Annotated in this window: 51 protein-coding genes and 1 pseudogene; 28 read left to right on the top strand and 24 right to left on the bottom strand. The window is 73.5% G+C overall.

All coding sequences use genetic code 11. From position 1 onward, the window contains the following. Nucleotides 1-64: 64 nt before the first annotated feature. Nucleotides 65-496, bottom strand: a complete 432-nt coding sequence (locus ABZ564_RS09050) for a hypothetical protein (protein ID WP_360851940.1) — start codon at nucleotides 494-496, stop codon at nucleotides 65-67. A gap of 117 nt (nucleotides 497-613) precedes the next feature. Continuing rightward, complete coding sequence (locus ABZ564_RS09045) at nucleotides 614-1198, bottom strand: hypothetical protein (RefSeq protein ID WP_360851937.1); 585 nt, start codon at nucleotides 1196-1198, stop codon at nucleotides 614-616. Between the two features lie 167 nt (nucleotides 1199-1365). Here ABZ564_RS09045 and ABZ564_RS09040 point away from each other — a divergent pair, with 167 nt between their 5' ends. Next, entirely contained in the window at nucleotides 1366-3027 is a 1662-nt protein-coding gene (locus ABZ564_RS09040; protein ID WP_360851934.1) for a hypothetical protein, read from the top strand. Nucleotides 3028-3065: 38 nt separating this feature from the next. Next, the gene (locus tag ABZ564_RS09035) at nucleotides 3066-3857 is read left to right on the top strand and encodes a hypothetical protein (RefSeq protein ID WP_360851931.1); all 792 of its coding nucleotides are present in this window, start codon (nucleotides 3066-3068) and stop codon (nucleotides 3855-3857) included. A 51-nt stretch (nucleotides 3858-3908) separates the two neighbouring features. Here the strand turns inward: ABZ564_RS09035 and ABZ564_RS09030 are convergent, their stop codons facing one another. Further along, nucleotides 3909-4331 (bottom strand): MerR family transcriptional regulator, encoded by a 423-nt coding sequence (locus ABZ564_RS09030; RefSeq protein WP_360851928.1) that lies wholly within the window; start codon nucleotides 4329-4331, stop codon nucleotides 3909-3911. A gap of 54 nt (nucleotides 4332-4385) precedes the next feature. Between ABZ564_RS09030 and ABZ564_RS09025 the strand changes: the two genes are divergently transcribed. Further along, complete coding sequence (locus ABZ564_RS09025) at nucleotides 4386-5363, top strand: SDR family NAD(P)-dependent oxidoreductase (RefSeq protein ID WP_360851925.1); 978 nt, start codon at nucleotides 4386-4388, stop codon at nucleotides 5361-5363. A gap of 287 nt (nucleotides 5364-5650) precedes the next feature. Here the strand turns inward: ABZ564_RS09025 and ABZ564_RS09020 are convergent, their stop codons facing one another. Together ABZ564_RS09020 and ABZ564_RS09015 are read right to left on the bottom strand one after the other, a co-directional pair. Further along, the gene (locus ABZ564_RS09020) at nucleotides 5651-6190 is read right to left on the bottom strand and encodes a hypothetical protein (protein WP_360851922.1); all 540 of its coding nucleotides are present in this window, start codon (nucleotides 6188-6190) and stop codon (nucleotides 5651-5653) included. Between the two features lie 54 nt (nucleotides 6191-6244). Further along, nucleotides 6245-6913, bottom strand: a complete 669-nt coding sequence (locus tag ABZ564_RS09015; RefSeq protein ID WP_360851919.1) for a Type 1 glutamine amidotransferase-like domain-containing protein — start codon at nucleotides 6911-6913, stop codon at nucleotides 6245-6247. Between the two features lie 251 nt (nucleotides 6914-7164). Between ABZ564_RS09015 and ABZ564_RS09010 the strand changes: the two genes are divergently transcribed. The 3 genes from ABZ564_RS09010 (at nucleotide 7165) to ABZ564_RS09000 (ending at nucleotide 9100) form a co-directional block, all read left to right on the top strand. Continuing rightward, entirely contained in the window at nucleotides 7165-7902 is a 738-nt protein-coding gene (locus ABZ564_RS09010; protein ID WP_360851916.1) for an enoyl-CoA hydratase family protein, read from the top strand. Further along, nucleotides 7890-8486, top strand: a complete 597-nt coding sequence (locus ABZ564_RS09005; RefSeq protein WP_360851913.1) for a TetR/AcrR family transcriptional regulator — start codon at nucleotides 7890-7892, stop codon at nucleotides 8484-8486. The genes ABZ564_RS09010 and ABZ564_RS09005 overlap by 13 nt, the downstream gene beginning before the upstream one ends. 68 nt (nucleotides 8487-8554) lie before the next feature. Then, on the top strand, nucleotides 8555-9100 hold the full coding sequence (locus tag ABZ564_RS09000) for a GNAT family N-acetyltransferase (protein ID WP_360851910.1): 546 nt from the start codon (nucleotides 8555-8557) through the stop codon (nucleotides 9098-9100). Nucleotides 9101-9127: 27 nt separating this feature from the next. Here ABZ564_RS09000 and ABZ564_RS08995 read toward each other — a convergent pair whose 3' ends face one another. Beyond that, complete coding sequence (locus ABZ564_RS08995) at nucleotides 9128-10237, bottom strand: citrate synthase 2 (protein WP_360851907.1); 1110 nt, start codon at nucleotides 10235-10237, stop codon at nucleotides 9128-9130. 215 nt (nucleotides 10238-10452) lie between these two features. Here ABZ564_RS08995 and pdxH point away from each other — a divergent pair, with 215 nt between their 5' ends. Beyond that, complete coding sequence (gene pdxH, locus ABZ564_RS08990; protein WP_360852182.1) at nucleotides 10453-11088, top strand: pyridoxamine 5'-phosphate oxidase; 636 nt, start codon at nucleotides 10453-10455, stop codon at nucleotides 11086-11088. Between the two features lie 19 nt (nucleotides 11089-11107). Here pdxH and ABZ564_RS08985 read toward each other — a convergent pair whose 3' ends face one another. Next, nucleotides 11108-12712, bottom strand: coding sequence for a DUF692 family multinuclear iron-containing protein (locus tag ABZ564_RS08985; RefSeq protein WP_360851904.1), 1605 nt, complete (start codon nucleotides 12710-12712; stop codon nucleotides 11108-11110). Nucleotides 12713-12758: 46 nt separating this feature from the next. Continuing rightward, nucleotides 12759-14471, bottom strand: a complete 1713-nt coding sequence (locus ABZ564_RS08980) for an MBL fold metallo-hydrolase (RefSeq protein ID WP_360851901.1) — start codon at nucleotides 14469-14471, stop codon at nucleotides 12759-12761. A gap of 380 nt (nucleotides 14472-14851) precedes the next feature. Between ABZ564_RS08980 and ABZ564_RS08975 the strand changes: the two genes are divergently transcribed. Beyond that, nucleotides 14852-16711, top strand: a complete 1860-nt coding sequence (locus tag ABZ564_RS08975; RefSeq protein WP_360851898.1) for a YcaO-like family protein — start codon at nucleotides 14852-14854, stop codon at nucleotides 16709-16711. Between the two features lie 36 nt (nucleotides 16712-16747). Beyond that, entirely contained in the window at nucleotides 16748-18001 is a 1254-nt protein-coding gene (locus tag ABZ564_RS08970) for an MFS transporter (RefSeq protein ID WP_360851895.1), read from the top strand. 11 nt (nucleotides 18002-18012) lie between these two features. On the opposite strand, the gene ABZ564_RS08965 is transcribed toward ABZ564_RS08970, so the two are convergent. Further along, nucleotides 18013-18552: a LuxR C-terminal-related transcriptional regulator gene (locus ABZ564_RS08965; RefSeq protein ID WP_360851892.1), complete on the bottom strand. Its 540-nt coding sequence runs from the start codon at nucleotides 18550-18552 to the stop codon at nucleotides 18013-18015. A 507-nt stretch (nucleotides 18553-19059) separates the two neighbouring features. On the opposite strand from ABZ564_RS08965, the gene ABZ564_RS08960 reads away from it, so the two are divergent. Next, a complete protein-coding gene (locus ABZ564_RS08960; protein WP_360851889.1) occupies nucleotides 19060-20415 on the top strand; it encodes a PAS domain-containing protein in 1356 nt (451 codons plus the stop codon). A gap of 70 nt (nucleotides 20416-20485) precedes the next feature. Here the strand turns inward: ABZ564_RS08960 and ABZ564_RS08955 are convergent, their stop codons facing one another. Further along, entirely contained in the window at nucleotides 20486-21241 is a 756-nt protein-coding gene (locus tag ABZ564_RS08955) for an SIS domain-containing protein (protein ID WP_360851886.1), read from the bottom strand. Between the two features lie 184 nt (nucleotides 21242-21425). On the opposite strand from ABZ564_RS08955, the gene ABZ564_RS08950 reads away from it, so the two are divergent. Then, complete coding sequence (locus ABZ564_RS08950) at nucleotides 21426-22118, top strand: metal-dependent transcriptional regulator (protein ID WP_360851883.1); 693 nt, start codon at nucleotides 21426-21428, stop codon at nucleotides 22116-22118. A 469-nt stretch (nucleotides 22119-22587) separates the two neighbouring features. Beyond that, the gene (locus ABZ564_RS08945; protein ID WP_360851881.1) at nucleotides 22588-23481 is read left to right on the top strand and encodes an alpha/beta hydrolase; all 894 of its coding nucleotides are present in this window, start codon (nucleotides 22588-22590) and stop codon (nucleotides 23479-23481) included. Nucleotides 23482-23543: 62 nt separating this feature from the next. Here ABZ564_RS08945 and ABZ564_RS08940 read toward each other — a convergent pair. Further along, nucleotides 23544-23723, bottom strand: a pseudogene (locus ABZ564_RS08940) (ATP-binding cassette domain-containing protein); the annotation flags it as partial. 92 nt (nucleotides 23724-23815) lie between these two features. Next, nucleotides 23816-24472 (bottom strand): bifunctional DNA primase/polymerase, encoded by a 657-nt coding sequence (locus tag ABZ564_RS08935; RefSeq protein WP_360851878.1) that lies wholly within the window; start codon nucleotides 24470-24472, stop codon nucleotides 23816-23818. 312 nt (nucleotides 24473-24784) lie between these two features. Between ABZ564_RS08935 and ABZ564_RS08930 the strand changes: the two genes are divergently transcribed. Next, nucleotides 24785-26167 (top strand): transcriptional regulator, encoded by a 1383-nt coding sequence (locus ABZ564_RS08930; RefSeq protein WP_360851875.1) that lies wholly within the window; start codon nucleotides 24785-24787, stop codon nucleotides 26165-26167. A gap of 164 nt (nucleotides 26168-26331) precedes the next feature. Next, nucleotides 26332-27939: a hypothetical protein gene (locus tag ABZ564_RS08925; RefSeq protein ID WP_360851873.1), complete on the top strand. Its 1608-nt coding sequence runs from the start codon at nucleotides 26332-26334 to the stop codon at nucleotides 27937-27939. Between the two features lie 45 nt (nucleotides 27940-27984). On the opposite strand, the gene ABZ564_RS08920 is transcribed toward ABZ564_RS08925, so the two are convergent. Beyond that, complete coding sequence (locus ABZ564_RS08920) at nucleotides 27985-29265, bottom strand: ABC transporter substrate-binding protein (RefSeq protein ID WP_360851870.1); 1281 nt, start codon at nucleotides 29263-29265, stop codon at nucleotides 27985-27987. Between the two features lie 174 nt (nucleotides 29266-29439). Between ABZ564_RS08920 and ABZ564_RS08915 the strand changes: the two genes are divergently transcribed. Further along, nucleotides 29440-29886 (top strand): hypothetical protein, encoded by a 447-nt coding sequence (locus tag ABZ564_RS08915; RefSeq protein ID WP_360852179.1) that lies wholly within the window; start codon nucleotides 29440-29442, stop codon nucleotides 29884-29886. Nucleotides 29887-29914: 28 nt separating this feature from the next. Continuing rightward, the gene (purU, locus tag ABZ564_RS08910; RefSeq protein WP_360851867.1) at nucleotides 29915-30793 is read left to right on the top strand and encodes a formyltetrahydrofolate deformylase; all 879 of its coding nucleotides are present in this window, start codon (nucleotides 29915-29917) and stop codon (nucleotides 30791-30793) included. Between the two features lie 37 nt (nucleotides 30794-30830). On the opposite strand, the gene ABZ564_RS08905 is transcribed toward purU, so the two are convergent. Next, complete coding sequence (locus ABZ564_RS08905; RefSeq protein WP_360851864.1) at nucleotides 30831-32228, bottom strand: zf-HC2 domain-containing protein; 1398 nt, start codon at nucleotides 32226-32228, stop codon at nucleotides 30831-30833. After that, nucleotides 32225-32791 (bottom strand): sigma-70 family RNA polymerase sigma factor, encoded by a 567-nt coding sequence (locus ABZ564_RS08900; protein ID WP_360851861.1) that lies wholly within the window; start codon nucleotides 32789-32791, stop codon nucleotides 32225-32227. The genes ABZ564_RS08905 and ABZ564_RS08900 overlap by 4 nt, the downstream gene beginning before the upstream one ends. A gap of 227 nt (nucleotides 32792-33018) precedes the next feature. Here ABZ564_RS08900 and ABZ564_RS08895 point away from each other — a divergent pair, with 227 nt between their 5' ends. From ABZ564_RS08895 to ABZ564_RS08885, 3 genes are all read left to right on the top strand, one after another. Beyond that, on the top strand, nucleotides 33019-33393 hold the full coding sequence (locus tag ABZ564_RS08895) for an STAS domain-containing protein (RefSeq protein ID WP_360851858.1): 375 nt from the start codon (nucleotides 33019-33021) through the stop codon (nucleotides 33391-33393). Nucleotides 33394-33485: 92 nt separating this feature from the next. Beyond that, on the top strand, nucleotides 33486-34040 hold the full coding sequence (locus ABZ564_RS08890) for an EF-hand domain-containing protein (protein ID WP_360851854.1): 555 nt from the start codon (nucleotides 33486-33488) through the stop codon (nucleotides 34038-34040). 416 nt (nucleotides 34041-34456) lie between these two features. Further along, nucleotides 34457-34951: an ATP-binding protein gene (locus ABZ564_RS08885; protein WP_360851851.1), complete on the top strand. Its 495-nt coding sequence runs from the start codon at nucleotides 34457-34459 to the stop codon at nucleotides 34949-34951. Nucleotides 34952-34975: 24 nt separating this feature from the next. Here ABZ564_RS08885 and ABZ564_RS08880 read toward each other — a convergent pair whose 3' ends face one another. Next, on the bottom strand, nucleotides 34976-35968 hold the full coding sequence (locus ABZ564_RS08880) for a helix-turn-helix domain-containing protein (RefSeq protein WP_360851848.1): 993 nt from the start codon (nucleotides 35966-35968) through the stop codon (nucleotides 34976-34978). Between the two features lie 104 nt (nucleotides 35969-36072). Between ABZ564_RS08880 and ABZ564_RS08875 the strand changes: the two genes are divergently transcribed. Next, on the top strand, nucleotides 36073-37350 hold the full coding sequence (locus tag ABZ564_RS08875) for an MFS transporter (RefSeq protein WP_360851845.1): 1278 nt from the start codon (nucleotides 36073-36075) through the stop codon (nucleotides 37348-37350). Nucleotides 37351-37364: 14 nt separating this feature from the next. On the opposite strand, the gene ABZ564_RS08870 is transcribed toward ABZ564_RS08875, so the two are convergent. Further along, nucleotides 37365-37697 carry a hypothetical protein gene (locus ABZ564_RS08870; RefSeq protein ID WP_360851842.1) on the bottom strand — a complete coding sequence of 111 codons (333 nt, stop codon included), beginning with the start codon at nucleotides 37695-37697 and terminating at the stop codon, nucleotides 37365-37367. A 143-nt stretch (nucleotides 37698-37840) separates the two neighbouring features. Here ABZ564_RS08870 and ABZ564_RS08865 point away from each other — a divergent pair, with 143 nt between their 5' ends. Both ABZ564_RS08865 and ABZ564_RS08860 read left to right on the top strand, forming a co-directional pair. Continuing rightward, a complete protein-coding gene (locus ABZ564_RS08865; RefSeq protein WP_360851839.1) occupies nucleotides 37841-39163 on the top strand; it encodes an MFS transporter in 1323 nt (440 codons plus the stop codon). Nucleotides 39164-39220: 57 nt separating this feature from the next. Next, nucleotides 39221-40174, top strand: a complete 954-nt coding sequence (locus ABZ564_RS08860; protein WP_360851836.1) for a hypothetical protein — start codon at nucleotides 39221-39223, stop codon at nucleotides 40172-40174. 3 nt (nucleotides 40175-40177) lie between these two features. On the opposite strand, the gene ABZ564_RS08855 is transcribed toward ABZ564_RS08860, so the two are convergent. Further along, on the bottom strand, nucleotides 40178-41368 hold the full coding sequence (locus ABZ564_RS08855; RefSeq protein WP_360851833.1) for an NAD(P)/FAD-dependent oxidoreductase: 1191 nt from the start codon (nucleotides 41366-41368) through the stop codon (nucleotides 40178-40180). 173 nt (nucleotides 41369-41541) lie between these two features. Between ABZ564_RS08855 and ABZ564_RS08850 the strand changes: the two genes are divergently transcribed. Continuing rightward, nucleotides 41542-42324: a thioesterase family protein gene (locus tag ABZ564_RS08850; protein WP_360851830.1), complete on the top strand. Its 783-nt coding sequence runs from the start codon at nucleotides 41542-41544 to the stop codon at nucleotides 42322-42324. A gap of 6 nt (nucleotides 42325-42330) precedes the next feature. Here ABZ564_RS08850 and ABZ564_RS08845 read toward each other — a convergent pair whose 3' ends face one another. From ABZ564_RS08845 to ABZ564_RS08825, 5 genes are all read right to left on the bottom strand, one after another. After that, nucleotides 42331-42906, bottom strand: a complete 576-nt coding sequence (locus ABZ564_RS08845; RefSeq protein ID WP_360851827.1) for a DUF1707 domain-containing protein — start codon at nucleotides 42904-42906, stop codon at nucleotides 42331-42333. Nucleotides 42907-42946: 40 nt separating this feature from the next. After that, nucleotides 42947-45061 (bottom strand): ATP-binding protein, encoded by a 2115-nt coding sequence (locus tag ABZ564_RS08840; RefSeq protein WP_360851824.1) that lies wholly within the window; start codon nucleotides 45059-45061, stop codon nucleotides 42947-42949. After that, complete coding sequence (locus ABZ564_RS08835) at nucleotides 45058-45765, bottom strand: DUF4255 domain-containing protein (RefSeq protein ID WP_360851820.1); 708 nt, start codon at nucleotides 45763-45765, stop codon at nucleotides 45058-45060. Before ABZ564_RS08835 ends, ABZ564_RS08840 begins: the two co-directional genes overlap by 4 nt. Next, complete coding sequence (locus ABZ564_RS08830; protein ID WP_360851817.1) at nucleotides 45762-48956, bottom strand: hypothetical protein; 3195 nt, start codon at nucleotides 48954-48956, stop codon at nucleotides 45762-45764. The genes ABZ564_RS08835 and ABZ564_RS08830 overlap by 4 nt, the downstream gene beginning before the upstream one ends. A gap of 333 nt (nucleotides 48957-49289) precedes the next feature. Next, nucleotides 49290-50003, bottom strand: coding sequence for a LuxR C-terminal-related transcriptional regulator (locus tag ABZ564_RS08825; RefSeq protein ID WP_360851814.1), 714 nt, complete (start codon nucleotides 50001-50003; stop codon nucleotides 49290-49292). Between the two features lie 225 nt (nucleotides 50004-50228). Here ABZ564_RS08825 and ABZ564_RS08820 point away from each other — a divergent pair, with 225 nt between their 5' ends. The 5 genes from ABZ564_RS08820 to ABZ564_RS08800 all read left to right on the top strand — a co-directional run bounded on the left by ABZ564_RS08820 (nucleotide 50229) and on the right by ABZ564_RS08800 (nucleotide 54712). Beyond that, nucleotides 50229-51554: a hydrolytic protein gene (locus ABZ564_RS08820; protein WP_360852176.1), complete on the top strand. Its 1326-nt coding sequence runs from the start codon at nucleotides 50229-50231 to the stop codon at nucleotides 51552-51554. Between the two features lie 480 nt (nucleotides 51555-52034). Beyond that, a complete protein-coding gene (locus ABZ564_RS08815) occupies nucleotides 52035-53561 on the top strand; it encodes a phage tail sheath family protein (RefSeq protein WP_360851811.1) in 1527 nt (508 codons plus the stop codon). Nucleotides 53562-53625: 64 nt separating this feature from the next. Next, nucleotides 53626-54066 carry a phage tail protein gene (locus ABZ564_RS08810; RefSeq protein ID WP_360851808.1) on the top strand — a complete coding sequence of 147 codons (441 nt, stop codon included), beginning with the start codon at nucleotides 53626-53628 and terminating at the stop codon, nucleotides 54064-54066. Then, the gene (locus ABZ564_RS08805; protein WP_360851805.1) at nucleotides 54063-54557 is read left to right on the top strand and encodes a hypothetical protein; all 495 of its coding nucleotides are present in this window, start codon (nucleotides 54063-54065) and stop codon (nucleotides 54555-54557) included. The genes ABZ564_RS08810 and ABZ564_RS08805 overlap by 4 nt, the downstream gene beginning before the upstream one ends. Beyond that, on the top strand, nucleotides 54554-54712 hold the full coding sequence (locus tag ABZ564_RS08800) for a DUF6760 family protein (protein ID WP_167535327.1): 159 nt from the start codon (nucleotides 54554-54556) through the stop codon (nucleotides 54710-54712). Before ABZ564_RS08805 ends, ABZ564_RS08800 begins: the two co-directional genes overlap by 4 nt. 243 nt (nucleotides 54713-54955) lie before the next feature. On the opposite strand, the gene ABZ564_RS08795 is transcribed toward ABZ564_RS08800, so the two are convergent. After that, nucleotides 54956-55477: a hypothetical protein gene (locus ABZ564_RS08795; protein WP_360851802.1), complete on the bottom strand. Its 522-nt coding sequence runs from the start codon at nucleotides 55475-55477 to the stop codon at nucleotides 54956-54958. Nucleotides 55478-55907 lie beyond the last annotated feature (430 nt).

Below are 55907 nucleotides of genomic sequence, written 5' to 3'. Positions count from 1 at the left end.
CGGGATCACGCCCTCTGTGTTTGTCAGATCGCCTTCGATGCTTGCGGGCCGTACGACGGCGCCCCTAGAGCTCGTGGTCCTGGGCCAGTTCGTCCCAGCGAAGGTCGAGCAGCGCGGGTTCGGCGTCCTCCCCCGAGGGGACGTCCAGGGCGCTTTGGAACCAGATGACGGCGAGGGCGGAGCGGTGCAGGACCGGGTCCAGGGCGGGCGCCACCGCCGTCGAGCGGAAGAGGCCGGTACAGGCCACGGAAGGCAGCACTTCGACAGGCCCGAACGCCCCGGCGGTCTGGTCCGGATACTCGAGGCGCGGCGGCACCAGGTGGAGCGGCGTGGAGGGGAACGCCTGCTCCGCCTGCCTCCGCAACCCCCGCAGCTTCATCTCATTGACGGGCTTGCACGGGTAGCCCTCCAGGAATCCGGCGTACGTCGAGGACATACGTATCTCGGTGAGCTCGACCGGACGACCCGACGACAGAACGATGCGACTGAGCGACATGCGCACACCCTAGGCGGGGCGGGAACGTGGTGCCGGGCCGACTGGGCCCCGGGCACCACGACCGTCCCGGACTGGAACGACGAGCGCGTCGCGCCGCGCTGATGGTCGCGGACAACGTCAGGTGAGCGGGGCCTCCGGGAAGTCCAGTTCGTCCAGGAGGGCCGCGAACAGGTCCTCCGCGAAGGTGTGGTGCGTGCGCAGGAGGTCCTCGATGTGGTGCTGCTGGGCCGTGGTGCGGACGCCGGCCGCTGTCGCCCAGGCGAGAGCGCGCTCGGCGACCGTGGGGACGTCCGCGTCCAACTCTGCCCGCTTGCGGGCGTAAGCCTCCTCGAACTGCGGGGTGTTCAGCCACAGGCTCTCGTCGTCCACGTCCTCGGGTGTCCTGAGGAGCACGCGCGCGGCGATGTGCGGGTTGAGCCATCCCTGCCAGCGGCGGCCCTCGGTGTCCAGGCCCGTCACCAGGGCGAGGTCGCTGTCGTGGACGTCGGCGAAGCAGGCCGGGGCGCCGGTCCATTCGACCAGGGCGGGCAGCAGCTCGTACTGCCAGAAGCCGTGCGTCAGTTGCAGGGTCTGCCAGCCGCCCGGGCGCGGCGGCCACGCGTGCGCGCCGTCGTCCAGCTGCTGGGCGGCGCCGCCGAACACGGGGGCTTCCGACAGAGGGTGTTGGCTGCGGGCGAAGACCAGGTGACCTGTGAATCCCATGGGCGCACGGTAGGGGGCGCCACCGACACCGACCGTTCCGGTCACGTCGTGACGGCGGTATGGACACGGCTCGGGGGCCGGTCCGGCGCCGGTGCGGTGCGGCGGCGATCATGGCGGGCACAAGTGGTTCTACGGGAGGGGCGGACGTGTTCGGCAAGGCGGCACGCATGGTGCGGAACCTGGAGGCGACCGGGGTCGGGCTGGTGCCGGACCACGCGGTCGTGGTCGACGCGCCGGACGCGCGCGCCGTCGAGGCGCTGGCCGCCGTACGTCGCGGCGCGTACGCACCGGCCCGTACGCTCCTCGCCGCCACCCGGGAGGAGGCCGGCTGGACGCTCCGGCACGAGGTCGTCACCGCGCTCGCCGAGATCGCGGTGGACGACGCGGCGTGGCTGGGGGCCTGGCTGGACGAGTCGCCGGAGGACCCTGACGCCCTCGCCGTCGAGGCGTTCCGGCGGATCGAGGAGGCGTGGCGGGTCCGTACGGCCGCGCGCGCGAAGGACGTGGACGAGGAGCGGTTCCGGGCCTTCCACGCGCTGCTGAACGATGCGCTGCCGGTCATCGAGGCGGCCGTCGCGGCCAGCCCCGGCGACCCGGTGCCGTGGTCCGCCGCCCTGACCCACTGCATCGGCGCCCAGGCGCCGCGCGACGTGTTCGAGGAGTGCCTGGGCCAGGCGCTCGCCTGCGCGCCGCACCACCTGCCCACCCACACGCACGCCGTGCAGTACCTCGCCGCCAAGTGGTACGGCAGCCACGAGGAGATGCTCGGCTACGCGGCCCGCGCCGCCGCCGACGCGCCGGAGGGTTCGCCGCTGCGCGCCCTGGAGGTCGTGGCCCTGACCGAGGTCGGCCTGCAGGCGGGGCGGCGGCACGACGGCGGGGCTCCTGGCGCCGACCGGGCCGACGCGATCATCGCCACCGCGCAGGCGTACTCCGCCTCGCGCCCGCCCGAGGACCACGCGGCCCGGCTGGTCCGCAACCACCTGGTGTGGGCGCTGAACGGGCGCGCACGCTGGACCGAGTCGCTGGACGTCTACCGCTCCATCGGGCGGTACGCCACCGCGTACCCGTGGAGTTACGCGGGCGAGCCCCTGGCGGCGTTCCTGGAGTTTCGGGAGGGCGCCCGGGCCGGGCTCGCCGCCTCCGTCCCCCGCAACGGCACCGTCCCCGCCCCCACGGTGCCCCTGCCGGAGTCCGCGCAGGCGGCCCACGAGATCGCGTACGTGCCCGGCGCGCCGCAGCGCGTCTCGCAGGAGCTGCTGCTGTGCGGGGCGACCGTCCGGCTCGCCCCGGCCGGGCGGTGGACGCTGATGGAGTCGGCCCCCTCGCAGGAGACGCCCGGCAAGCGGGGGCGCCGGGCGACGGTGCTGCGGCTCGACGGGCTCGCGGCGGTCGCGGAGACCGCGTTCGACTCCGCCGGGCTGACCACGCTGGTCGCCCGTTGCGAGGGGGCCGACGCCCGCGTGCTCACCGTCGTCGCCAAGGGCGGGACGGCCGCGCGGCACCGGTGGGCGGGGCCCGGTTCGGTGCCGTCCCAGGAGACCGCGCAGCAGCACGCGGACGTGCTGGTCGCAGCGGCCGGCCAGGGCGACGCCCGCGAGATCGCGCGGCTGCTGCGCGACCCGGGCGACCCGTCGGAGCTCCTGATCCGCACCCTGGCCGCGCTCGGCCTCCCGCCGCTCCCGGCCGGCTTCGGCGAGCGCGCCGAGCTCCTGGCCGACGCCCGGGGCGTTACGGTCCACCGGGCGCGCTCGCTGTGGCAGGGCATGAAGGACTTCATGAGCGACGAGACGGACCCGAACCCGCCGTTGCAGCTGGACGGGCGGTAGCCGGACGATTGTCCTTGCCGTGCGCTTCACTGGCCCTCATGGAGCTCACGCAGACGGCCCTCAACGACCTGCTCGCCACCCTCGACCCGGCGGGCCACATCTACCTGCCGGGTGCCGAGGACCCGCAGAGACTGACGGAGGCGCTCGCCGGCCGATTCGGCGCACCGCGCACCCTCGTCCTCGACGGCTTCCGCGATCCGACGGTCGACGCGTCCTCGGGCGCCGCGCTCCTCGCCCCGTTCGAGGACCGAGTGGTGAAGATGCGGGCGTGGGCCTACGGGGACCAGTGGATCGGTACGGGGACGGTGCGGGACCCGGAGGGCGTCGAGCGGGTGGTGCTGGTGGTCGCGCGGAGGGAGGTCCCGGAGCCTCTGTCGGCCGCCCCGGGCGAGGACGTCGACTGGGTGGACCGGCTCATACGGATCACCGGCTGGGCCGGGCCGCCCCGGCGGCCGGACGTGGACTGGGGGGAGGTGGAGGCGCGCCTGGGCACCGCGCTCCCCAGCGACTACAAGCGCATGGTCACCACGTTCGGCAACGGCGCCTTCGACGCGTACCTGAGCCTGAACCAGGAGCCCTGGACACACTTCGGGGACGACCGGCTCCTCGTCTGGGCGGGCACGGAGCACGAGGATCTGTACTGCTGGCGGCTCGACGGCGACGACCCCGACCGGTGGCCCGTCGTCGTCAGGTCCTTCGACAACGAGGACACGTTCTTCGACTGCGGGACCGCCCAGTTCGTCTGCCGCATCCTCGTCGACCCGCACCACCCGTACACGATGGCCCGTTACTTCGACACGCACTGGTTCATGAATTATGACGAGGGGTGAGCGGACGGGACGGCGTCGCGGCGGCCGGGCACGGGCGACGCGTGTGCGTCCTCAAGCCGTCGGGTCCCAGAGGCCGTTCGCCCGGTCGCGTGCCAGGTGGTCCGCGTAGACGCCGACCTTCCAGGTGATGACCGAGCGGCACTCCTCCAGCGCCTCGATCTGGGCGTCGACGCGTTGCCGGTGGGCGTCGAGGAGCCGGAGACGTTCCGATTCATTGCCCGGGCCCTGGCGTACGAGGGCGGCGAAGCGCTTCAACTCGGCCAGGGGCATTCCGGATTCGCGCAGCTTCACACAGATCAGCAGCCAGTCGACGTCCAGCGCGCTGTAGCGGCGCCGGCCGCCGGAGGTGCGAGCCACCGGGCCGACGAGCAGGTTCTCGCGCTCGTAGAAGCGCAGGGCGTGCACGCTGAGGCCGGTACGTTCGGCCACCTCGCCGATGCTCAAGGAGTCGGCCGGAGTGTCGGTGGTTGCCATGGGCGCAGTGTAGGGCTTGACCTAGACCTCGCTCTAGATCGTAGCTTCGTCTCCATGACCACCACCGAACAGCAGCCCATCGGCTCGCCCTTCTCCGCCGCCAGCACCGCCCAGGACGTCACCGCCGGCCTCGACCTCGCCGGCCGGAACGCCGTCGTGACCGGGGGCTACTCCGGGCTCGGGCTCGAAACGACCCGCGCGCTCGCGGCCGCGGGGGCCCGTGTCCTCGTCCCGGCGCGGCGGCCCGAGAGCGCCCGCGCCGCACTCGCGGACCTGCCCGGCGACACCGAGGTCATCCCCATGGACCTGTGCGACCTCGGGACCGTACGGGCGGCTGCCGCGCGTATCCGCGAGGAACTGCCCGCGCTCGACCTCCTCTTCGCCGCTGCCGGAGTCATGGCGGCCCCGGAGCGGCACGTCGGCCCCGGGTGGGAGAGCCAGTTCGCGGCGAACCACTTCGGGCACTTCGCCCTCGCCTGCGAGCTGTACCCGCTCCTCGCCGCTGCTCGTGACGGGGCGCGTGTCGTGGTCTACAGCTCCGGCGCCCACGGCATCACGGACATCCGCTGGCACGACCCGCACTTCCGTACCGGGTACGACAAGTGGCAGGCGTACGGCCAGGCCAAGACCGCCAACGCGCTCTTCGCCGTGCACCTCGACGCCCTCGGCCGAAAGGACGGCGTCCGGGCCTTCTCGCTCCACCCGGGCAAGATCATCACCGGGCTGCAGCGGGAGATGGCGCTCCAGGAGCAGATCGACAACGGATGGGTGGACGAGCACGGCAAGGTGATCGGCGAGGGCTTCAAGACGCCCTCGCAGGGCGCCGCGACCGGGCTCTGGGCCGCCACCTCACCCCTCCTGGCCGGCCGGGGCGGCCTCTACCTGGAGGACTGCGACGTCGCGGTCCTCTCCACTTCCGGGCAGCCCGTGGCCGACGGCGGCGTCTGCTCCTACGCCGTCGACCCGGACGGAGCGGCCCGGCTGTGGGACCTGTCCGTCGCCGCGACGGGGGCGATGCCGGTCGGCCGGTGACGCGAACGCGGATCCGCCGGCCGGGCCGGTACGGGGACGGATCCAGTCGGGCGAGCAGGTCGTTGAGAGCCGTCTGCGTGCGCTCCATGACGGCCGCCCCGGGCGAGGACGTCGACCGGGTGGACCGGCTCCTACGGATCACCGGCCGGGGGCGGGCTCCCCGGCGGCAGGACGTGGACTGGGGCCGGCCGAGCACGGCTTCGACCCGGCGGCGCCGGGCTGTGAGCTGGACGTCCTGAAGGCCAGGACTTGACGTCCTCCCGAGGTGACATGGCCGCACGGGGGCCTTACTGCCAGCCTGCCGCCTTGAGCACGGAGGCGGCGACGTCCGGAACGGGAACGTCCGTGGTGTCGACGGTGAAGTCCTCGAGTGCGGTCCGGCCGAGGATCTCGTCCAGCTCCGTGGTCCGGTCCAGGTGCCAGCGCAGCGCCTCGGGTTCGTCTGCGTGGCGCTGCGCCAGTCGTCGCTGCAGGACCGGCAGCTCGGCCCTCAGCCGGCATACGGTGAGGTCGGTCCCCACGGCCTCGGCCAGTCGGTCCCGCTCGGCCCGTTGCTCGATCACGCCCGCGAGGACGAGGCGAGCGGCACCGGCGGCGACGTAGTTCCCGGCCACGCTCCGCAGGTTCCGGAGCAGCATGGTGAAGTTGAACCGGTCCCCCGGAGGGGCGGGCCACGCCTGCCTCAGCCAGTCCAGGTCGAGGACGGCATGAGGGACGCCGGCCTCGGCGAGGAGGCCGCCCACCGCACCGGCGACGCTGGTTTTGCCCACGCCGACGGTGCCGTTGATCAGGAGCGCGGCGGGGGCGTGGCGGTGGTCGGGACGCATCTCAGCATCGTACAGAGGGGGTTGCCGGGGTTCCTGGGACACCTCGTCCAGCGGTCAGGGGCGCCCGGGGGAGCGAACCGGGGCCTTTCCGTCCAGGCCCGGCACGGTGTGAAGGCCGATGGTCTCGCCATCGCTCAGGCAGCGATGGCGGAGACCGGCCTCCGTGAGACAGGCGACGGCCCGGTCCGCCCCCGCCGCGTCGGGGTGGTCGGACCGCCAATGCGGAACGAGCCGGAAGGGCACCAGGCCGAGACAGGACGGCTGGACGTCGGCCGGGTAGCCGTCGGGGTGGACGCCCGGGTCGTCGATGAGGTCGATGCCGCGCAGGTCGGGTCCGGTGACACAGGCCCCGGCCGAGTAGCCGCCGTAGACGAAGTCGTGCCGGTGCTGTTGTGTCCGCAAGGCATCCGCGAAGCGGGACTGCGTCATCGCGCGGGCGAGGACGAAGGCGTTGCCGCCCAGCGCCCAGACGAGGTCGAGCGCCGCCAGACGGGCGGCGAGCTCACCGGGGGCGGAGAAGTAGTCGCGCAGGTCGAGTTCCTCGCAGGTGTACCCGAAGGACTCCCAGGTGCGGATCTCGCGCGGCAGATCCCGGGCCCGCGAACAGCCGTACTGATCGAGCGCGTTGAGTACGATGCCGGCCCGCCCGGTCCGGGATGCCGGTGGGAGCGCGGCGGGGCGCTCGCCCGGCTTGAGGTACCAGGAGCTGAGGAGAAGTCGCACGTCGGTCTCCCGGGTGTGAGTGCTGTGTGCGGTACGGGGCTCGACGAGCCGGCCGCGTCCGAAACGAACGATACGAGGCTCGTCGGATGGGCGACGCCGTGCCCGGAGGACCGTCACGGTGATCAGGCTGCGGAGGGCGGCAGGCCCTTCCCTGACGCCGGCAAAATCATGCAAGCGCGCTTGATTGTTCTTGCGCCTGCTGCCACGCTCGACGCGACAGCCGGCAGAGAGCAGTGAAGGAGACCCCGAGGATGAGCCACCTCGCCCCGCCCGCCCACGCGCGCGGCATCACCACCCTCACGCTCGACTCGCCCGCCCACCGCAACGCCCTGAGCGCCGGCCTCGTCGCCGGGCTGGCCGAGGCCCTGGACACCTGCGCGGCCGACGACTCCGTGCGCGCTGTCGTCCTCACCCACACCGGCACCACCTTCTGCGCGGGCGCCGACCTGCGCGCCCCGGCCGACCCGCACGACTTCGTCGCCCTCATGCGGCGGATCGTCGCCCTGCCCAAGCCCGTCGTCGCCCGGGTCACCGGGCACGTCCGGGCCGGCGGGTTCGGGCTGCTCGCGGCCTGCGACATCGCGGTCGCCGGACCCGACGCCACCTTCGCGCTCACCGAGTCGCGGCTCGGGCTCGCGCCCGCCGTGGTCTCGATGCCGCTGCTGCCGCGCATCGACCCCCGTGCCGCCGCCCGGTACTGCCTGACCGGCGAGCGGTTCGACGCGGCCGAGGCCGCCCGGATCGGGCTGGTCACCCTGGCCGCCGAGGACGTGGACGCGGCGCTCGACCCCGTACTGGACGGGCTGCGCCGGGCCTCGCCGCAGGGGCTGGCGGCCTCCAAGGCGCTGGTCACGGCTACTGTGCTGGAGAATTTCGACCAGCACGCCGAAGACCTCATCGCCCGCTCCGCCCGGCTCTTCGCCTCCGCCGAGGCCCGGGAGGGGATGACGGCCTTCCTCGAACGACGGGACCCCGCATGGGCGTTGTGACACCGGGCGGCACCAGCCCGGGCCCCAAGCAGAACCGCAGCCGCGCCACCCGCCGACGCCTCCTCGAGGCCGCCGTGGCCTGCCTCGCCGAGCACGGCTGGGCCGGGTCCACCGTCGCCGTCGTCGCGGAGCGGGCCGGGGTCTCGCGCGGCGCGGCCCAGCACCACTTCCCCACCCGCGAGGACCTGTTCACCGCCGCCGTCGAGTACGTCGCCGAGGAACGCTCCGCCGCCCTGCGCGCCGTCCCCGCCCAGGACCGCGCCGCCGTCGTCGCCGCCCTGGTCGACCTCTACACCGGGCCCCTCTTCCGCGCCGCCCTCCAGCTCTGGGCCGCCGCGTCCAACGAGGAGCAACTGCGCCCCCGCGTCACCGAGCTGGAGGCGCGGGTCGGCCGCGAGACCCACCGCATCGCCGTCCACCTGCTGCGCGCCGACGAGGCGAGGCCCGGGGTGCGGGAGACCGTGCAGGGGCTGCTCGACATGGCCCGCGGGCTGGGGCTCGCCAACGTCCTCACCGACGACACCGCCCGCCGCCGCAGGGTCGTGGCCCAGTGGGCGGCGCTGCTGGACGGGGCGCTGGGCTGAGGGGGCGGCCGGGGCCCGGTCCCGGAAACGGGTTGGTGGCGACGCGACGCCCGTATATCGTCCCCGGCATGACCAGCAGCCCCGTGTCTCCCTTCCCCGAGCACGTCCGACTGACGGGCGAGGGGCTCGTGTTGCGCGACTGGACCGAGGACGACCTCGCCGCGATGCCGGAGCTGTTCGACCACCCGGACATCGCGTACTGGACGCCGATCGTCTCGCCGTTCGACGACGCGGCCGCCCGCGCGCGGCTCGACAAGGCCCGGCAGTTGCGGGCCGACGGCACGGCCGTGCTGCTCGCCATCACCCTCGACGGCGGGGCGCCGCTCGGCGAGGTGATGCTGCGGCGCGCCCCCGAGGGCACGGAGCTGGGTTACGCGGTCGGCCCCGCCCACCGCGGGCAGGGGCTCGCCGGGCGGGCGGTGCGGGTGATGGCCGCGTACGCCTTCGGGGAACTGGGCGTCGACCGGGTCGTCCTGGAGCTGGAGGCGGAGAACGCGGCCAGCGTCGCCGTGGCCACCGCGAACGGCTTCCGGCTGCTCGGCGTCCCCCTCATCGAGGGCGAGGAGAAGGGGCGCCCGTACGCCCTCCAGACCTGGGCGCTCGACCGCGCCTGATCCGGCGGACGCCGGGCGCCGCCCGGCTCAGTTCCCCAGGTCCGTCAGCTCCCCGTACCCCTCGACCTCGCGCGGGCCGCGCGCGGCCGGGCCCACGTAACGCGCCGACGGGCGCACCAGGCGGCCCGTCCGCTTCTGTTCCAGGATGTGCGCCGACCAGCCCGCCGTACGGGCGCACGTGAACATCGACGTGAACATGGGCGCCGGGACCTCGGCGAAGTCCAGCATGATCGCCGCCCAGAACTCCACGTTCGTCGCGATGACCCGGTCCGGGCGGCGCGCGTGCAGCTCCTCCAGCGCGGCCTTCTCCAGCGCCCGCGCCACCTCGTACCTGGGCGCCCCCAGCTCCTCGGCGGTGCGCCGCAGCACCCGGGCGCGCGGGTCCTCGGCCCGGTAGACGCGGTGGCCGAAGCCCATCAGCCGCTCACCCCTGTCCAGCGCCTTCCTCACGTACGCCGTGGCGTCGCCGGTCCGCTCGATCTCCTCGATCATGCCGAGGACCCGGGACGGGGCGCCGCCGTGCAGCGGGCCGGACATGGCGCCCACCGCGCCGGACAGCGCGGCGGCCACGTCGGCGCCGGTGGAGGCGATGACCCGGGCGGTGAACGTGGAGGCGTTCATGCCGTGCTCGGCGGCCGAGGTCCAGTACGCGTCGACGGCCTTCACGTGCCGGGGGTCCGGCTCGCCGCGCCAGCGGATCATGAACCGCTCCACGACGGACTCCGCCTTGTCGATCTCGCGCTGCGGGACCATCGGCACGCCCTGTCCGCGCGCCGACTGCGCCACGTACGACAGCGCCATCACGGCGGCCCGCGCCAGGTTCTCGCGGGCGGTCTCCGCGTCGATGTCCAGCAGCGGTCTCAGCCCCCACACCGGGGCGAGCATCGCCAGCGCGGCCTGCACGTCGACCCGGACGTCACCGGAGTGCACCGGGATCGGGAACGGCTCGGCGGGCGGCAGGCCGGGCTCGAACGCCCCGTCCACCAGCAGCCCCCACACCTGGCCGAAGGAGACGTGACCGACGAGCTCCTCGATGTCGACGCCCCGGTACCGGAGCGAACCGCCCTCCTTGTCGGGTTCGGCGATTTCCGTCTCGAACGCGACGACTCCTTCGAGTCCGGGTACGAAGTCGGACATCAGGCGGCTCCCTCGGATCGACGGCTGCGGCGGGCCCGGAAGCCCACCCTCGATACTGGCGGGTTCCGTCGGGGCCGGGAAGCGTGGCGGCACGCAACGCCGCCCGTGCTCCCGCGCAACGGCGGGCGGACCTCCTGCCGGTCCGGCCGCTGCGGCAGGATGGCTCCGTGCCCACCGCAGACTCCTCCTTCGATTCCACCACCGATCCGGCCGCGATGCGCGAGCAGTACCGTTCCGAGACCTTCACCGAGGACTCGCTCGCCCCGGATCCCATGGACCAGTTCGCCCTGTGGTTCCGGCAGGTCGCCGCCGGCGGGATGCTCCACGAGCCGAACGCCATGGTGGTGTCCACCGCGACCCCCGAGGGCCGCCCCTCCTCCCGTACGGTGCTGCTGAAGATGTACGACGCACGCGGGTTCGTCTTCTTCACCAACTACGGCTCCCGCAAGGGCCGCGAACTGGCGGCCAACCCGTACGTCTCGCTGCTCTTCCCCTGGCACCCGCTGGCCCGCCAGGTCATCGTCACCGGCACCGCCGCCCGCGTCGCCCGCGAGGAGACCGTCGGCTACTTCCGCACCCGCCCGCACGGCTCCCAGCTCGGCGCCTGGGCGAGCGACCAGTCGACGGTGATCGGCAGCCGCGAGGAGCTGACCGCCCGCTACGAGGAGCTGTCGGCCCGCTACCCGGAGGGCGAGAAGGTCCCGGCGCCGCCGCACTGGGGCGGCTTCCGCGTCGTCCCCGACACGATCGAGTTCTGGCAGGGCCACGAGAACCGGCTCCACGACCGGCTGCGGTACGTCCGGGAGGGCGGCGAGGACGCCAGGTGGCGCGTCGAGCGGCTGTGCCCCTGAGCAGGGATTCCCCGTACGTTCACTGCCCCGTGCAGCATGCGGCGCGCCCGGGCTCGGAGTGGGCGGGGGCCCCGGCCGGCAGTTCGACGTCCAGCGCGACGGCGTCGGCCGCCTCCTCGTCGGTCTCGAACCGGCACTCTCCGAGGTGCCGGATCGTGACGGGGGCGGCGGCCAGCAGCCGCCCGGGTGCCAGGCAGCCGGTGCGCAGTCCGCTGATCACCCGCTGGAGCCGGATCCCGAACTGCGCCGACGAGGCGTCGTCGGGGGCCTGGGCGCACTCGTTCATCCACCGCTCGGCGCGCAGCAGCTCGGGGCCCACCTGGTCGGAGGAGTCCTCGTCGACCAGTTTGCGGAAGGCGGTGTTGACCTTGTCCCACATGGTGGTCCCGGCGCCGGCGAGGTCGGGCACGAGGCGTTCGAAGAGCTGCATCTCGTCGATGTTCTCGCGGTGCATCAGCCATCGGCTGGTGAGCGGGTGGTAGCTGCAGATGTTCGTTCCGTGCAGGCGCAGGCGCTGGGTCCGCTCGTACTCCCAGCGTTCCTGCTCCTGGACGGCGAAGCTGTCGAGCAGCGGCGCGCCCGCCGCGGCCAGTGTCGTACCGCTGACAGGGGCCGCTCCGTGGAGGAGGTCGTGGAGCCCGGTAACGGCCTCCCGGGTTCGCTGCCGGGCTTCCTCAAGGGCGGGAAGGGCGGGGGAGGGCTGGGAGGCGTTCTGCAGCCAGGCGGCGACCGAGGCGCGCTCGCGGATGCCGCCGAGGGTGCTGAGTGCCTTCCGCGGGTTGCGGGCCCCGAAGATCTCAAGGGTGATCGCCCGCAGATGCGGGGCGTGACGGACGATCTCGTCGAGCATGTCGAGGCACACCGAGACGATGGGGGTGTCGCCGTGGCTGTCGTCGTACTGGTAGCCGTGGCGGTGGAGGTCGATGCCGCCTCCCGCCACGTGGATCTCGGTGATGTGATCCCAGGGAAGGCGGTGGAAGTCGCTGGTGGGAGACGCTCCGCGGGCGATCTGGTAGCTGAGTACGTGGCCGATGTCCAGGCACATGCCCGCCCCGGTTTCGGTGACGAGGGCGTGGAAGAAGTCGAAGGCGTGCATCGCCCCGGTGACCATGGTCATCGGGGGGAACTCGGCGTTGAAGGGGACGCCCAGGTGCTCGTGGATGTGCCGGACGTTGTCGACGGCGACGGCGAGCGTGGCGTCGGTGACCGGGAACGGCATGAAGTAGGGATAGACATGGCGTTCGCTCATCAGCCATACCCCGAGGTCCTCGGTGACCCAGGGGGCCTCGGCGAGCTCGACCAGCCGGCGCAGGTCGGCCAGCTCGCCGCCGGTCACGGCGTGCGGGTAGACGGGGTTCAGGTCGGTGCTGTGGACGAGAACGGTGTGGTCGGTGACGAGGTCCGGGATGCGCTTGTGGTGCCAGCCCTCCGGAGCGTTGCGGCGCCGTTGGATCTCCGTGTAGTTGGCCGGCCCCTGATGCCGCGTCGCGGGTGCCGTGACCTCGAAGAAGTCGACGGCGCTGTTCTCGTTGACGAGGTACGTCCGGTGCAGGTCCGAGGGGTTGACGCCCAGCCCGACGCCGTAGCGCGGCAATGAGGCGAAGTAGGCGGGACCAAAGGGCATGGAAGTCACCGTTCCGGTGTCGGGGCGGGGTGGTCGGACGGGGAGGTCAGGCGCGGTAGTCGGGGCGCCAGACCATGGCCTGGCTCGGGTACCAGTGGTGCTCGATGCAGTAGGGGGCGAAATCCATCAGACGTGAGTAGAAGCTCTCGTACGCGGCGCGGCTCAGGCCGAGCCGGTCGCACAGTCCGGCGATGGTGAGGCTTCCGTCGGCCCGGTCGACGGCCCGGCCCAGCAGGGCGTCGGTGTCCTTGAGGACGAGAACCGCCGACCGCGGGCGTCCCTGGTCGTGGGTGAGGCCGTGCAGGGCGAGGGGCGCGGCGGCGGAGTGGGCGTCGGGCTCGGCGGGGGTGTCGAAGGGCCCGAAGGCGGGGTGGAAGCGGGGGTACACGTGCCGCGCCGAGCGGACGTCGGCGGTGACCTGGCGAGCGATCCACTCCTGGGCCGCGGCGGGGCCGAAGCCGTGCGGAAGGGCTGCGCGCTTGCGGCCGTGGCGCTTCTGCAGCCAACCCGAGAACTCCAGCCGGCAGCGCCACAACGCCGTGGCGTCGGACCGGACCTGGGCGGCCAGCCAGGTGTAGAGCGCCTGGGCGTAGTCCGTCTCGGTCATGGTGTCGTCGAGGAGCCACAGGCTGTCCAGGACGATCCGGCCGGTGCCGGTCCCCTCGGTGGCCAAGTACCGGGTGGTGGTGGGGAACCAGCGCAGTACGGGAGCGACGACGCGGTCGTCCGGAAGACCGTCGATCGCGTCGAAGAGGACGGAGTCCCCGTCGGGCATCAGTTCCTCGATACGGGCCCGGCACTCGCTCCAGGCGTCGCGCCAGGCGTCGTGGCCCGTGGTCCGGACGAGCCCGAAATAGTGCCGGTCCCGGATGTGGATGTCGAGGAGCAGTGACCAGAGCCGGCCGAGGGCCGTTTCGATTTCGGCCGCCCCGGTGTCGGGGCCCTCGCCGCAATCCGTGATCGAGGTGTGCGGGCCGAGCGGTGAATCGTCCAGGACGATGCGCTGCCCGTCGTCCAGGGCGATCAGGTGGGTGCCGTCCGGCAGGCCGGCCGTCAGGTTCCGGTCCCGGTAAAGCGCCTCGTTGTGGGGGAACCAGGGCGCGTCGACCGCCGAAACACCGCGGCGCTGGCCCTCGTTGACTCCGAGCGGCACCATTGCCTGCGGCCGCAGGACCCCAGCGGCCTCCAGCCAGGTGCCCGGCGACATCTGGTTGCGCAGGTTCTCGTAGTTCAGGCTGCAGTTGAGCGGCAGCAGCGCCAGACGAATCGGGCCTTCCGCACGCAGACGCTCGAACGTGGCGAAGTCCTCCAGGGTGTCCGCGCCGTGCAGGATCCTGTTCTCGCCGTCATCGATCAGCAGCGACTGCTGTGCGATCCCCTCGATCGAATCGGGGGCGGCGACCGAGGTGACCCGTAGCCCCGCCAGGATGACGGACTCCCCGTCCTTCAGCTCGATCACGTTCCGGAATCCGTGCTCGGCCAGCTCGTCAGCCATCGGATAGGCGCTGTGCCGGTCTCTCGCGGGAATGACGACGGGGATTTCCCTGTCGAAATGGAGCAGCGTCGGGGGATGGAAGTGATCGCAGTGGGAATGCGTGATGACGATGGCGTCGACATCGCTCAGCAGCCTGCTCGCCGTCCGGTTCTTTCCGCGCGGGCTCCACAGATTCCCGAAGTAGTCGAGTGCGGGATCGACGGCCAGGCGCCCCGCAGCGGTCTCGAAGACGAAACAGGTGTGCTGAACCCGTGTGATCTGCATGGTCGGTGATCCTCATGCGCTTTTTCCGCGGGGGACAGTCCCCGAAAAAGGGGACAGCGGAGAGGTGCCGGGGCCATTGACCCGGCTTTCGGGCGGGTGATCGTATGTGCCTCGCCGGTCGCCGACCGGTAAGCGGAGAGGCCGCCTTCGCCGGTGGCCCTATTCGAGGGAGAATTCAATGGAGCAGGCGCCCAAGGCTGTCGACACCGACAACTCCGAGATCCTCATCGAGGAGATCGAGCACTTCGAGACCGAGATGGACCTCAAGCCGTCGAACTCCCGCTGCCAGTAATCGCGGGCCGGCGAGGGCCCGCTGTTACGGCCTCCGGCCGGGCAGCGGGCCCTCGGCTCTCCGCCACCCTCACCCCCAGGGACGACTTGTGAAGCAGCACGATGTGGTCGGGTACGCACCGGGCGTCTCGGTGACCGCCGACGGCGAGAAGTTGACGTTCGAGGCTCAGCACCTGCGTCTGCGCGCCCGCATCGCCGACCGGCGGGTCCGCAGATGCCTGCTGGACATGGCCGAGCAGCCCGTCCCGCGCGACGACGTCGCCGCCACCACCCTGGCGTTCCTGCGAGAGCACCGTCTCGTGACCACCGCCGCTCACCCGGCGCACCTGCAGAGCCTCCGTGCGCACGACGAGGCGTCCGTGCCCCTGAACCAAGGGCTCGCGTACACAGCGCAGGACCTCGCGCGCTACGTGCAACGTGCCCGCCTGTCCCGGTTCCTGCCCGGCACGGCGTCCGGGACGAGCGATCTCCCCGGGGCGCTGCGGCGCCGCCCGAGCTTCGAGCCCTTCGACGGCCCCCGCGCCGCCCCGGTCGATGAGGCCGCGGTCCTGGCGGTCATGCGAACCCTGCACGACCCCGAGACGCGGCTGTACCCGTCGGCCGGCGCGCTGTACCCGGTGCGCCTGATCGCCGAACAGGCGGAGCCGACGCGCTCCTCGTTCACCCGGTTCGACCCCTCGTCCGGGACCTTCGAGACCCACAGCCGGGCCGCGGACTCCGAAGAGCGGGCCGCCCTCAAGCTGGACCCGACGCTGTCCGCGGTCCCCACCCGCTTCTGGCTGGTCGCCGACCTGCGCGACGTCACGGCGAAGTACGGGGCCCGCGGTTACCGGTACGCGCTCATCGAGGGCGGGCACACGAGCCAGACCCTCATCCAGGTGTTGCAGCACGCCGGCATCGACGCCCGCCCGTTCGGCGGCTTCGACGACGCCGAGGTCGCCCGGCATCTGCGACTGCCCGACGGATGGGTGCCGGTGTGTGCTGTGGGCGCCAGACCCCGCATCGGCGCAGGGGACTTCGTCGTAGCGGAGGAGCTGCGTTCCATCCTGGTCAACGGAACGCCCCTGTATTACGCCACCGCCTTCGGGGCGAAGGTGAAGGACGAGGTACGCGAGTGCGGCTTCGGTCTCGACGTCACCGCCGACGCGGCCCGGCTGCGCGCCCGGGGCGAGCTGGCCGAAAGACTCGCACTGGTCCGCTCCCGCCAGGTGCTGGGCAACAGCAACGGCATGGCCGCGCACACCCGGTTCGACGCGGCGGCCGATGCCGCCGTCCTGGAGCTCTACGAGCGGCACTGCTTCATGCGCACCTGGTTCACGGCCGTGTCACCGACGCGGCTGGCCCTGCCGGACACACCGCTGGCCCGCTCCGTGCGCAGCCTGTGCCGCTCGGCGCGCGTACGGCTGACGCTGGTGGACATTGCCGATCCCGCCCACGGGATCGCCGCCGTGATGGCCGTCGTCCACGACGACGCACACGGTGGCGTCATCACCGCTTCCGGCGCCGGAACGGAGGAGCACACTGCTGCCGAGCGCGCCCTGAGGGAGATCGCCAAGGCCCTGTTCTACCGCCGGGTGCTGCGCAGGACGCCGACGTTCGCCCCGGACAATCCGCTCTCCGGGCCGGTCACCGACCCCTGGGAGCACGAAGCCTTCTTCGCGCACGAGCAGGTCCCTCTCGGCCTGACCCGCTTCCTGACGGACGGGGGCGGGCCGCGTGACCTCTCGGCGGTCCCCACCCCGCTCGTCGGTCTGCACGGCCTCGCGACGGTGCGGGACCTGTCGGCGGAAGGGCCCGACGAGGTCGCGTGGAAGATAGCCCGGGCCACATCGGAACAGCTGCTGACCGTCGATTTCGGCCGTCCCTCGCTCGCCTTCCGCGAACGGATCAGGACAACGCTCGGTAAAGACGTCGACGTCGACGCCCGCTGGCCCCACCCTCTCGGATAGCACTGTCCCCACCGTTTCGGATCAATAGGACCCCGGATGACGCAAGCCCGTGCCCGAAACCTGCTCCGCGACCGCCGTTACCGCATGTTCTGGCTCGGACAGGTCACCAGCACGCTGGGCAACCAGCTGACCATCGTCGTCCTGCCGGCGCTGGTGGTGCCCAGCAGAGGACCGAGCATGTTCGGCCTGCTGCTCGCCGTCGAGTCCATAGTCATGGGCGTACTGCTCCTCCTCGGAGGTGTCGTCGCCGACCGCTACTCCCGCAGTGCCGTCATGGCGGTGTCCGACGTCCTGCGCCTCGTCGGAGTCGGCGGTTTCCTGCTCTTCGCCGACTGGGGCCCGCTCCTCCCCCTGCTCTTCGCCGCGGCTCTCACCGGCGCGGGCGCGGCGCTGTACGAGCCCGCGCACCGGGCCGCACTGGCCCAGGTGGTCGAGGAGGATCTCCGACAGCAGGCCAACGCCTTCGACAGCGCCACCAAGAGGGTGGGCGGGCTGGTCGGGTCGCTGCTGGCCGGCCTGCTCCTCGCGAACATCTCGCCGCCGCGCACGCTGGTGGTCGACCTGGTCACGATCGCCATCAGCCTGGTGACGCTGGTGTGGCTGCGGCTGCCGCGCGTCCAGGCACGGGACCAGGAAGAGGAGGAGCAGGGGCTCAGGGCGGTGTTCGCCGAGGCGAAGGCCGGGCTGGCGGAGGTCCGGCGCCGCCCCTGGGTGTCCGCGGTGATGCTGCAGGGCACGGCCCAGGTGTTCTTCCTCTTCGGCCCCAACTACGTGCTGGTGCCGATGGTCAGCCAACAGCGTTACGGCATCGAGGCGTTCGGCTGGGTGAGTGCCGCCACGTTCGTCGGATCGGTGCTCGGCTCCGTGGCCGGTGCCAAGGTCACCTCCAAGCGCCCCGGCCTGTGGGCCATGAACGCGCTGACGCCGTGTCTGCTGACCCCGGTGTGCCTGATGGCCGACGTTCCGCTGTGGGTGTTCTGCGTCGCCATGGCGGTCGGCTCGGTCGGCGTCGGCTGCTTCATGGTCCTCTGGTACACCGCGCTGCAGAACGAGATCCCCGAAGAGGTCCAGGGCCGGGTCTTCGCCCTGGAGGCCCTGGCCAGCTTCGGACTGCAGCCCATCGCCCTGGCCGCGGCCCCCGTGCTGGTCTCGCTGATGGGCATCACGCCGTTCGCGGTCCTGGCCATGATCGTCCTGCTCGTGTCGACCTACGCCGTGTTCATCGTGCCCGGCACCGTGCGGCTCGCTACGCCACGGGAGCCGGAGACCGCCCCGGCCGGCGCCCGGTGACCGGGACCTCGTCAGGAGCGGTCCGGAGTCATGGCGAGCCGGACCATGTCCGCCTTGTTGCCGACCCCCGACTTCGAACGGATCCGCTTCACATGGGTGTCGACCGTGTGCCGGCTGATGCCCAGGCGGCGCGCCGTCTGGGCGTGGGTGAATCCGTCGGCGATGAGATCCAGCACCTCTCGCTCCCTCGGTGAGAGCCGCCCCGGGTGCGGCGCCGGGCCGGCGGAGGAGCGCGCCTTTCCCGCCGCCCCGAGCACGGCCCTGACGAAGTCCTCCGGGGACGACCGGTCGGGCAGCCATGCGTCGACACCGGGTGCGACGACGCAGGTCGGCGACATCAGCAGGGTGCGTACGCCCGGCGGCATGCCTCCCGCCGGCACGTGGTCGGTCACCAGCACGTCGTAGGGCGGAGGGGTGCCGGTCTTGGCCCCGTGGTCCGTACCCGTCCCCTCCAGGACGCTGACGTGCATGGCGGGGATCGCGGCCAGCGTGTGTTCCATGGCCCAGGCGACCAGTGGGTGGCCGTGCCGGATCCCGACTCGATACGTCAATGTGCACTCCTCTGCGGGTATCGCACATGGATGCTGTACGCACGTTCATCATCGGGAACGGCCCCTCGCGTCGACAGACCGAAGAGCTGACTTGCAGGAACAGGCCAACGGGGACCCGCACCCGGCCGCGCGGCTGTGCCCGTGACGCCGTACGGCCCCGGACGCGCGGAAACCCGCAGGCTCTGGTCCCTCCTTGCGGAGGAGCCGGCCGGACTTACCGGCGAGCCTGCGGGTCGGTGACTGCTCTGGGTTTCGGCGGACAGCCCGCCGGGGTGCACGAAGTGCGACGACGGGCGTCAGCCCGCAGCCACCTCACGAATCCGATAAGACTGCACTTTTCGGATCACCTCCTTTCGCGTGTGGAACCACCTTAGGAACCGTCCGCGAGGTCGCACAACCGAATTGTCGGAGGGATCGATTTCGGGGAACTCGCCGTGCGCCGGGTCACGTTCGAGTTCAATGGTCTGACGTGCGGCTATGGCGGAAACGTCTCGCAGGGGGACCGGGATGAGTGCTTCCACGAGCAGGGGGACGGCCGGCGCGCTCGGCCCCGAGCAGGGCCCCGGGGCGGAGCTGCTGGCCGCTCTCCTCGACGGGATGGACGCGGCGCTCTGCGCCTTCGACGCGGACGGCACCGTCACCCACTGGAACCGCGAGGCCGAGCGCGTCCTCGGCTGGTCCGCCGAGGAGGCCGTGGGGCGGCCCGGTCTTGCCGGATGGGCCGTGCGCCGGGCCGACGCGGACGAGGTGCAGGGGCGGCTGATGGCCGTCATGGAGGCGGCGGGCCGGCAGGTGCACGAGTTCGCGCTGCTGCGCAAGGACGGCGGCCGGGTCCTCGTCCGCACGCAGTCCGCCGGGGTCCGGGGCGCGGACGGCAGGCCGGCCGGGGTGTACTGCGCGTTCAGCGAGGTCCACGCGCAGATCGACCTGGAACGGGCCATCGCGCTCAGCGAGGCGCTGTTCGACGACGCCTGCTGGGGCGTCGTCCTGGTGGACGTGGACCTGCGCCCGACCGTCGTCAACGCGCACGCGGCCCGCGCCCTGGGCGGCGGCCGTACGAGCCTGCTGGGGCGGCCCCTCGGCGAGCTGATCGCCCAAGGGGTGGAGGAGCTGGAGGGCGCGCTCCAGCACGTCCTGGCCGAGGGCGCGCCGGACGAGGCCGCCGAGCTGTGGGTCACTCTGCGCGGCGAGGGCTCCCGCCGCCGCTGCTGGCGCAGTGGTTTCCTGCGGCTGGCCTCACCGCTCACCGAGGAGCCGGTGCCGCTGGGCGCGGGCTGGGTCTTCCAGGACGTGACGGCGGCGAAGCTCGCGGCCCAGGAGGCGGACCGGCTGCGGTTCCGGTCGAACCAGCTGCACCGCGCCGCGCGGTCCGCCGCCGAGTGCGAGGACCCGATGGAAGCGGCCACGTCCTCCCTCGACTTCGCGCTGGCGGGGTTCGCCGACCACGCGTTGATCGACCTGCTGGTAGGGGAGCGGCTGGTCCGGGCCGCCGCCACCCCGGCCGACGCGCCGGGGCCCTGCCTGCCGGTGGCCGGTGGCGGCATCCCGCTGCGGTACGCGTCGGGCCACCCGGCCCTGCGGGCGGTGGACCGCACGGGCTCGGTGCGCGCCTCGGCGGGGACGGGGCGTACGGACGGGGAGTGGGCGCGGCAGCGGCAGTGGCCGGCCGACGCGGTGCACGCCCTGTGCACGGTGCTGCGGAGCCGGGGGCGGACCCTGGGTGTGGTGACGTTCCTGCGCTCGGCCCACCGCGCCGCCTTCGAACGCCCGGACGCGATGTACGCGGAGAGCGTGGCGGCCCGGGTGGCGGCGTCGGTGGACCTGCACCGGGCGGTGGGCGGCGCCGGTCCGCCGGGGGTGTGAGGCCGGAATCATGGCCGTGCGGAAACGGCGCCCCGCCGGGCCGGGACGCGCGCGGGCGCCCCGGACGCGCTCAGTGCCGGTAGAAGATCCGGTCCGCGTACTGGGCCATCACGCGTCCGTTCCACTCGTGCCCGCCATCGACGTTCCCCGACCGCAGCAACGGCGGCTCGACGCCCCGCTCCAGCAGCCGCTCGGCCGCGGCGGCCATCATGCCCTGCATGATCGCGCTGGTGACCACGGTCGACGCGGGCGCGAACGGTGCCTCGACGCCGTCCACCTCCAGTTCCGCGTCACCGACCGCGATCTTGCTGTCGAGGACGATGTCGCAGTGGTCCCGCAGGAAGCCGCCCGAGCTGTGCCGGGACCGGGTCTCCTCCGCGTACGCGACCGAGGTGACGCCGATGACCTTCAGGCCCAGCGCACGGGCGTTCAGCGCCATTTCGACGGGCAGGGCGTTGCGCCCGGAGAGCGAGACGATCACGAGCACGTCGCCCGCCCTGGCGGGGCTGGAGTCGAGGACCGCGCCCGCGAGGCCGTCCACGCGCTCCAGCGCCGAGCCGAGGGTGGCCGGCATGACGTCCACGCCGAGGGCGCCGGGGACGGCCATCAGGTTCATCAGGGCGAGCCCGCCGGCGCGGTAGACGACGTCCTGCGCGGCGAGCGAGGAGTGCCCGGCGCCGAAGGCGAAGAGCCGGCCGCCCGCCTCGACGGTCTCGGCGATCACGGCACCGGCGGCCGCGATGTTCCCGGCCTCCTCGTCGCGCACCCTCCCCAGCAGGCCGATCGCCGCATCGAAGAACTGACCGGCCAGCTTGCTTTCGCTCATCGGGGAGGACCTTTCCGGCGGGGTGAGATGTCCATGGGGGCGTCCGTACCGCCGATCACGTTGCGGTCTGGACCAGTGACATGTCAATACCGCGGGACCCCGGCGGTGACGGCGAGGCACGGTTGTCGGCCTGATGCGTCAGAATTGACCGAGGGCCAGCGCACGACTGCATCGAGGGGCACGAATGTCCGGACTGATCGACACGACGGAGATGTATCTCCGCACCATCCTCGAACTCGAAGAGGAAGGCGTGGTCCCCATGCGCGCCCGGATCGCGGAGCGGCTGGACCAGAGCGGTCCGACCGTGAGCCAGACCGTGGCGCGGATGGAGCGCGACGGCCTGGTGCAGGTCGCGGGCGACCGGCACCTGGAACTGACCGAGGAGGGCCGCCGGCTGGCGACCCGCGTCATGCGCAAGCACCGGCTGGCCGAGTGCCTGCTGGTCGACGTGATCGGCCTGGAGTGGGAGCAGGTCCACGCCGAGGCGTGCCGGTGGGAGCACGTGATGAGCGAAGCGGTCGAGCGGCGGGTGATGGAGCTGCTGCGCCACCCGACGGAGTCGCCGTACGGAAATCCCATCCCGGGCCTGGAGGAGCTGGGCGAGAAGGCCGAGGCCGACCCGTTCCTCGACGAGGGCATGGTGAGCCTGTCCGATCTCGACCCGGGCAGCGACGGCAAGACGGTGGTGGTCCGCCGGATCGGGGAGCCGATCCAGACGGACGCCCAGCTGATGTACACGCTGCGGCGTGCGGGCGTGCAGCCCGGCTCGGTGGTCAGCGTGACGCAGTCGCCCGGCGGTGTGCTGGTCGGCAGCAGCGGTGAAGCGGCGGAGCTGGCGCCCGAGGTCGCCTCGCACGTCTTCGTGGCCAAGCGGTAGGGCCCGTTCCGGGCGGATCGTCCGGGGGACCGGGTGCCGGCGGTGGCCGCCGGTGCCCGGTCCTTTCTTTTTCGTCCGGAACCGCAGCGCGTCGGCGCCTCGCGTGCCAGGCTGTGGCGGAGGCGTTGCCGAGCGTGTCGGCCGCGGCCGTCCGGCCGGGGAGGGGAGCTGCGATGCACCCGTCGTACGTACCGAAGCGGATGGCCCCGGCGCCGCAAGGCGCCGGGGCCTGTCCTCCCCTGTGTCCGACCTGGAGCCCCGAGCTCTCGAGGTCGGCCCCGCGAGCCCTCATCCCCGAGTGGCCCGCCTCCTGGAGAACATCTCCCCGCAGCTGCCGCCGTCAATCCTGGGAAGCAGTCACTCGAACGAGCGGTGTGAACCGGCAGATCGCCGTTTTCGAATAGGGGTTCGATAGTCTGGCCGACGTGACCACCCGGTGACTCAGGGAGAGAAGGGGGTGCCAGAAGCTATGGCGCGACGCATCGATGTGACCGGAACGGACGGCGTACACCTCGCGGCCTGGGAGTTCGCCGACCCGCCCCCGGGGGGCGCGGACGGCACCCGCGCCCCCGCCGTCTTACTGCTGCACGGCCTGATGGGCCGGGCCTCGCACTGGGCGTCCACCGCCGGCTGGCTCGCCGAGCGGCACCGGCCCGTCGGCCTCGACCAGCGCGGCCACGGCGACAGCGGGAAACCGGCCGACGGCCCCTACACCCGCGACGCCTACGTGGCGGACGCGGAGGCGGTGATCGAACAGCTGGGCCTCGCCCCCGTCACGCTCGTCGGCCACTCGATGGGGGCGCTCACCGCCTGGCAGCTCGCCGCCAAGCGCCCCGACCTGGTCCGCGCGCTGGTCATCTGCGACATGCGAGCCTCGGCGCTCGGCGCGGCCTCGCAGCGCGAGTGGGAGGACTGGTTCCGGTCCTGGCCGCTCCCCTTCGCCTCACTCGACGACGTACGGCGGTGGTTCGGCGAGGAGGACCCCTGGACCGAGCGGCCCAGCCCGTCGCGCGGCGCGTTCTACGCCGAGGTGATGGCCGAGCGGGACGACGGCTGGCGGCCCGTCTTCTCCCGCCGGCAGATGCTCGAATCCCGCGCCACCTGGGTGTTCGACGCGCACTGGGAGGAGCTGGCCCAGGTCAGATGCCCGACGCTGGTGCTGCGCGGGCTGGACGGCGAGCTGGGCCGGGCGGAGGCGCAGGAGATGGTCCGGGTCCTGCCCCGCGGGCAGTACGCGGAGGTGGCCGACGCCGGTCACCTCGTGCACTTCGACCAGCCGGACGGCTGGCGCGCCGCGGTCGAACCCTTCCTGCAACAGCTGGCGGAGGACGCGCGGGACGACCGCGAGCCGGTCTCCCCGTAAGCCCGCCGGGCCCGGCGGGGCAGCGGCCAAGGATGGGTTGAACCATTCGATCGCCGATGCCGGTCGGGGCGGAGCAGACCGGTGACCATGGAGAGCGTGGTGGTCTTCCCCGCCCCGTTGGGGCCCACCAGGCCGATGAACCGGCCCGCGGACAGCTCCAGATCGATGCCGGCGACCGCGGTCTGCTCGCCGAACCGCTTCCACAGCCCCTCGACGCGTACCGCGGGCGGTGCCGCACGCGGTGCGCCGGGCTCGCCGGGCCGGTCTGTCGCCTCGTGTTCCGCCCGGTCCGGCGGGTGCGCGCCTTTCGAAGCCCCCGTACGTGGGGGCCGCTCTACGAAAGGCCGCCGCGGGCGTCGGCCGCCACCCGGCCGCAGGCGTACGCGAGCGGGCCGATCAGCTCCTCGACCTCGGGCAGCCAGCGGTTGGCGTTGGTGGGGCACCGGGCCCACTGCACCGCGCCCGCGCCGCCGATCCGGGTGGGCGGCGCGATGACGTACGCGCCCTCGCCGACACCGCGCAGGCCGATCGACACCGCGTTCCACCCGGCCCGGCGCACCAGGTCCTCCGTCTTGGCGGCCGCGCCGGGCAGCACGAAGAACTGCATCCGGCGGTCCGGGGTGCGGGTGACGGGGCCGAGCGGCAGGCTCATCCGCTCCATCCGGGCGAGCGCCAGGAAGCCCGCCGACTCCGGTACGTCGACGGCGTCGAAGGCGCGTCCGGTGGGCAACAGCACGGACGAGCCAGGCAGTCGGGTCCACATCCGGCGGGCCGCCGCGCCGCTGCCGGTGGCCCCGGCCGCCCAGCCGACGCCGGTCGGGTGGGCGCCGGGCGCGGCGCACCGCTCCTCGCCGCACGAGCACCGCCGGCCGTCACCGGACGGCTCCAGCCAGGTGCCGGGGCAGACGTCCCAGTGCCTTTCCTCCGTGTACCGCACGGCGGCGTCGAGCAGCTGCTCCACGCGCTGCCGGGGGAGCTGTGCGGCTTCCATGATTCCGATGGGCTCTTCCACGCCCGGCTCAACTACGGGCTTCACGAAGAGTTACGGCCCTCCGGCGGACGGTTCCGCACACGGGGCGCACGGGTGCACGGGCGGGGGCGCGTGGGAGAGGCACGGGCCCCGGGCGGGTAGCTGGTTACGGGATGTCCGGGCGGTGCGGTTCGGGGCGGCATTTTAGGTACTCGCCGTGACGAATGAGGTGAGTCGCTCGGAAAGTGACCAACACGATGAATCGGCGCATTTCTCAGGCATATGTCGGGCAGTGATCCCGCCACCCATCACTGCGGCCCCAGGGGGATACACATGGCAGCCAGGCCACTCGTCGCACGCCAGCCGAACGAACGGCTCCAGGCGCTCATCCAGGAAGCCGGATGCTCCAACGCGGGCCTGGCCCGCCGCGTCAACATGGTGGGGGCCGAGCGCGGCCTCGACCTCCGCTACGACAAGACCTCCGTGGCCCGGTGGCTGCGCGGCCAGCAGCCACGCGGCCGGGCGCCGGGCACCATCGCCGAGGCGCTGGGCCGCAAACTGGGCCGTACGGTCACGATCGACGAGATCGGGATGGCCAACGGCAAGAACCTCGCGTCCGGCGTCGGCCTCCAGTTCGCCCCCACGGTGATCGGGGCCATCGAGCAGGTCTGCGAGCTGTGGCGCAGCGACGTCGGTCGCCGCGACTTCCTGTCCGGTTCGACGGTCGCCTCCTCCGCCCTCGTGGAGCCCAGCCGGGACTGGCTGATCACCGGTGCGGACCCGCAGGTCGCGCGCGCGGCCGGGTCCCGGGTCGGGATGTCGGACGTGGAGGCGGTGCGGGCGACGACGGCCGCGCTGGTCGACCTCGACCACCGCTTCGGCAGCGGCCACGTCCGCCCGGTCCTGGTGCACTACCTCAACAGCGTGGTGTCCGGGCTGCTTTCGGGCGCGTACCGGGAATCGACGGGCCGTCAGCTGTTCGCGGCGGTCGCCCGGCTCACCGAACTCGCCGGGTACATGGCCGTCGATACGGGCCAGCCGGGTCTGGCCCAGCGCTACTACATCCAGGCCCTGCGCCTCGCGCAGGCGGCGGGCGACCGCGCCTACGGCGGCTATGTGCTGGCCGCCTCGATGAGCCACCTCGCGGCCCAGCTCGGCAACCCGCGCGAGATCGCGCAGCTGGCGCGGGCCGCGCAGGAGGGTGCGCGCGGCCGGATCACGCCGCGGGCGGAGGCGATGTTCTACGCGGCGGAGGCGCGCGGCCACGCGCTGCTCGGCGACGCGCGCGCCTGCCAGGAGGTGGCGGGGCGGGCCGAGGCGGCCCTGGAGCAGGCCGCGCCGGACACCGGGGACGACCCCGACTGGATCGTCCACTTCGACCACGCCTACCTCGCGGACGAACTGGCGCACTGCCACCGCGACCTCGGCCAGGCGGAGGCGGCCGCGCGCCGGGCGAAGGAGTCCCTGGACGGCCACCCGGAGTCCCGCGCCCGCCGCCGCGGCATCGGGCTCGCGCTGCTGGCCACGGCCCAGGTGCAGTTGCGCGAGGTGGAGCAGGCGTGCCACACGGGGACGCGGGCGATGGAGCTGCTGGGCACGGTGCGCTCCAGCCGGGGCGCGGAGTACCTGGAGGACCTCCAGCAGCGTCTCCTGCCGTACGGGGACGAGCCCGCGGTACGGGAGTTCGGCGCGCGCCTGGAGCTCCAGGCGGCCTGAGGGAAACCGGGCGGTGGGCGGGGAGGAGCCTCGACCGCGTCGTGGGAGGGCAGGGTGCTGCGCCGTGTGTCACGGGCGGACCGGGATCACGGGGACTTGGCACACGGCGGCTGTCACCCGATAGCGTGAGCCGACGATTCCATAGTTGACACGTAGGAGTCCCGGTGACACAGAGCGGACAGGGCGACGAGCAGCAGTCCCCTGCTGTACGACCCGCGCACGAGGGTGTCGTGCTGCCCTCGGACGGCGGCGAGCCCTGGACGCCGGGGAGAGCGGCGGACCAGGCGGCCCCGGCCGGCGGCCGGCCGTGGGGGCAGCCCTGGGGCCAGCAGGACGGCGGCGGGCAGGACGCTTACGGGCAGCCACCGCGGCAGCCGTACCAGGCGGACCCGCAGCAGCAGGGGCCGTACGGGCAGCAGCCCGGTGCGTACGGGCAGGACGCGTACGGCCAGGGGCAGCCCGCCCCGTACGGCCAGGGCCAGGGCGGCCCGCAGCCGCCCGCCCCGTACGGTCAGGGTCAGAGCGGCCCGCAGCCGCCCGCCCAGCCCCAGCCGCCTGCCCAGCCGCAGCCGTACGCGCAGCCCCAGCCGTACACGCGCCCGCAGCCGCTGCCGCCCGAGGCCGGGCCCGGCGCGGCTCCCGGCGGTGACGCCGACGCCACGCAGTACATCGCGCCGATCCCGGCGGGCCCGGCCCCGGGCGGGCTGCCGCCGGAGAACCCCGCGGAGTCCACCCGGTTCCTGGGCCGTGTCCCGCAGCAGGGCTTCCAGCAGCGCGGTCCGCAGGCGCCCCAGGCCCCTCAGGCGCCCCAGGCCCCTCAGGCGCCCCAGGCCCCGCAGGGCGGTGCGGACGCCGAGGCGACCCAGTACATACCCCCGGTACCCGGGGGCGCCCCGTACGGCATCCGGCCCGGGACCCCCGGCGAGCGGCAGCCGCCCGCCGAGTTCGACAACCTCTTCCGCAGCGACGAGCCCGAGGGCGCGACGCAGCAGATGCCCCGGTTCGACCCGGCTCAGCCGCCGCCCTACCAGGCGGGTCCGCCGCAGCAGCAGGGCTTCCAGCAGCCGCCCCCGTACAGCGGTCCCCAGGGCGGGCCGCCGCAGGACGAGGGGGACGACGGCGGGCGGCGCAAGCGGTCCGGTGCCGTGCCGCTGATCGCGGCCGTCGTCGTCGGCTGCGCGGTGATCGGGCTGGGCGCGGGCGCGCTGATGAGCGGCGGCGACGATGACGACAAGGACGGCAAGCAGCCGGTGGCGTCCGCGAGTTCACCGGCCGCCGGCGGACCGTCCGAGGGGAAGGAGCAGCCCGCCGCCGACCCGGCGAAGCCGCAGGCCGAGGCGCTGGACAAGCTTCTCGCGGACAGCAACAACAGCCGTGCGGCGGTGATCGGCGCGGTCGAGAAGACCAAGAACTGCATGGCCCTGGACACGGCCGTCTCCGACCTCAAGGGCGCCGCGAAGCAGCGCCGCGACCTGGTCACGCGGCTCCAGGCCCTGACCCTCGACGAGCTGCCGGCCCACGAGCAGCTCACCACCGCGCTCGTCACGGCCTGGCAGGCGTCCGCGGCCGCCGACGACCACTACGCCGCCTGGGCCGTGCAGGCCAAGAGCAAGAAGGTCTGCAAGCACGGCCACGCCCGGACGACCTCGCACACCCAGCAGGCGACCGTGAAGAGCGGTGAGGCCAGCAAGGCGAAGCAGCAGGCGGCCGGGCTGTGGAACAGGATCGCGGAGAAGTACGGCCTGACGAAGCGCGCGGCGACCGCGCTCTGAGAGAGGGGCGCCCCGCCGGACCGGCGGGGCGCCCCTCTCCGGGCCTCAGCGGGTTGCGCTGGCGTCGACGAGGGTCTCGGTGACGTCCACGAAGCCCTTCCGCTCGGCGACCAGCCGCCCGTCCCGCACCACCTGGAAGGTCACCTTGCTGTTGACGATGCGCGGATACGACTGCGAGCCGATCATGTCCTCGTAGCGCCAGCGCAGCACGGGCGTGAGGCCGCCGGTGTCCACACGGACCCCCCGGCTGAGGGCCTTGATGACCTTCGAGGCGGTGATCCGGGACTCGTGCATCGACTCGACGAGCGACTTCAGCGCGGTGTACGCGATCCACGTGGTCTGCACGCCCGTGTCGGCAGGGTCGATCCGGTTGTCGCCGAAGGCGTGCTCGCGGATCACCTTCCGCATCGGGTTCCACCGGTCGTCGCCCGGGGCCGGGTACCAGCCGGTGACGTACGCCCCCTCGAACGGGCTGTCCCGGCCCCCGGTGCGGTCGATCAGCGGCTGTTCGACGCTGCCGAGCACGGAGGCCACCCGCACCCGCGCGCCTTTCGGCTCCAGCCGCCGGAACGAGTCGAAGAAGGTCTCCGTGCGGTCGCCGAGCACGGACGTCACGCACCCGCCGTCCGTGCCCGCTCCGGACAGCGCGCGCTCCGCCTCCGCGTCGTACGAGGTGGCGCCCTCGGCCGCCGGTATGTCGAGCGGCGCGGGCCGCTCGGCGCCCTTGAGACCGGTGTGCAGCAGCCACGCCTGGCTGTCGCCGCCCAGCGTGTCCGGCCGGACCAGGGAGATCCGGTCGCAGTCGGACGCGAGCTGCTCGGCGGTGCCGGCGAGCAGCGCGGACTGGCCGCCGGTCAGCGGGTAGGACGTATAGCTGCGGTACTCCTCCTCGGAGGCCCCGTAGCCGCCGATGTACGGGATTCCGGCGACCTCCAGCGGGGCCAGGAACGCCCGGCCGTGCCGGCTGTAGGAGCCGATGACGGCGACCGCCTTCTCCTTCACGGCCCGGCGGGCGCAGTCGCCCGCACCGGTCGGGGTGTCCTGTTCGTCACAGGTGACGACGCGCAACTCGTGCCCGTCGATCCCGCCGGCGGCGTTGATCCAGCGCCCGTACGCCTGCGCCATCGCGGTCATCCCCGCCATGTTCGCCGCGTCCGGGGCGGAGGCGCCGCTCGGCGCCCAGGTGACGACGGTGACGGGCTCCCTGGAGTCCCCCGAGCCCCCAGGGAGCGCGCCGCAACCGGTCAGCAGCAGAGCCCCCGCCGCCACCGCGCCGGTGAGCGTTCCGAAGGTGCGGGAGGAAGGGGGGCGTCGCCGTCCGGTCATGGCCCCAGAGCTTTCCCGGCCCCGGGTAACGCCGTGGTGTGCCGCCCTCAATGCCCGGTGACGACGCGGTGAACGCCAGGGGCCGGTGAGCGGCGCCGAAAGGGGAACGTACGATCGACAACCGTGCAGCAAGGTTCCGAGAACTCTTCCCGTCGCGGCCGTCGCTCCTCCACCATGGGCGGCATGCCGCTCAACGACCTTCCGTGGTGGCGCTGGCGCAGCAACGTGCGTTCGGCGCTGCACATGCTCTCCGACCCCGTTTTCCACCGCGAGTGCTGGCTGGCCGGCCGGGAGGGGTACGGCGACGTCACCGACGCCGTGTACCGCCTGGTCGAGGACACCTGGCTCGACAACTGGTCCGCCGAGAAGTACGTCGGCACGGTCTTCCGGGACGCCGCCGAGGCCGCCCTCGTCGACGCCGCGGTGCTCCGGGTGCTGCGCATCCTGCACCAGGTGGGAGCGGACGCCCCCGTCTCCGCCTACCTGGAGCACCCGGGCTGGCCGGAGGCCGTCATGGCCGCCCGTGAGGCGCACGTCCTGCTCTCCGCCAACGACGGCGAGGACCCCGACACCCCGCCGCGCTCCCTGGACGTGCTCCGCATTCTGACCAGGACCGCCTGAAGCCGCGTCGTTGTGGCACGCTACGGGGATGACCGTGCCGCAGCCTGCCGAGACCACCCCCGAGCAGTACGTCCTCACCCTGTCCTGCCCCGACAAACAGGGCATCGTGCACGCCGTGTCGAGCTATCTCTTCATGACCGGCTGCAACATCGAGGACAGCCAGCAGTTCGGGGACCACGACACGGGTCTGTTCTTCATGCGCGTCCACTTCTCGGCGGGCACCCCGGTGACCGTCGAGAAACTGCGGGCCAGCTTCGCCGCGATCGGCGACTCCTTCGCCATGGACTGGCAGATCCACCGGTCCTCGGAGCGGATGCGGATCGTGCTGATGGTCAGCAGGTTCGGCCACTGCCTCAACGACCTGCTGTTCCGGTCCCGGAGCGGCGCCCTGCCGGTCGAGATCGCCGCCGTCGTCTCCAACCACCCGGACTTCGCCGAGCTCGTCGGCTCGTACGGCGTCCCCTTCCGGCACATCCCGGTGACCCGCGACAACAAGCCGCAGGCCGAGGCGGAGCTGCTGGAGCTGGTCCGCGAGGAGAACGTGGAGCTGGTCGTCCTGGCCCGCTACATGCAGGTCCTCTCGGACGACCTGTGCAAGCAGCTCAGCGGCCGGATCATCAACATCCACCACTCGTTCCTGCCGAGCTTCAAGGGCGCCAAGCCCTACCACCAGGCGCACGCGCGCGGCGTGAAGCTCATCGGCGCCACCGCCCACTACGTGACGGCCGACCTCGACGAGGGGCCGATCATCGAGCAGGAGGTGGAGCGCGTCGGCCACGGCGTGACCCCCGACCAGCTGGTCGCCATCGGCCGCGACGTGGAGTGCCAGGCGCTGGCGCGCGCGGTGAAGTGGCACGCGGAACACCGCATCCTGCTCAACGGCCGCCGCACGGTGGTCTTCGACTGAACGGCGGCCAGGGCGTGTGGGAAAAGTCCCGCACGCCCTAGAGCCGGCTGAGCGAGGCGGCCGTGAAGAGCACGTCGCGGATCGCCTCGCGGTCCCCGCTCCGGCCGGCCGCCGCGTCCACGGGCGGCACGTGGCCCGCCACCAGCCGGCAGAACTCCACCCCGTCCAGCGCGACCTGCGCCACCGTGTGCTCGGCGGAGCCGAGGGCGGCGGGGGAGTCCAGCGCGACGTACCAGTCGCCGCCGCCCGATCCCTCGATCTCCAGATGCAGCGAGCGCCCCGGCGAGCCGGCCGCCACCAGCTGCCGGGCCGGTCCCGCGAGCCCGGCCCGGCGCCGCACCGCCAGCGCGGCGGGCAGCATCCGGACCGCGAGGTCGATCATCCGGTGCAGATGCCCGGCGGACGGCGGCTCGTACGGATAGTCCACCGCCTTCGCGATGTCCTCCGCGTGCACCCAGCACTCGAAGGCGCGGTCCAGCAGGGCGTCCTGCAACGGCAGCGCGAAGTCCCCGTACGACACGGAGAGCTCCGAGACCCCGCGCCCCGCGAACGACACCGTCCGGATCAGCGTGTGGCTCTGCTCGCGCCATGGTTCGCGGACGGCCCGGGTGGGCGGGAGCCGGGTGGACGCCCAGTACGACTCGGTGCGCGCGGTGGGGGTGAGCGGCGCGCCGGCCGCCGGGTCCTCGAGCCCGAGAGCGGCGCTGACCAGGCCGTCCACGGTCATCAGGTGGCCGATCACCCCGGCGACGGTGGTCCGGCGAGCGGCCTCGCGCTCGCCCTCGAACCACTGCAGCCGCACCGGGGCGTGCCACTCGGCGTCCCCGATGTCCCGCAGCAGCGCGTCGAGCCGCGCCGTCTCGGCGTCGTACGGGGCGGCCCAGTCGGGTACCGGGATCTTCGGGGGCCGCCGGCTCAGGCAGTTCTCCAGCACCCGGGTCCGGAGCAGCGGGTCGAGGTCCAGGCTCCGGTCGGTGTGCAGCAGCCCGACCGCGTCCCGCAGCCGCAGCGCCTCGTCCGCGCAGCGCGCGCACTCGGTGAGGTGCGCCTCGACGGCCTCGGTCTCCTCGGCGGAACACGCGGCGAGCGCCCAGGCCCCGAGGAGGGCCTGGAGCACACGGTGCGGCAGGACGAGGGCGGGCGGGGCGGGCGGCTCGGGCGCGGGCCGCGGCGCGCGTTCCGCTCCGGGTTCCGCCCGAGGTTCCGCTCCGGGTTCCGCTTCCGGGACCGACGAAGGTTCCGCTTCCGGGACCGACGAAGGTTCCGCTTCCGGGACCGGCGAAGGTTCCGCCTCGGCCTTCGGCTTCGGCGGCGGCGGTACGCGGCCGAGGTCGCCGAAGTCGTCGGCGGCGGCGCGGGGCCCCGGTATGCGCCGGGCGCCCCGTACCTCCTCCTCGCGGCCGTCCTCGTCCCGGCCGCCCGCCCCGTCGCTCACACCGCCCTCCCGTATCCGGGCGGCGGGGCGCCCTCCGGCAGCGGGGTCTGGGCGGTGGACAGCAGCTGCAGACCGAGCCGCAGCCGGCGCCGCGCCTCGTCCTCGGTGACCCCGAGGTCCGCGGCGGTCTGCCGGTAGTCGCGGCGCTGGACGTACGCCAGCTCCAGGGCGGCCCGCAGCGGGGCGGGCATGGACGAGACGATGTAGTCGGCCCGGGCCGCCGCGGTGGCCCGGCGCACCCGCTCCTCCAGTTCGTCCGGATCGTCGTCGTCCTCGTCCGCGCCGCGGCGCAGCCGTCGCACGGACTCGCGGTGCGTGAGATGGGCCACCCAGGACCGCATGGAGCCCTGCCTGGGGTCGTAGGCGTCCGGGTTCTCCCAGATGTGGCCGAAGACCTTGCGGGTGACCAGGTCGGCGGCGTCCTCGTCGTCCAGGATGCGGTTGGCCTGGCTGTGGACGAGGGCGGCGAACCGGTCGTACATCTCGCCGAGGGCGGCCGCCTCGCCGCGCGACAGCCGCTGCTGCATTTTGCGGTCCCAGCGGGGTGGTGCTTTTTTGGCCATATGACCCCAACCCTTCCGCCGTCCGCCCCTGTCCCTCTCGTCCTGTCCGAATGTAGTCGGCCGCCCCGGCCGAGCACGCCCCTTTACGACAAGTACGTGCCCCGGACACGCCGTCCTCGCGAGGTCGGTGTTTCGCGAGGGACCTGTGGGGGCAGCCGCCCAAGGAGGAACGCAAACTTCCGGATCACCGGGCTCCCCGGAATCCCCGGAACGAGAGGCCCCGTCGCGTGACCCTGAAAGTCTCGGAGACAGAGCAGGGCGGATGGACCGTGCTGCACATAGGCGGCGAACTGGACCTGCTGACCTCGGCGGCCGTCCGCCAGTCCGTGCACGAGGTGGTCGCCGTGGGCCGCCACGACGTCGTGCTCGACCTGTCCGGCGTCCAGTTCTGCGACTCCAGCGGGGTCGGGGTGCTCATCGCCCTGCGCCGCCTGATGCGGTCCTGCGGGGGCCGCCTGCGCCTCATCCTGCCCGCCCGGGGCGCTGAGGACGCCTCCCACGTCAACCGCGTGCTCGCCGCGCTCGGCGTGCGCCGCTTGTTCGAGGTCTACCCGGACTGGAGCGCCGCCGTCGACGAGGAGGCCGAGCCGCTGACGGCCTGAAACCGCCGTCGCGGCCGGGCTGATGCGGTGCTGTCACAGGGCTGAGCCGCGTAAGTGACACGTGACGCCCGAAGGCGTCGTACGCTCCCCGCATGGACAGCGCAGAGTATGAGCGCAAGATCGCCTTCCGCTTCGCCGCCTTCGACCAGGACGGCAACGGATACATCGATCGCGCGGATTTCAACGCCGCCGCGGCCCGTCTGCTCACCGAGTTCGGCACGACGGCCCGCTGCGACAAGGGGCAGGCGCTCTACAACGGCGCCGAGGCGTTCTGGCAGGGCATGGCGGGCATCGCCGATGTGGACGGGGACCAGCGTGTCACCCGTGAGGAGTTCGTGGGCGGCGCGGTGAAGCGGCTCCGCGACAACCCGGAGCGGTTCGCGGAGATCGCCCGTCCGTTCCTGCGCGCGGCGCTCGCGGTGGCGGCGGGTCCGACGGGCGGCGGAAGGGCGCCGGTGGCCGCCGTGGAGCGGGCGCTGAGGGTGCTCGGGGCCGGCCCGGACGCGGCGGCGTTCGCCGCGCAGAGCCTGGACGTGGACCGGGACGGCGGGGTCGTCGAGGACGACGTGGTGGCCGCGCTCGCGGGGTACGTCACGGTGATCGAGCCGGAGCAGGCGCCTCCCGGGGGTGCTCAGCCCCTGGCGTGACGCAGCGCCACCGCCGTTCATCGAGACCGGCTCGTGTCCTGTGAGCGATTCGTCACGGGGCGGAGTCGGGGCCGGGCTCGGGTACTCTCCGTGGGATGCGAGTGGTTCTGGAACCTGGCGGTCCGGGTGCGGCGTGTGCGGCGCCCCGGGTCCGCGCGAGGTGCGCCGCTCGCGGTCGCCGCAGCGGGGCCGGGCCTGCCGGGAAGGCGGCTCTCCGGCGCGCGCGGCGTCACTGTTCGACTACCCGCAATGTGCGTCGCACAGTATGCACTACGCGTACTCCTTCGCGCTGGAATATGCCCGAAGCGCTTGTTGCGGTGACTGTACGTCAACCATGCTGTCGTGCAAGGGAATCACGTTCCGTGACCCTGAGGAGGCGCGAGGCGATGTGTCCGCCGGTTCGGATGGTGTGAGCGGTGCAGGTGCTTCAGGTTCAGTTGGAGGTCGGGCCCGACCCCGCGGAGGTCGGACGGGCCCGCAGATGGGCGCGCTCACGGCTCGCCGGGTCCGGGGTGCGGGACGACGAGCCGCTGGGCGAGACCCTCATCCTGCTCATCTCGGAGCTCGTCACCAACGCGGTCGTGCACACCGGCTGCCCGGCCGTGCTGCGCATGCTGTTCGGCTCGACGGGCGCGCCGGGTGACGCCGGGACCGTGCGGGTCGAGGTGGCCGACGCCAGCTGCCGCCCGCCGCAGCAGCGGCACGCGCGGGGCGAGGACACCGGCGGCCGGGGCCTGGAGCTGGTCGACGGCCTGGCCGACCGCTGGGGCTGGCAGCCGGAGGGCGCGGGCAAGCGCATCTGGTGCGAGGTCGACCGGCCCGCCCCGCTCGTCCAGGTCCAGCTCCAGCCCGGCGTCCACGGTGCCGCGCAGGGCGCCGGGCCGACGCACGCGGTGCCCCAGGGCGGGTAGCGGGGCGGGGCCGGGGCGCGTGCTTCAGGCCCGGTTCCCGGCCGTCGAGCGGAACGTGCGCCGGTAGACCGTCGGCGAGACGCCCAGCGCGGCCTGGAGATGCTGGCGCAGGGACGTGGAGGTGCCGAAGCCGGCGTCCCGGGCGACCTGGTCGATCGACAGGTCCGTGGACTCCAGGAGCCGGCGCGCCAGCTCCACCCGTTGCCGGGTGAGCCACTGCACGGGGCTGACGCCGACCTCCTCGCGGAACCGCCGGGTGAACGTCCGTACGCTCATCGACTCCTGCCGGGCCATGTCCCGCAGCAGGATCGGCCGCTCCAGTCGGGCCAGCGCCCAGGCCCGCGCGGTCGTCGTCGTGGCGAACTGGGTGTCGGGGACGGGCCGTTGGATGTACTGCGCCTGCCCGCCGTCGCGGTGCGGGGGCACGACGGTGCGCCGGGCGACGTCGTTGGCGACGGCGGTGCCGTGGTCGCGGCGGACCATGTGCAGGCAGAGGTCGATCCCGGCGGCGACCCCGGCGGAGGTCAGGACGTCGCCGTCGTCGATGAACAGCACGTCCGGGTCGACCCGGACGTCGGGGAAGAGCCGCTGGAAGTGGTCGGCGGAGGCCCAGTGCGTGGTGGCGGGGCGCCCGTCCAGATAGCCGGCGGCGGCCAGGACGTAGCTGCCGGTGCAGATGGACACCATGCGGGTGCCCGGCCGGACGTACGCGAACGCGGCGGCCAGCTCGTCGGTCAGCCGGCCCTCGCTGTGGACGGGGCCCAGTTCGTAACTGGCCGGGACGACGACCGTGTCGGCCGTGGCGAGCGCCTCGGGTCCGTGCTCCACGGTGATCGTGAAGTCCGCGTCGGTGCGGACCGGGCCGGGCGGCCGGACCGAGCAGGTCACGACCTCGTACAGTTTCCGCCCCCGGTCCAGCGGTTCCAAGGGCCGCGCGAGCCCGAAGATCCTCTGGGGGATGCCCAGTTCGAAGGGGAGCAGCCCGTCGAGGGCGAGAACGACGACCCGGTGCGGCACAGCGGACTCCCTTCGGCCCGGCAGGGCTCGGTGAAAAGGCCCTAGCTGGTATAGACCATAAGCTGATACATGTCATCGGTGTGAAGGAAAAGTCAGCAGACCCCGTGTGCATTCCCGCCACGGACCACGAGGCCGCCCCGGGCGGTCCGGCCCCCCTCCCGCCTCTGCCGCCCCTGTTCGAGGAGGCCGGCAGGCAGCTCTGGAACCGTAACTTCCGGTTGTTCTTCGTCGCTCGGACCGCCGCCGTCTTCGGTGACGGGATGATCCCCGTCGCGCTCACCGCAGGGCTCCTCGGAGCCGGCCGCCCGGCCTCGTCGGTCGGTTACGCGCTGGCCGCCTGGATGGGACCGCTCGCGGTCTTCGTGCTCTTCGGCGGCGTCCTCGCGGACCGGTTCACGCCGCGCCGCATGATGATCATCGCCGACGTGCTGCGGCTGGTCGGCGCCACCGTGCTCGCCGTGGCCTTCGCCACCGGCAATCCGCCGCTGTGGTCGGTGTACGCGCTGAGTTCGGTGGCCGGTGTCGGGGCGGCGCTGTTCCAGCCGGGCGTGGCGTCCACCGTGCCGCGCGTGGCGTCGGACGTCCAGCGCGCCAACGCCGTGCTGCGCGTCTCCGAGGCGCTGATGACCATGGCGGGCCCGGCCTTCGCGGGCGTCCTCGTCGGCCTGGCGAGCGCCGGCGCGGTCTACGCGGCCAACGCCTCCACCTTCCTGGTCTCCGGGGCCTGCCTCTTCCTGCTCCGCCTGGCCCCGGCCCCCTCGGACGAGGCTCCGCGCGGCTCGTTCCTGTCCGAACTCGTCGACGGCTGGCGCGAATTCACCGCACGCAGCTGGCTGTGGGGCGTCATCGCCGTCTGGACGGTGTACGGCTTCGCCGTGCTCGGCCCGATGCTCCCGCTCACCGCCGTCCAGGTCACCGAGGCGCACGGCTCGGGGACGTACGGCGCGATGATGGCGGTGAACGGCGCGGGCAGCGTCGTGGGCGGCCTGCTCGCGCTGCGGCTGCGCCCGCGCCGTCCGCTCGCGGCGGGCGCCGTCGCGCTGACCGGGGTGTGCGGGAACCTGGTCGCGCTGGGCCTCGGACTGCCCGTGGCCGCCCTGGGCGCAGGGCAGTTCGTGGCGGGCGCGGCCTCCGCGTTCTGGCTGGTGATGTGGTCGACGACGGTCCAGACCCACGTACCGCCCGAGTCCCTGAACCGCCTGCACGCGTACGACGTCGCCGGATCGCTGCTGATGGTCGCGGCGGGCCGGGCGCTGGCGGGCCCGGTCGCGGACCGGCTGGGCACGGGCGAGGTGCTGATCGCCGGAGCGGTGATCAACCTCGCGGTGGTGGGCGTCCTGCTGACGGCCCGCCCGGTCCGCCGCCTGGAGCGGATCGGCTGACCCGGGCCGGGGCACTACTTGTTGCGCGCCCGCTCCTCGGACTGCTGCATCTCGATGACGCGCAGGACGTGTGCGCTGGTCTGCCGGCGCACGCTTCCGGCGACGAGCAGCCCCGTACCGGCCACCGAGAGCGGCGCCGAAATCCCCAGCAGGGTCAGCTGCTTGGGCATGGTGGTGTCCATCTCGCAGATGGACGAGGCGCGGAAGCAGTACATCCTGTCCTCCGAGTCCCCGATCAGGAAGCCGACCCGGACCCACAGTGCGCAGGCGATGAGCAGGAACAGGGCACCCCAGCCCTGCATCAGCGACGACCCGTGGTTGAAGCGCTGGCGTTCGGCCCACTGCATGGAGTTCCCCCGAGGACATGGACGGTACGGCGTGGCCAGATCGTACGCGCATACGAGTGGCGCCGGGGTGGTGGCCCGATTCCTGCGAACCGTGTCCCTCGGGCCACTCGTGGGGAGGAGGCCCGCGACCGGATGCTGGGCGCGTGAATCCGACCACCGAGAGCGCCGCCCCCCTCGCCCCGCCGCCGAACGCCCCTGAAAAGCACCGCCGTCGGCGCGTCCACCGCGCCTGGATCGTCGCCGCCGTCACCTTCGTGACGATCATCGGCGGCGCCGCCTTCAACTCCCTGCCCGGACTCCTCTTCGACCCGCTCCAGGACGAGTTCGGCTGGTCGCGCGGCCAGATCGGGCTCGCGGTCTCCGTCGACATGGCGCTGTACGGGCTCACCGCGCCGTTCGCCGCCGCGCTGATGGACCGGTTCGGCATCCGGCGGGTGGTGGCCGTGGCGCTGAGCGCGGTCGCGGCCGGGGCGCTGGCGAGCGTGTGGATGACGGCCGCCTGGCAGCTGATGCTCTACTGGGGCGTCCTCGTCGGGCTCGGCACCGGCTCGATGGCGCTGGCGTTCTCCGCGACGGTCACCAACCGCTGGTTCGTGGCCCGGCGCGGCCTGGTCACCGGCGTCCTCACCGCCGCCGGGGCCTCCGGGCAACTGGTCTTCCTCCCGCTCTGCGCGTGGATCGTGGACCGGCACGGCTGGCGCCCCGCGTCGGTCACGGTCGCCCTGGCCGCCCTGGTCGTCGTCCCGTTCGTGTGGCTCCTGATGCGCGACCACCCGGCCGACGTGGGGCTCGCCCCGTACGGCGGCGCGTACGCCGAGAAGCCCGCCCCCGCGCGCGGGGCGGCGGGACGGGCCGTGCGGGTCCTGTTCGACGCGGCCCGCACGGGACCGTTCTGGCTGCTCGCCGGGTCCTTCGCGATCTGCGGCGCCTCCACCAACGGCCTGATCCGTACGCACTTCGTGCCCTCGGCGCACGACCACCACATGCCGATCACCGCCGCCGCCTCGCTCCTCGCGGTCATCGGGATCTTCGACATCATCGGCACGGTCTTCTCCGGCTGGCTCACCGACCGCTTCGACGCCCGCCGGCTGCTGGCGGTGTACTACGCGCTGCGCGGGGTCTCGCTGCTGTTCCTGCCGTTCCTGATGCAGGCCACCGTCGAGCCGCCGATGGTCTTCTTCATCGTGTTCTACGGCCTGGACTGGGTCGCCACGGTCCCGCCGACGCTGGCCCTGTGCCGGGAGCAGTACGGGGAGGACAGCGCGATCGTCTTCGGCTGGGTGCTGGCCTCGCACCAGGTGGGCGCCGCCCTGGTCGCCTTCCTCGGCGGGGTGGCGCGGGACACCTTCGGCACGTACGACGTCGTCTGGTACGCGGCGGGGGCGCTGTGCGGGGTGGCGGCGCTGATGGCGCTGGTGATCCGGCGGGTGCGGGGGGCCGCCGGGGCGGCCGTACCGGCGGGGTGACCCCTGCGTCCCCGCGTGATCCGGCGAGGGCGAGAATGCACGCGGAGGGGGGTTCGCATGTCGAAGAACACCGCGTGCGTACGGGAACGGGCCGAGGAGTCCGGCAGCCCGCCGTCCCTGTGGACCGCCCGGGCGATCGTGTCCGGGGCGGCCGCGCTGTTCGTGGGAGCGGAACTCGCCTTCGAGGTGTACGGCTTCGCCGAGCTGGCCATGGAGGCGCCCACCCAGCCGGACGGGCCCGCGAGTGCGCTGCTCATGCTGCCGTTCCTGATGTGCTTCGGGGGTCCGTTCGCCCTGCTGGGGAGTCTTCTGCTGGCGCTGCCGACGGTGTCCACGGCTCGTTGGGTGAGCGCCCGGACGACCGGGGCGGACACCTGGTGGTGGGTGCCGGTCGTCGCCGTGGTGGCGGTGAGCGCGGTCGTGGCGGCCGTCGCCGTCGTGTGGCATCCGGGGCCCGGCATGCTGGCCCTGACCTGGCTGACGAGCGCGGTGCTGCTGGCCGGGGCCGCCCTCCTGGCGCGGCACGCCTCCCTGCACGGGCGCCGGCTCCTGCGCGTCTTCGGATACGGGGCGCTGGCGGGGGTGGCGATGGCCGGCCTTGCCGGGGCCGCCTTCGGGACGGGGCTGGTCACCGAGTACCGCCCGCCGGAGGTCGACGCGGCCCGGCTGGTGGGTACCTGGTCGGACGGGCGGGGTGGTGTTCTGCGGCTGGCCGCCGACGGCACGGCCCGCGCCGAGGGCCTGACGGACCATGAATCCGCGTACGAGGACGACGCGGACGCGGGCCGTGCGAAGTACCGCTGCACGGGCCCGGGCACCTGGGCGTACGAACCCGGGAACGCCACGACCTGGGACCAGCGCCTGAACGTGAGCATCGAGCGCTGCGGCTTCGATGACTTCAACGAGTACGTCGACTCCGGCTGGCTGATCAGCGGTACGCCCGAGCGACCGAAGCTGGTCCGCCTGTACGGCGACCTCGATGCTCCGGGGATGTACACCCTCACCCGCTGACCCTCAACGCCCCCGCCGGGCCACCCGCTTCGCGATCCTCTCCGCGTCGCGGGCCAGTTCGCGGAGCATGCCGCTGATGGGGTTGGTGAAGCCGGTGAAGTACAGGCCGGGGGCCTGCTTCGGGGCGCGGGGACCGTGGACCACCGGGCGGCCCCGGTCGTCCAGCACGCCGAGGTGGCCGACCAGCGGTTCGAGGGCGCGGCGGTAGCCGGTCGCGGCGATCACGGCGTCCGGGGTGGCCCGGGTGCCGTCCGCGAGGACCACCGCGTCCTGGTCGAAGGACTCGACCGCCGCCACCGGGACGACCCGGCCGCGCTTCACCGCGTCGATCAGGCCGACGTCCTGGACCGGGATGGCGCCCTCCTTGACGCGGGAGTACAGGCCCGTGTCGGGGCGGGGCAGCCCGTGCTCGGCGAGGTCCGGCACGGCCGCGCGGGCCATCAGGCGGCCGGCCCGGTCCACCAGGGCCACCGGCAGCCGGCGGACCAGGATGCCGGTCGCCTGGGCGGGCCAGCCCGCCGTGGAGCGGCGCACGAGGTGCGGGACGGTGCGCACCGCGAGCCGTACGCGTGACGCCCCGCCCTCCACGAGGTCGACGGCGATCTCCGCACCCGTGTTGCCGGCGCCGACGACCAGGACGTCCCTGCCCGCGTACGGGGCGGGGGAGCGGTAGGCGGCGGCGTGCAGCAGGTCGCCGGTGAACGTGTCGCGGCCGGGCCAGTCGGGCAGGTGCGGGGTGTGGTTGTAGCCGGTGGCGACGACGACGGCGCGGCCGGTCAGTTCGCGGCCCCCGCTCGCGCTCAGCCGCCAGCCGGTGCCGTCCGCCGCCCGGTCGAGGCGGGAGACCTCGACGCCCGTGATCACTTCCAGCTCGTGGTGCTCGGCGTACTTCTCCAGGTAGCGCACCACGTCGTCCCGGGCGACCCAGCGGCCGAACTTCCTCGGCATCGGCAGACCCGGCAGCGCCGACCAGCGCCGGGTGGTGTGCAGGTGCAGCCGGTCGTAGTGGGTCCGCCAGGACGCGCCGACGCTCCCGGACTTCTCCAGCACGACCGCCCGGACGCCCCGTGCGCGCAGGGCGGCCGCGGCGGCCAGTCCGCCCGGGCCGCCGCCGATGACGTAGACGGGGCGGTCCTCGGTGAGGTCGGTGGGGGCCGGGGAGGTGCTACCGGCGGCAGGTGCGCTGTCGGACATGGATCGGAGCGTAATCGCGTGACTCCTTGATGGGTCTCGGTCAAGACCGGAATCGATTGCGAATTGATCACGCTCGAACGCGGGTGCGGTGCACGGCACCCGGTCGCCGAACTCCGTTCCCCCGGTGGGACGCTGAGGGGTCCTGATCCGTACGTCCGCGAGGGAAGCATCCGTTGAGCACCGGCAGTTACTACGAACGCATCGACGCCCACCACTTCAAGCCCACCGCGCACGCGAGCGGCGCCTGGAGCACGGACGAGGTGCACTTCAGCCCGTTCGGCGGGCTCCTCGTCCACGCCGTCGAGCGGCATCTCGCCCAGCGGCCCGGCGAGCGGCTGCTGCTGTCGCGGATCAGCTTCGACATCCTCGGCCGGCTCGCCCTGGACGAGTGCGAGATCCGGGTCGAGACCGTCCGCCCCGGCCGCACCATCGAGCTGGTGGAGGCCGTCGCCCTCATCGCGGGCCGCCCGGTCGTGCGGGCCAGGGCCTGGTCGCTCGCCCCCGTGGACACCGCCGCCGTCGCCGACGGCGAGGACGGCCGGCTCACCCCGCCGGAGGCGCTCGCGCCCTGGCCGATGGGCGACCTCTGGCCGGGCGGCTACGTCGCCTCCCTCGACGTCCGCCCGCTCGCCGCGCCGCTGCCGGGCCGCGCGGCCGCCTGGCTCTCCACGCCGCTCGACCTGGTCGCGGGCGAGACGGCCGGGCCGCTGGCCTCGTACGTGGCGCTCGTCGACACCGCCAACGGCATCGCCGTGCGCGAGAAGCCCACCGAGTGGATGTTCCCCAACGTCGACCTGACGATCCATCTGCACCGGCAGCCCGAGGGCCGCTGGACCGGGCTCGACACCACGGTCGTCTTCGGGCCCACCGGCCAGGGCCTCACCAGCACGGTCCTGCACGACGTCCACGGGCCCGTCGGCCGGGCGGAGCAGATCCTCACCGTCCGCCCGCTCTGAAGGGCGTCAGGGCCGCTTGCGGCGTTCGCGGAGGCCGGGGCGGCGGATGCGGACGCCGCCCGCGCCGCAGGAGCCCGTGATCCTCAGCAGCGGCGCGCCCGGCGCCCGGTCGCCCGAGATCCTGGACTTCAGGCCGCCGAACGCCAGGTCCAGCGCGTCCGTGTCCACCGCCCAGCCCTCGGGCACCACGATGCGCACCCCGCCCATCTGCGCGTCGACCTCCACCTCGACCTCGCCCAGCCGGCACTCGGCCCGGCTGAAGTCCAGCAGGGCGCCGCCCAGGCCGCCCGAGACGACGATGCGCGCGGGCACCTTCCAACTGCCCGTCCGCCGCACCTTGTGCATGCCGCCGCGCAGGGTCAGCGGCTCGCCCGCCTCCACCGCGACCGGGCCCAGGTCATCGGTGAGCGGGACGAGTTCGCCGTACGTCTTCGCCGTCAGGGCCAGCTCGAGCCGTTCGTTCAGCTCGTCCAGGTCGATCCGCCCCTCCGCCGCCGCTTCCCGCAGCTGCTCCACCACCGCTTCGCGGTCGGCGTCGGATGCCCGCATGCGGGCGGCGGATCGGGCGGGCTCAGTAGTCATGCGCCTGATGATACGGAGGCCGGTGCGCGGGGGAAGGTTCTCAGGTCCGGTGCCTCGTGCGCTCCAGCCACGGGCCGAACTCGCTTTCCAGGACCAGCCGTCCGAGCTTCCGGTACTCCGCCAGCACCGCCCCGACCAGCTGCTCGGTGTCCAGCGGGCGGCCCGACTCCGCCGCCTGGTACGCGGCGGTGACCGCGCAGGCCCGGATCGACCCGCCCGTCAGCTCGAACCGCTCCGCGCACGTCGCCAGGTCCAGGTCCGGGGCGCGGGGAATCTCCGTACCCAGGCAGCGCTCCCACAGGGCCAGCCGCTGCCGGGCGTCCGGTACGGGGAAGTCGGCGACCACGTCGAGCCGGCGGGTGAACGCCTCGTCCAGGTTGGCCCGCAGGTTGGTGGTGAGTACGGCGATGCCGTCGAAGGACTCGACGCGCTGGAGGAGGTAGGCCGACTCCACGTTGGCGTGCCGGTCCTGCGCGTCCTTGACCTGCGAGCGTTTCCCGAAGACGGCGTCCGCCTCGTCGAACAGCAGCACCGCGTTGACGTCGGACGCCTCGACGAAGATCCGCTCCAGGTTCTTCTCGGTCTCACCGACGTACTTGTCCACCACGGACGACAGGTCGACGACGTACAGCTCCATGCCCAGGTCCGCCGCGACGACCTCCGCCGACATGGTCTTGCCCGTCCCCGACTCCCCGGCGAACAGCGCGACGATGCCCCGCCCCCGGCCCCCGCCCGGCCGCATCCCCCACCGGCCGAGCACCTGGTCCCGGTGGCGGGCGCGCAGGGCCAGGTCGGACAGCTGGCGGCGGGTCGCCGGAGGCAGCACGAGGTCGTCCCAGCCGACCGTGGGCTCGATGCGCCGGGCGAGCCGGGCGAGCCCCGCCCCGTTCTGGGCCCGGACGGCGGTCCGCAGGTCCTCGGCCGCCACCGGACGGCCCTCCAGCGCGGCCAGTCGGGAGGCCACGGCGGCGGCCCGGCGGATCTGGCCGGAGTCGAGCCGGTACGCCCGGGTGGCGTCCGCGAGGCGGGCGTCGGCCGCGTCGGTGCCGGCGCCCGGCCCGGTGCCGGCACCCGCTTCGGTGAGCGCGCCGCGCCACCGCCGTACCGCGTCCGCCGGGTCCGGCGGCGGGACCGGGACCGTCACCGGGCTCTCGCCGGCCCACAACGGGTCCCAGTGCTTCCTTCCGTACAGGACCAGGGGCGAGCCGCCGCCGACCGCCGCGCAGAGCGTGCCGAGCAGGGCGGCGCCCTTGGGCTGCTCGGGGGCGAGGGTCTCCAGCGGGCCGAGGACGAGCCCGCCGCCGCTCAGCCGGGCCTCGGTCGCCAGAACGCGTACGGCCCTGTCCGGTTCGGGAGCCGCCGCCAGGGCCGCCGCGTCCACGACGAGCGGGCGCAGCCCGGCCGCGGCGAGCGCGCCCGTGGCCAGGCGGGCCGGGTCACCGCCCCGGTCCAGCAGATGCACCAGCCCGCTGCCGGTACCGGCGGCCGCCGCGATCCGCAGGGTGACCGGGCAGCCGTCGGGATCCTCCGGCGGCCCCGCCACCCGGACCAGGCCGTGCACCCGCGCGTCCACCTCGTCGTCCCCGAGCAGATGCGCGGTGATCCGGTCCGGGACGCGCAGCACCCTGGAGAGCAGCGGGCGTTCGGGCTCCAGCACCTCCACCAGACCGGCCGCGACGAGCGGCGCGGAGGGCGAGAACCGGAAGCGGCCGGGGCCCGCGCCGGGCAGGCCGCACAGTTCGAGGGCCAGGCCGATCGTCGCCCGGCGCCGGGTCAGGTCGTCGTTGAGGTACCCGTACAGCCGCTCGAACCGGGCGTCGATGTCCGGGGCCATCGCGACCAGCAGCAGATCGACGTCCGGCCCGGCCAGCCCGAAGCGGTCCGCCAGCTCGGCGATCCGGCCCCGCTCCGGCGGGGCGTCGGGGCCGGGGAGCGGAACGGGGCGGAACGCGTCGCGCGAGTCCAGGACGCGTTCGGCGGCGGCGGGCGTGAGGTACTGCCCCCGGAACGGGTCGTCCGGCTCCGGATCGTCCTCGCGGCGCAGCGCGACGGCGAGCCGCACGCGCCGCTCGATGTGCCCGAGCCGTTCCCAGAGGTCGGCGACGGCCGTGTCCGGCCCGTCGAGCCCGGCCGGGGCGTGCTGCGCGGTGGTCACCGCACCCCACCCCCGCGCTTCCGCCGCCCCGGCGGGAGCTGCCGCTCGCGCTCGGCGGCGAAGCCCCGGCCCGCCGGGTCGGTCGCGCCCTCGTAGCGCAGCCGGCGCCCCGGTTCCGTCGCCTCGCCGTCCCGGGCGGCGGCCGTCCGTACGAGCAGGCCCTCCGTGACCGGCGGGCCGGCCGGCTCCACCTCGCCGGCCAGCGGGGCCCATACGCGTACGTCGATCGCGGCCTTCAGCTCGCCGCCCAGCGCGGACCACACGTCCACCGTGGACGGGCGGTCGCCCGAGCCCGCCGAGGCCGCCTCCATCTCCACCGTGAGGCCGAGGCCGGCGAGGCTCCCCGTGAGCGTGCGGCCGGGCAGCGCGCTCGTGCGGACCAGGCAGCGCAACACCTCGGAGAGCAGGCGGTGTTCGTCCTGGGGGCGGTTGGTCCACGCCGTCACCAGATACGTCAGCTCGAACCAGCGCGGGGGCGTCCGGCGGCCGGTGACCAGGCCCTCGGCGTCGTACTCCTCGGCCGTGCCGCTGCGGCGGCGCGTCGCGTCCTCGCGGATCCCGTACAGGAAGACACTCACCGTGGGGGCGTTGCGGCGGGCGGACCAGTCCTTCGTCGGGGCGTCGAAGACCAGCTCGACACCGCTGTCCTGGAGGCCGGCGTCGACCAGCAACAGCCGCAGGGCCTCGTCGACCTCGTGGATCACCGGCGCCCCATCTCGTCCGGCGGCACCAGGTTGCCGGTGACCACCAGGAAGTCGGTCCTGACCGGGCTGAAGCCGGGACCGGAGGCGGTGATGGTGCGCGGTCCGGTCCGGTCCTTCACCATGATCAGCAGCTGGGCGGTGAACGTGCCGTCACCGGCCGGCCGGGTGGGCGCGGCGGCGGCGGTGATCCCGGGCTTCCAGGTCAGCTTCACGGGCACCCCGGGCGGGAAGTCCTTGCCGCGCACCGAGGTGACGAACCCGGGCTTGCCGATCTTTGGCACCGACACGATGCGGGGCCGAAGGACGCGCAGCGGGGTGCGGGAGACGTTGTCGCCCCGGTCCGCGTCGGTGCCGCTGGTCGTCAGCGTGCCGGTGACCGTGGTCCGCAGGGCGCGGTCCGGGGCGAGCACCACCCGCAGGACCGAGGAGGCGCCCGGTGTCAGGTCGGGGAGCGCGCACACCCCGCCGGTGCAGCCGGCCGGGAGCGTGACCACGGGGACGCGGGCAGGGAGCCCGAGCCGCAGCCGCAACCCGGTGGCCAGGGCGTTCTTCCCGTTGCGCACGGTGTACGTCACCACGACCCGGCCGCCGACGTAGCCGGGGCTGGGCTGCGCCCGTACGGCGACGCCGGGGCCCGCCTCGGGCGCGGGCGGCAGCGCGGGGGGCTGGGCGGACGGCGGGGGGAGGGGGTGCTGCGGGGCGGGGGCGGACGGGGCCGGGGCGGGCGGCAGGAGCGCGGTGGAGACCTGGACGGACGTGCCGGTGGCGTTGTCCGTGGGGTTCGGGTCCACGACCGTCCCGGTGACCGACCAGCCCAGCTGCCAGGGACCGTCCGTGACGCCGGTGAGCCGGGCGGTGACCCGTGCCTGGGCGCCGGGCGGGAGCAGGCCCAGGGCGCAGCTCTGCGCCCCGGTGGCGCACCGGCCCGTGGTGCTGGTCAGCTCCTCCAGCCGGACGCCCGCCGGGAGGTCGGCGACGAACGTGGTGCCGGGCGAGGGTGCCGGGCCGTGGTTGGCGACGGTGACGGTCACGGAGGCCGAGGAGCCGGTCTCCAGGGTGGGGGTGGTGGACGGTGCGGTGAGGGACAGGTCCACCTGCTGCTGGAAGGCGGGCTCCTTCTGGCGGCCCGGGAGCTTCGCGGTGAGCGGGGTCAGGGTGCCGGTGGCGAGGTTCAGTTCGGACAGCTGCTCGGGGGAGCTGGGCGCCCGGTCCCGGCGGTGGCTGAGCACCAGCCGTCCGGCGTCCGGCGACCAGGCCACGTCACGCGGCTGGTACGGGCCGGTCGCCTCGACGTCCGGGATCGGCTCGCGGCACGCCTTGGCGTCGTCGCGCCGGGCGGACGGCAGCACGACCCGGCAGCCCTTCCCGTCCGGCGAGGTGACGACGACGCTGGCGCGCTGGTTGATCCGGTCGGCGCGGTCCTTGCGGTTGAAGGCGATGGACCTGCCGTCGGGCGAGAACGCGGGGCTGTCGTCGATGACCTTGCACTCGCCGGGGCAGCCGGTGCGGCTGAGGTCGTTCTGCTTCTTGAGCGTGTCCGCCCGGGCGGTCCAGACGTGTTTGATGCCGCCGAGGCCCCGGATGACCTCGTCGCGGGTGAAGGCGAGCATGGTGCCGTCCGGCGACCAGGTGGGCTGCGCGTCGGCGCCGGTGACCTCGTCCCCGGGCGGGACGACCTTGCCGGTGATCCGCCCGGAGGCCACGTCGGCGACGAGCACCTGGCTCGTCCAGGAGCCGTTCGCGCCGGGCGTGGACCGGGTGAAGGCGAGCCGCTTGCCGTCCGGCGAGAACGAGGGGTCGGTGTCCCGGTCCCGGGGGCCGCGCCCGTCCAGCTTCATCGCCTCCGGGTGCTTCCCCTCGGTGTCGGTGAGCCAGATCCGCTGGACCCGCTGCCCGTCGATCGTCTCGAAGCGGGTCACGGCGATGTGCTGCCCGTCGGGCGTGTACGTCTGCCGCTCGGTCCAGGGGTCGTAGCCGTCGGCCGGGTGGAACAGCGGGTCGACGGCGGGGTTGTCACTGGGGTTGGTCCGGGCCCGCGGGTCCTCGCGCAGCACGTCGAGCCGCAGGTCGCGGGGGTCGGAGCCGTCCTGCCGCATGTCCTGGAGCGTGACGAGGGCGGGGTCCTTCGTGGTCCTGCGGGTGACGACCGTGGTCGTGGCCGGGGAGCCGGCGGTCCCGAGCACCGCCGGAGTCCCGACCTCGCGGTCCTCGTCGAGCACCTTCGTCGGGGCCGGCCCGACGAGGGACTCGATCCGGTAGACGTGGACGTAGTCGGAGCACCCGCAGTCCGTGTTGGGGCTGAGGAAGAGCAGCCCGTTCCCGTCCGGGAGCCAGGCCGCCGACCGGCTGCCCCAGCTCGCGGGCTTGCCGGTCAGTACGGGCCGGGCGGCTCCGGGCCGGGCGGTTCCGGCCCCGTCGGTGACCCGCAGCCGGTGCCCGGTGTCCGTGCTGGACGTCGGCTCGACGTGCACCGTGTAGACGAGGCGCGAGCGGTGGGTGCCGGCGTCCGGGTTCCACTCGGGCTCGTCCGCGTCGCCCTCCGCGCTGTTGCTGAGGCACGTCACCGTGCCCCCGGACAGGGCGCGTTCGTAGATCTGCGTACCCGCCTCGGGCCCGCCGTCGCTCGCGTACGCGATCCGGGTGCCGTCCGGGGAGAGCGTCGGGGAGGTCTCGTCGTCGGGTGTGTCCGTGAGCTGCCGCGGCTCGGAGCCGTTCACGCCCACCGACACCGACCACAGGTCCCGGCGGCCCCCGTTGCCGGGCGAGTCGAAGACCACCGTCCGCCCGTCGGCGGAGAGTTCGGGGTGCGCGGCGTCCATGCCCTCGGTCAGCTTGCTTATGGTGCCGTCCGCGCCGCGCAGGTACACCTGCGGCCGCGCCTCGTCGCGGAGGCTGGTGAAGACGAGCTTCTCGCCGCGCCCGAAGGCGTCCTGGTCGTAGTGGGCGGGGCCGTCGCCGAACAGGTCCTCGGTGGCGCTCTCCGAGGTGACCCGGCCGAGGCTGCGGTGGCCGGTGCCGGCGAAGGCGATCCGCCCGGCGGCCGCCACCGCCGTGTCCGAGGCCGCCGCTGCCGGCTGCGCGGCCTGCGGGGCGGACACGGACCCCGCCACCAGCAACGGCGTCAGCAGCACCACCGCACCGCTCAGCCGACGCCACCGGGCACCCCTCGCCGGGCCAGCAGGACCGCCCACGGTCCACCTCACAGTCTGGTCGATGGTTCTCCACGTCGAGCATCGCGCGTAAGGGGGCGGGGGGACAGGGCCCGGAGTACCGGGGGCGGGGAAGCGCGGGTGCCCTTTGCGGCCGGGGCTGCCCCGGGCGGCGGCCGGCGAGGCGGTCCCGCCGGCCACCGGCGCCGCGGCGGGCAGGGTCCGCCCGGAAGGAGCGGCGTCGGCGGGCGCGGGTCCCGGCCTCGGCGGCGGACGCGCGGGCGGCCTCGTCGTCGGGGAGGCGTACGTCCGGGAAGTCCGTGCCGGGGCACCGAGGGGGCAACGGGCACTGCCCCCTCGGTGCCCCGGCACCCCTCAGATGAGCCCGTGCCGCATGGCGTAGCCCACCGCGTGGGCCCGGTTGCGCAGGTTGAGGCGGGTGGCGACCTCGTGCAGCACGTTCTTGACGGTGCGTTCGGAGTACGAGGTCTTCTGCGCGATCTCCGCGGTGCCGTAGCCCTCCGACACCAGCCGGATCATCTCCGCCTCCCGCGTCGTGAGCGTGGACAGCGAGAGGCCCCGGGGGTCCAGGACCGAGCGGTGCAGGCTGCTGACGTGGTCCATGAGCTTGCCCAGGAGGTCGCCCGGGAGGACCCCCTCGCCCTTCGCTATGGCCGTGACGAGGTGGACGAGCCGGTCCTGATCGGCCTCCCCGCGCCGCAGCACGGCGGCGACCCCGTACTCGATGAGGGTCTGCAGGGCACCCGCCTCGAAGTAACCGACGACGAGGCCGGTACGGGTGGCGGTGTTGCGCTGGAGGCGGTGCAGGAGCTGGACGGCGGGTTCGTTCACCATGTCCACCACCACCAGCGAGACCTGCGCGCTGTCCGCCTCCTCGTCCGGTATCAGCTCTATCTCCGGACGCCGGCGCAGTTGCTGCACCACGCCGGTCCTGAGGATCAGGTCCTCCGCGTACACCGCCACCGAGACCCGGTCGGACGCCGGGGCGGGCACGGGGTGCGTGGGCGGGGGGAGGGTGCGGACGCCCGCCGCCCCCGTGGTCGTCATGTCTGTCGTGGTCATGGTCATGTGCTCGTCCTTCTGGGCTGCTTCCGCCGAAATCCGTTACGTCCTGTGCCGTACGCGCTCGTCCCGGCGGCCGCAGGGCGATCTGGCCCTGGGGTGCGGCGTGGGCACCCGGCGCGGATGTGCCCCCGGGGCACCCGAGGTGCCCGCACATTGCCCTTGCGCCCCTGCTGCCGGGAGCGCGGCGCGGCCTAACGTCGCATCGTGACCACATCTGCCGAACTCGACATGCCCACGGTGACGGTGTCGCCCGGCGCCGAAGCGACGACCACGCTGACCGTGCGCAACGACGGCGACATCGTCGAGGCGTACACCCTCGACGTGGTCGGCGACTGTGCGGCGTGGACCACGGTCGAGCCGGCGCGGGTCTCCCTCTACCCGGGCACCTCCGAGACCGTCACGGTGCGGTTCGCACCGCCCAGGTCCCATGAGGTCCGGGCGGGCGAAGTGCCCCTGGGGATACGGGTGCTGCCCGCGGAACACCCCGAGTCGGTGGCCGTCCCCGAGATGACGGTGGTGGTCGAGCCCTTCCGCGAGCTGCGGGCGACGCTGGAGCCGGGGCGGCGCAGGGGCTGGCTGGGGGCCAGGTTCCGGACGGCGGTGCAGAACCGTGGGAACGCTCCCACGGACGTCGTGCTCAGCGGCAGGCAGCCGGGCGAGGAACTGCGCCTCGCCTTCACGCCGGAGCGCCGGCGGCTGGAGCCGGGCGAGTCCGCGGAGGCGGGCCTGCGGGTCCGGGCCCGGAAGCTGATCTGGTTCGGCGAGCCGGCCGCCTGGCCGTTCGAGGTCGTCGTCGCGGAGCCGGAGGCCGAGGGTGCGGGCGTCGAGGACGCCCGGGCCGGGCAGCCGGAACCCCTCCAGGGCGAGTTCGCCCAACTCCCGCTGCTGCCCAAGTGGTTGCTGATCGTCCTGGCGGCGGTGCTCGCGCTGCTGCTGGCCTGGTTCGCGCTGGTGCGCCCCGCCGTCCGCAGCACCGCCAAGGAGGCGGGCGCCCAGGCCGCGCAGGAGGAGAACCGGCAGCCCCGGCAGGAGGGCGCCGCGGCGTCCGGCGCCACCACCGGTGGCGGCCAGGAGCAGCCCAAGGGTCAGGGCGAGACCGCCTCGACGGGCCCGGACGGGTCCGGCGGCGCCGCCACGGGTGGCGCCGGGTCGACCGGCGGGAGTGGCGGGAGCGGCGGCGCGAACGCCCAGCAGAGCTCCGAGACGATCGACGTGGAGACGGGCGCGGGGGCCCGGAAGACCGGCACGTATGTGGTCCCGGAAGGCAAGACCTTCGGTGTCACGGACATCGTCGTGGCCAATTTCCAGGGCGACGAAGGCCTGTTGACCATTTCCTTCGGCCAGCGGAAGATCACCACCATCGCCCTGGAGACGTTCAGGAACCAGGACTATCACTGGGTCACCCCCATTCAGATACCGGAGAAGGCGGCGGTCACCGTTTCCGTGACCTGTTCCAAGCCTGGGACTCCGGCCACCGGTACGCAGGCTTCCGGGTGTCACCAAGTGCTCAATGTGAGCGGCGTGCTGAGCGATGTCTCGCGAGAAGAACGATAGCGCCGGATTCCTGTCCTTCTGTTCCGGTGACGTGAACAGACGCGCTCCCCACCTGCGCCGATGTGCCACCGGGTGTTCATCCGGGTGTGGCCCTCCCCACACCCGGACACGCCCGGAACGACTGGACGCGTAAATGCGCGGACTGCGGGCGGCAGGTGAATCCCGGTGTTTCCCGGGTCATTTCCGGTCATTTCCGGTCATTTCCGGAGGCGGTGAGCGGGCCGGACCGCCGGCTGCCTCCGTTCGCCGGAGCGGATCCGGCCGCTTCCGGTTCCCTCGGGGGGACGTGGAGAATCAGCCGGTTTCGGGCCGTCGGCCCTTGATTTCTGGCTGAAACCCCTCCCTCACGTCAGGGGGCCGGCCCCCCGGGCCCGGAAAGGCAGCGATCCTGCCCCCCGGCCAGGACTTTGAGACCTACTGCCCCCTGCGCCCCCTGATGAGACTGGGCGGGCGAACGACTGACCAGCCGAAGGAGCGAGCATGCCGTCGTACCTCACCCCAGGTGTATACGTGGAGGAGGTGCAGTCCGGAGCACGGCCCATCGAGGGTGTCGGCACCGCGGTCGCCGCCTTCGTCGGCTTCGCGGAGACCGGCCCCTTCCACCGGCCGACGCTGGTGACCAGCTGGGACCAGTACGTATCGGCCTTCGGCACCTTCACCCCGGACACCTACCTGACGCTCGCCGTCCACGGGTTCTTCAGCAACGGCGGCGGCGCCGCGTACATCGTGCGCATCGGCGGCCCCGCCGAGGACGCGTCCCGGGACGCCGCGCCCGCGACGGCCCCCTCCGTGGCCATCGGCGGCTTCCTGGTCTCCGCCCGGCCGGGTGCCGGCGACGGCGTCTCCATCGAGGTCGCCGACGCCGAGGGCGAGAACCCGCCGGAGGACCGGTTCCGCCTGCTGGTGCGTCAGGGCGGCAAGGTGGTGGAGACCTTCGACACCTCCGTACGCAAGAACGTCAAGGGCTACCTCGTCACCCAGGCCCGTCAGTCCAAGCTCATCGAGGTCACCGAGCAGCCGGGCGCCGTCCAGACCCGCCCCGAGAAGCAGAGCCTGACCCTCGCACCGGCCACCCCGGAGGCGGGCACCACCGGCCGGACCGGGCCCGCCGAGTACGTGGGCGACGCGTCGGCCCGTACCGGCATCGCGGCCCTGGAGGCGATCGACGAGATCACCATGGTCGCCGTCCCCGACCTGATGGGCGCCCACCAGCGCGGCGACATCGACGACGAGGGCGTCCGCGCCGTGCAGCTCGCCCTCATCGCGCACTGCGAGCAGATGGGCGACCGGGTCGCCGTCCTGGACACCCCGCCGGCCATGAACGCCCAGCGCGTGCGCACCTGGCGCAACGACGACGCCGGCTACGACTCGCGCTACGCGGCCCTGTACTACCCGTGGCTCAAGGTCCTCGACCCGGCGACCGGCCGGCAGACCCTGATGCCGCCGAGCGGCCACGTCGCCGGTGTCTGGGCGCGCAGCGACGGCGAGCGCGGCGTGCACAAGGCGCCCGCCAACGAGGTCATCCGGGGCGCGCTCGACCTCGAACTGCGCCTGAGCCGGGGCGAGCAGGACCTCCTCAACCCGATCGGCGTCAACTGCGTGCGCGCCTTCCCGGGCCGGGGCATCCGGATCTGGGGCGCCCGGACCCTCTCGTCCGACCCGGCCTGGCGCTACCTCAACGTCCGCCGGCTCTTCAACTACCTGGAGGAGTCCATCCTCCTGGGCACCCAGTGGGTGGTCTTCGAGCCGAACGACGACCGCCTCTGGTCGAGCATCCGGCGCAACGTCACCGCGTTCCTCTCCGAGGAATGGCGCCGGGGCGCGCTCTTCGGCCGCACGGCCGAGGAGGCGTTCTACGTCAAGTGCGACCGTGACAACAACCCGCAGGAGTCCATCGACCTCGGCCAGGTCGTGTGCGAGATCGGCGTCGCCCCGGTGAAGCCGGCGGAGTTCGTCGTCTTCCGCCTCTCGCAGTTCTCGGACAGCACCAGCCTCGTGGACGAGTGACCGTCCCCGTCAAGCGGTGACCCGGCAGGCAACAGACAGCGAACGGAACAGGTGACACACAGTCATGGCAGAGGGCGACGCTCTTTCCACCCACGTCTTCGGCGTGCAGCTCGGCGGCTATCTCGTGGAGTCGATCCAGGAGATCAGCGGCCTCACCGTCGAGGAGGAGGTGGTGGAGGTCCGGCAGGTGACCTCCACCGGCAAGCAGATCATCCGCAAGCAGCCCGGCGCGCGGCAGGCCGGCGAGGTGACGATCACCCGTGGACTCGACAAGAGCAGCGAGTTCACCAAGTGGATCAAGGAGACGCTGAACAACGGCGCCGTCGACACTGCCCGGCAGAACCTCACCATCGAGATCAAGGACTCCACGGGTGAGACCGTCCGCCGCATCCAGCTGATGCAGGGCTGGGCCAGCCGCTGGGAGGGCCCCTCGCTGAAGGCCGGCGAGTCCAGCGCGGCGACGGAGACGGTCACCATCACCTTCGAGGAGATCATCGTCGAATGAGGCGCAGGACCGTATCCGGCGGCGGCCTCGAAGAGGTCCTCGACGACCTCGCCGCCGCCGCGCCCACGCAGCGCGAGACCCCGGCCCCGGCGCAGCCGGCCCCTCGGCCCGAACCCTCGGGCCTCCGCACGGAGTTCGAGTTCGAGCTCCCGCGCGGTTACGTCGACGACGAGGGCCGGCTCCACCGGACGGGGTCCATGCGGCTCGCCACCGCCCGGGACGAACTGCGCCCGCAGATCGACCTCCGGGTCAAGGAGAACCCCGCGTATCTGAGCGTGGTGCTCCTCAGCCAGGTGATCACCCGGCTCGGCACGATCACCGACGTGCACGCCGGGGTGGTCGAGCGGATGTACGCCACCGACGTGGCGTTCCTCCAGGACTTCTACCGCCGCATCAACAGCGAGGGCCACACCCACGCGGCCGTGACCTGCCCGCTGTGCCAGGGCTCGTTCGAGGTGGACCTGTCGGGTGAGCGCCTGGGGGAATCGTGACGTACGCGCCTTCCCGGCTGCGGGAGGAGCTCGCGTACATCGCCTACCACTTCCACTGGCAGCGTGAGGACATCCTCGACCTCACCCACGGTGAGCGGCAGGAGTGGGTGAGGGAGATAGCGCGGATCAACACCCGCGTCAACGAGAGCGGGTGAGGGCGTGGAGTTGAAGGGCTGGTTCCGTCGGCGTCCGGTGACGGCCGGGGCCGGCGTCCCCGACGCGGCCCCGGGCCCCGGCACCGGGGAGGCGCCGGCCGCCCCTTCCGCGCGTCCCGACGCGGACTGGGACGGCGGCTGGCGGCGGGTCGCGCCCCCGGCGGTGACCGTCGCCCGGTCCTCGATCGGCGTCAGCGACGGCCTGCGCTTCCGCTCCCGCCTGGCGTCCTGGCAGAACGTGGCCTACAGCGACGGCGACCTGGGCCATGCGGTGCTGCCGTCCGCCCCGGTGGGGCTGGTCCACGGGGTGGCCCGCGCACCGGGCCTGCCGCGTACCGCCCCCTCGGGGGCGCCGTTGCTGCTGCGCGCGGCGGGCGGGGCCCCGGAGGAACCCGTGGCGCCTTCGGCGCCGAGCGGGGCGGATGCGCCCGCCGGATCCGGCCCGGGGCCGGTCGCGAGGCGTACGGCTACGGGCCCCGCGCCCGCCGTTGCGGGGTCCGCTTCCGCCCGTCCCGGCACGGAGGCCCGCCCGGGCCGGGACGGGCGGGGCGCGGCCGCGCCCAGGCGGGTGGTCCCGGTCGTGCCCGGCTCGGCGACCCGCGCGGCCGGGGAGGGCGGAACCGCCGCCCCCGCGCCGTCGCAGGCGCGCCCGGCCCCGGTGCGGGCCCGGCGCACCGCCCCGCCGCTGATCATCGCCCGCCGCCCGGCGACGACCCTGCGGAACCTGTCCACCGTCGCGTCCAGCGGGGTGCCCGCACCGGTCACGCCGGTTGCGCCGGTTACGCCGCCCGGGACGTCTGTGGGGTCTGCGGTGCGTCCTGGGCTGGGCGAGTCCTTGGGCGAGCTGCCCTCCGGGACGGGCCCGTCCGCCCGGCCCGGTGGTGGCGGTCCGGCTTCGTCGGGGCCGGAGCTGCCGGTGGTTCAGCGGCAGTCGGACGCGCCCGCGTCCGGGACGGTCTCGGAGGGCGCGGCTGCTGTGGCGCCGGAGCGGTCCGCCGGTGCGGCTGCGGTACGTCCCGGGCTGGGCGGGCCCTTGGGCGCACCGGCTACCGGGGTGGGTTCGTCGGTGCCGTCCGCCGGTGGTGGTCCGGCTTCGTCGGGGTCGGTCCTGCCGGTGGTTCAGCGGCAGTCGGACGGGTCGGTGTCCGCGGTGTCGGAGTGGTCCGGCGGTGTGTCCGCCGCGTCTGCGGTACGT

The organism is Streptomyces sp. NPDC019224 (assembly GCF_040632605.1).
In the GTDB taxonomy this organism is placed as follows: domain Bacteria; phylum Actinomycetota; class Actinomycetes; order Streptomycetales; family Streptomycetaceae; genus Streptomyces.
The sequence above is the reverse complement of the archived record's forward strand: the minus strand, read 5'-3'. Positions and strand labels throughout refer to the sequence as shown.

Bases quoted from the DNA above. Each gene is read 5' to 3' on its own strand.
- ABZ564_RS09050 (WP_360851940.1), bottom strand. From the start codon at position 496: ATGTCGCTCAGTCGCATCGTTCTGTCGTCGGGTCGTCCGGTCGAGCTC.
- ABZ564_RS09045 (WP_360851937.1), bottom strand. From the start codon at position 1,198: ATGGGATTCACAGGTCACCTGGTCTTCGCCCGCAGCCAACACCCTCTG.
- ABZ564_RS09040 (WP_360851934.1), top strand. From the start codon at position 1,366: ATGGTGCGGAACCTGGAGGCGACCGGGGTCGGGCTGGTGCCGGACCAC.
- ABZ564_RS09035 (WP_360851931.1), top strand. From the start codon at position 3,066: ATGGAGCTCACGCAGACGGCCCTCAACGACCTGCTCGCCACCCTCGAC.
- ABZ564_RS09030 (WP_360851928.1), bottom strand. From the start codon at position 4,331: ATGGCAACCACCGACACTCCGGCCGACTCCTTGAGCATCGGCGAGGTG.
- ABZ564_RS09025 (WP_360851925.1), top strand. From the start codon at position 4,386: ATGACCACCACCGAACAGCAGCCCATCGGCTCGCCCTTCTCCGCCGCC.
- ABZ564_RS09020 (WP_360851922.1), bottom strand. From the start codon at position 6,190: ATGCGTCCCGACCACCGCCACGCCCCCGCCGCGCTCCTGATCAACGGC.
- ABZ564_RS09010 (WP_360851916.1), top strand. From the start codon at position 7,165: ATGAGCCACCTCGCCCCGCCCGCCCACGCGCGCGGCATCACCACCCTC.
- ABZ564_RS09005 (WP_360851913.1), top strand. From the start codon at position 7,890: ATGGGCGTTGTGACACCGGGCGGCACCAGCCCGGGCCCCAAGCAGAAC.
- ABZ564_RS09000 (WP_360851910.1), top strand. From the start codon at position 8,555: ATGACCAGCAGCCCCGTGTCTCCCTTCCCCGAGCACGTCCGACTGACG.
- ABZ564_RS08995 (WP_360851907.1), bottom strand. From the start codon at position 10,237: ATGTCCGACTTCGTACCCGGACTCGAAGGAGTCGTCGCGTTCGAGACG.
- pdxH (WP_360852182.1), top strand. From the start codon at position 10,453: ATGCGCGAGCAGTACCGTTCCGAGACCTTCACCGAGGACTCGCTCGCC.
- ABZ564_RS08985 (WP_360851904.1), bottom strand. From the start codon at position 12,712: ATGCCCTTTGGTCCCGCCTACTTCGCCTCATTGCCGCGCTACGGCGTC.
- ABZ564_RS08980 (WP_360851901.1), bottom strand. From the start codon at position 14,471: ATGCAGATCACACGGGTTCAGCACACCTGTTTCGTCTTCGAGACCGCT.
- ABZ564_RS08970 (WP_360851895.1), top strand. From the start codon at position 16,748: ATGACGCAAGCCCGTGCCCGAAACCTGCTCCGCGACCGCCGTTACCGC.
- ABZ564_RS08960 (WP_360851889.1), top strand. From the start codon at position 19,060: ATGAGTGCTTCCACGAGCAGGGGGACGGCCGGCGCGCTCGGCCCCGAG.
- ABZ564_RS08955 (WP_360851886.1), bottom strand. From the start codon at position 21,241: ATGAGCGAAAGCAAGCTGGCCGGTCAGTTCTTCGATGCGGCGATCGGC.
- ABZ564_RS08950 (WP_360851883.1), top strand. From the start codon at position 21,426: ATGTCCGGACTGATCGACACGACGGAGATGTATCTCCGCACCATCCTC.
- ABZ564_RS08945 (WP_360851881.1), top strand. From the start codon at position 22,588: ATGGCGCGACGCATCGATGTGACCGGAACGGACGGCGTACACCTCGCG.
- ABZ564_RS08935 (WP_360851878.1), bottom strand. From the start codon at position 24,472: ATGGAAGCCGCACAGCTCCCCCGGCAGCGCGTGGAGCAGCTGCTCGAC.
- ABZ564_RS08930 (WP_360851875.1), top strand. From the start codon at position 24,785: ATGGCAGCCAGGCCACTCGTCGCACGCCAGCCGAACGAACGGCTCCAG.
- ABZ564_RS08920 (WP_360851870.1), bottom strand. From the start codon at position 29,265: ATGACCGGACGGCGACGCCCCCCTTCCTCCCGCACCTTCGGAACGCTC.
- ABZ564_RS08915 (WP_360852179.1), top strand. From the start codon at position 29,440: ATGGGCGGCATGCCGCTCAACGACCTTCCGTGGTGGCGCTGGCGCAGC.
- purU (WP_360851867.1), top strand. From the start codon at position 29,915: ATGACCGTGCCGCAGCCTGCCGAGACCACCCCCGAGCAGTACGTCCTC.
- ABZ564_RS08900 (WP_360851861.1), bottom strand. From the start codon at position 32,791: ATGGCCAAAAAAGCACCACCCCGCTGGGACCGCAAAATGCAGCAGCGG.
- ABZ564_RS08890 (WP_360851854.1), top strand. From the start codon at position 33,486: ATGGACAGCGCAGAGTATGAGCGCAAGATCGCCTTCCGCTTCGCCGCC.
- ABZ564_RS08870 (WP_360851842.1), bottom strand. From the start codon at position 37,697: ATGCAGTGGGCCGAACGCCAGCGCTTCAACCACGGGTCGTCGCTGATG.
- ABZ564_RS08860 (WP_360851836.1), top strand. From the start codon at position 39,221: ATGTCGAAGAACACCGCGTGCGTACGGGAACGGGCCGAGGAGTCCGGC.
- ABZ564_RS08855 (WP_360851833.1), bottom strand. From the start codon at position 41,368: ATGTCCGACAGCGCACCTGCCGCCGGTAGCACCTCCCCGGCCCCCACC.
- ABZ564_RS08845 (WP_360851827.1), bottom strand. From the start codon at position 42,906: ATGACTACTGAGCCCGCCCGATCCGCCGCCCGCATGCGGGCATCCGAC.
- ABZ564_RS08825 (WP_360851814.1), bottom strand. From the start codon at position 50,003: ATGACCATGACCACGACAGACATGACGACCACGGGGGCGGCGGGCGTC.
- ABZ564_RS08820 (WP_360852176.1), top strand. From the start codon at position 50,229: ATGCCCACGGTGACGGTGTCGCCCGGCGCCGAAGCGACGACCACGCTG.
- ABZ564_RS08815 (WP_360851811.1), top strand. From the start codon at position 52,035: ATGCCGTCGTACCTCACCCCAGGTGTATACGTGGAGGAGGTGCAGTCC.
- ABZ564_RS08810 (WP_360851808.1), top strand. From the start codon at position 53,626: ATGGCAGAGGGCGACGCTCTTTCCACCCACGTCTTCGGCGTGCAGCTC.
- ABZ564_RS08805 (WP_360851805.1), top strand. From the start codon at position 54,063: ATGAGGCGCAGGACCGTATCCGGCGGCGGCCTCGAAGAGGTCCTCGAC.